At 40.0% G+C, this 47,173-nt stretch carries 42 protein-coding genes and 1 pseudogene; 35 read left to right on the forward strand and 8 right to left on the reverse strand.

From position 1 onward, the window contains the following. Nucleotides 1-24 precede the first annotated feature (24 nt). Complete coding sequence (locus tag E6139_RS19890) at nt 25-1,062, forward strand: glycosyltransferase family 1 protein (RefSeq protein ID WP_316405284.1); 1,038 nt, start codon at nt 25-27, stop codon at nt 1,060-1,062. 261 nt (nt 1,063-1,323) lie between these two features. On the opposite strand, the gene E6139_RS19895 is transcribed toward E6139_RS19890, so the two are convergent. Continuing rightward, a complete protein-coding gene (locus E6139_RS19895) occupies nt 1,324-1,797 on the reverse strand; it encodes a hypothetical protein (RefSeq protein ID WP_316405285.1) in 474 nt (157 codons plus the stop codon). Between the two features lie 317 nt (nt 1,798-2,114). Here E6139_RS19895 and E6139_RS19900 point away from each other — a divergent pair, with 317 nt between their 5' ends. The 10 genes from E6139_RS19900 (at nt 2,115) to E6139_RS19945 (ending at nt 14,922) form a co-directional block, all read left to right on the forward strand. Continuing rightward, nucleotides 2,115-4,544, forward strand: a complete 2,430-nt coding sequence (locus tag E6139_RS19900) for a GH39 family glycosyl hydrolase (RefSeq protein ID WP_316405286.1) — start codon at nt 2,115-2,117, stop codon at nt 4,542-4,544. A 162-nt stretch (nt 4,545-4,706) separates the two neighbouring features. Then, nucleotides 4,707-6,101: an MFS transporter gene (locus tag E6139_RS19905; protein ID WP_316405287.1), complete on the forward strand. Its 1,395-nt coding sequence runs from the start codon at nt 4,707-4,709 to the stop codon at nt 6,099-6,101. A 194-nt stretch (nt 6,102-6,295) separates the two neighbouring features. Further along, nucleotides 6,296-7,390, forward strand: coding sequence for a Gfo/Idh/MocA family oxidoreductase (locus E6139_RS19910; RefSeq protein ID WP_316405288.1), 1,095 nt, complete (start codon nt 6,296-6,298; stop codon nt 7,388-7,390). A gap of 77 nt (nt 7,391-7,467) precedes the next feature. Then, nucleotides 7,468-8,478 carry a sugar phosphate isomerase/epimerase family protein gene (locus E6139_RS19915; RefSeq protein WP_316405289.1) on the forward strand — a complete coding sequence of 337 codons (1,011 nt, stop codon included), beginning with the start codon at nt 7,468-7,470 and terminating at the stop codon, nt 8,476-8,478. A gap of 13 nt (nt 8,479-8,491) precedes the next feature. Then, the gene (locus E6139_RS19920) at nt 8,492-8,881 is read left to right on the forward strand and encodes a DUF6379 domain-containing protein (protein ID WP_316405290.1); all 390 of its coding nucleotides are present in this window, start codon (nt 8,492-8,494) and stop codon (nt 8,879-8,881) included. Between the two features lie 20 nt (nt 8,882-8,901). Continuing rightward, nucleotides 8,902-9,957, forward strand: a complete 1,056-nt coding sequence (locus E6139_RS19925) for a Gfo/Idh/MocA family oxidoreductase (RefSeq protein ID WP_316405291.1) — start codon at nt 8,902-8,904, stop codon at nt 9,955-9,957. A gap of 15 nt (nt 9,958-9,972) precedes the next feature. Beyond that, nucleotides 9,973-10,884, forward strand: a complete 912-nt coding sequence (locus E6139_RS19930) for a sugar phosphate isomerase/epimerase family protein (protein WP_316405292.1) — start codon at nt 9,973-9,975, stop codon at nt 10,882-10,884. Between the two features lie 74 nt (nt 10,885-10,958). Further along, nucleotides 10,959-11,834, forward strand: a complete 876-nt coding sequence (locus tag E6139_RS19935) for an ROK family protein (RefSeq protein WP_410470555.1) — start codon at nt 10,959-10,961, stop codon at nt 11,832-11,834. Between the two features lie 378 nt (nt 11,835-12,212). Beyond that, entirely contained in the window at nt 12,213-13,433 is a 1,221-nt protein-coding gene (locus E6139_RS19940) for an MFS transporter (RefSeq protein WP_316405294.1), read from the forward strand. A gap of 754 nt (nt 13,434-14,187) precedes the next feature. Beyond that, nucleotides 14,188-14,922 carry a helix-turn-helix domain-containing protein gene (locus E6139_RS19945; RefSeq protein WP_316405295.1) on the forward strand — a complete coding sequence of 245 codons (735 nt, stop codon included), beginning with the start codon at nt 14,188-14,190 and terminating at the stop codon, nt 14,920-14,922. A 52-nt stretch (nt 14,923-14,974) separates the two neighbouring features. Here E6139_RS19945 and E6139_RS19950 read toward each other — a convergent pair whose 3' ends face one another. After that, nucleotides 14,975-15,595, reverse strand: a complete 621-nt coding sequence (locus tag E6139_RS19950) for a TetR/AcrR family transcriptional regulator (protein ID WP_316405324.1) — start codon at nt 15,593-15,595, stop codon at nt 14,975-14,977. 336 nt (nt 15,596-15,931) lie between these two features. Between E6139_RS19950 and E6139_RS19955 the strand changes: the two genes are divergently transcribed. The 16 genes and pseudogenes from E6139_RS19955 (at nt 15,932) to E6139_RS20030 (ending at nt 30,694) form a co-directional block, all read left to right on the forward strand. Next, nucleotides 15,932-17,362, forward strand: coding sequence for a deoxyribodipyrimidine photo-lyase (locus tag E6139_RS19955; RefSeq protein ID WP_316405296.1), 1,431 nt, complete (start codon nt 15,932-15,934; stop codon nt 17,360-17,362). Between the two features lie 287 nt (nt 17,363-17,649). Next, nucleotides 17,650-17,910 carry a type II toxin-antitoxin system RelB/DinJ family antitoxin gene (locus tag E6139_RS19960; RefSeq protein ID WP_316405297.1) on the forward strand — a complete coding sequence of 87 codons (261 nt, stop codon included), beginning with the start codon at nt 17,650-17,652 and terminating at the stop codon, nt 17,908-17,910. Continuing rightward, nucleotides 17,907-18,203 carry an addiction module toxin RelE gene (locus E6139_RS19965; protein ID WP_316405298.1) on the forward strand — a complete coding sequence of 99 codons (297 nt, stop codon included), beginning with the start codon at nt 17,907-17,909 and terminating at the stop codon, nt 18,201-18,203. The genes E6139_RS19960 and E6139_RS19965 overlap by 4 nt, the downstream gene beginning before the upstream one ends. 512 nt (nt 18,204-18,715) lie before the next feature. Continuing rightward, nucleotides 18,716-19,492, forward strand: a complete 777-nt coding sequence (gene proB, locus E6139_RS19970; protein ID WP_316405299.1) for a glutamate 5-kinase — start codon at nt 18,716-18,718, stop codon at nt 19,490-19,492. Between the two features lie 94 nt (nt 19,493-19,586). Next, nucleotides 19,587-20,267: a 5-oxoproline transporter, DUF969 family subunit gene (locus tag E6139_RS19975; protein WP_316405300.1), complete on the forward strand. Its 681-nt coding sequence runs from the start codon at nt 19,587-19,589 to the stop codon at nt 20,265-20,267. Between the two features lie 12 nt (nt 20,268-20,279). Beyond that, nucleotides 20,280-21,224, forward strand: a complete 945-nt coding sequence (locus E6139_RS19980; RefSeq protein ID WP_316405301.1) for a DUF979 domain-containing protein — start codon at nt 20,280-20,282, stop codon at nt 21,222-21,224. A gap of 17 nt (nt 21,225-21,241) precedes the next feature. Then, nucleotides 21,242-21,886 (forward strand): pyroglutamyl-peptidase I, encoded by a 645-nt coding sequence (gene pcp, locus E6139_RS19985; RefSeq protein WP_316405302.1) that lies wholly within the window; start codon nt 21,242-21,244, stop codon nt 21,884-21,886. Between the two features lie 121 nt (nt 21,887-22,007). Beyond that, on the forward strand, nt 22,008-23,462 hold the full coding sequence (locus E6139_RS19990; RefSeq protein ID WP_316405303.1) for a DUF2142 domain-containing protein: 1,455 nt from the start codon (nt 22,008-22,010) through the stop codon (nt 23,460-23,462). A gap of 253 nt (nt 23,463-23,715) precedes the next feature. Continuing rightward, nucleotides 23,716-24,336 (forward strand): annotated as a pseudogene (locus E6139_RS19995) (MetQ/NlpA family ABC transporter substrate-binding protein); the annotation flags it as partial. Between the two features lie 290 nt (nt 24,337-24,626). Next, nucleotides 24,627-24,812, forward strand: a complete 186-nt coding sequence (locus E6139_RS20000; RefSeq protein WP_316405304.1) for a leucocin A/sakacin P family class II bacteriocin — start codon at nt 24,627-24,629, stop codon at nt 24,810-24,812. 40 nt (nt 24,813-24,852) lie between these two features. Beyond that, on the forward strand, nt 24,853-25,146 hold the full coding sequence (locus E6139_RS20005) for a bacteriocin immunity protein (protein WP_316405305.1): 294 nt from the start codon (nt 24,853-24,855) through the stop codon (nt 25,144-25,146). 910 nt (nt 25,147-26,056) lie between these two features. Beyond that, nucleotides 26,057-28,234 (forward strand): peptide cleavage/export ABC transporter, encoded by a 2,178-nt coding sequence (locus tag E6139_RS20010; protein WP_316405306.1) that lies wholly within the window; start codon nt 26,057-26,059, stop codon nt 28,232-28,234. A gap of 85 nt (nt 28,235-28,319) precedes the next feature. Beyond that, complete coding sequence (locus E6139_RS20015; RefSeq protein WP_316405307.1) at nt 28,320-29,630, forward strand: GHKL domain-containing protein; 1,311 nt, start codon at nt 28,320-28,322, stop codon at nt 29,628-29,630. Nucleotides 29,631-29,638: 8 nt separating this feature from the next. Further along, nucleotides 29,639-30,175 (forward strand): response regulator, encoded by a 537-nt coding sequence (locus E6139_RS20020; protein WP_316405308.1) that lies wholly within the window; start codon nt 29,639-29,641, stop codon nt 30,173-30,175. A 20-nt stretch (nt 30,176-30,195) separates the two neighbouring features. Continuing rightward, the gene (locus E6139_RS20025) at nt 30,196-30,372 is read left to right on the forward strand and encodes a LytTR family transcriptional regulator DNA-binding domain-containing protein (RefSeq protein ID WP_316405325.1); all 177 of its coding nucleotides are present in this window, start codon (nt 30,196-30,198) and stop codon (nt 30,370-30,372) included. Between the two features lie 184 nt (nt 30,373-30,556). Further along, nucleotides 30,557-30,694 carry a hypothetical protein gene (locus E6139_RS20030; RefSeq protein ID WP_316405309.1) on the forward strand — a complete coding sequence of 46 codons (138 nt, stop codon included), beginning with the start codon at nt 30,557-30,559 and terminating at the stop codon, nt 30,692-30,694. On the opposite strand, the gene E6139_RS20035 is transcribed toward E6139_RS20030, so the two are convergent. The 4 genes from E6139_RS20035 to E6139_RS20050 form a co-directional block, all read right to left on the reverse strand. Beyond that, the gene (locus E6139_RS20035; protein WP_316405310.1) at nt 30,687-31,109 is read right to left on the reverse strand and encodes a hypothetical protein; all 423 of its coding nucleotides are present in this window, start codon (nt 31,107-31,109) and stop codon (nt 30,687-30,689) included. The two genes, E6139_RS20030 and E6139_RS20035, sit on opposite strands and share 8 nt — an antisense overlap. 215 nt (nt 31,110-31,324) lie before the next feature. Beyond that, nucleotides 31,325-31,657 (reverse strand): hypothetical protein, encoded by a 333-nt coding sequence (locus E6139_RS20040; protein WP_316405311.1) that lies wholly within the window; start codon nt 31,655-31,657, stop codon nt 31,325-31,327. 493 nt (nt 31,658-32,150) lie between these two features. Beyond that, on the reverse strand, nt 32,151-32,387 hold the full coding sequence (locus tag E6139_RS20045; protein WP_316405312.1) for a transposase: 237 nt from the start codon (nt 32,385-32,387) through the stop codon (nt 32,151-32,153). Nucleotides 32,388-32,907: 520 nt separating this feature from the next. Continuing rightward, nucleotides 32,908-33,555 (reverse strand): FusB/FusC family EF-G-binding protein, encoded by a 648-nt coding sequence (locus E6139_RS20050; protein ID WP_316405313.1) that lies wholly within the window; start codon nt 33,553-33,555, stop codon nt 32,908-32,910. 310 nt (nt 33,556-33,865) lie between these two features. Between E6139_RS20050 and E6139_RS20055 the strand changes: the two genes are divergently transcribed. The 3 genes from E6139_RS20055 (at nt 33,866) to E6139_RS20065 (ending at nt 36,151) form a co-directional block, all read left to right on the forward strand. Then, a complete protein-coding gene (locus tag E6139_RS20055; RefSeq protein WP_316405314.1) occupies nt 33,866-34,303 on the forward strand; it encodes a MarR family winged helix-turn-helix transcriptional regulator in 438 nt (145 codons plus the stop codon). A gap of 85 nt (nt 34,304-34,388) precedes the next feature. Next, a complete protein-coding gene (locus E6139_RS20060) occupies nt 34,389-34,883 on the forward strand; it encodes a GNAT family N-acetyltransferase (RefSeq protein ID WP_316405315.1) in 495 nt (164 codons plus the stop codon). A gap of 260 nt (nt 34,884-35,143) precedes the next feature. Then, a complete protein-coding gene (locus E6139_RS20065; protein WP_316405316.1) occupies nt 35,144-36,151 on the forward strand; it encodes an NADH:flavin oxidoreductase in 1,008 nt (335 codons plus the stop codon). A gap of 106 nt (nt 36,152-36,257) precedes the next feature. Here E6139_RS20065 and E6139_RS20070 read toward each other — a convergent pair whose 3' ends face one another. Then, nucleotides 36,258-36,845, reverse strand: coding sequence for a TetR/AcrR family transcriptional regulator (locus tag E6139_RS20070; protein WP_316405317.1), 588 nt, complete (start codon nt 36,843-36,845; stop codon nt 36,258-36,260). Between the two features lie 118 nt (nt 36,846-36,963). Here E6139_RS20070 and E6139_RS20075 point away from each other — a divergent pair, with 118 nt between their 5' ends. From E6139_RS20075 to E6139_RS20085, 3 genes are all read left to right on the forward strand, one after another. Continuing rightward, nucleotides 36,964-37,665 carry an ABC transporter ATP-binding protein gene (locus tag E6139_RS20075; protein ID WP_316405318.1) on the forward strand — a complete coding sequence of 234 codons (702 nt, stop codon included), beginning with the start codon at nt 36,964-36,966 and terminating at the stop codon, nt 37,663-37,665. Nucleotides 37,666-37,674: 9 nt separating this feature from the next. Beyond that, complete coding sequence (locus tag E6139_RS20080) at nt 37,675-40,470, forward strand: FtsX-like permease family protein (protein ID WP_316405319.1); 2,796 nt, start codon at nt 37,675-37,677, stop codon at nt 40,468-40,470. Nucleotides 40,471-40,652: 182 nt separating this feature from the next. Further along, nucleotides 40,653-42,581 (forward strand): heavy metal translocating P-type ATPase, encoded by a 1,929-nt coding sequence (locus E6139_RS20085; RefSeq protein WP_316405320.1) that lies wholly within the window; start codon nt 40,653-40,655, stop codon nt 42,579-42,581. Nucleotides 42,582-42,872: 291 nt separating this feature from the next. Here the strand turns inward: E6139_RS20085 and E6139_RS20090 are convergent, their stop codons facing one another. Continuing rightward, a complete protein-coding gene (locus E6139_RS20090) occupies nt 42,873-43,367 on the reverse strand; it encodes a hypothetical protein (RefSeq protein WP_316405321.1) in 495 nt (164 codons plus the stop codon). Nucleotides 43,368-43,727: 360 nt separating this feature from the next. Between E6139_RS20090 and E6139_RS20095 the strand changes: the two genes are divergently transcribed. Beyond that, nucleotides 43,728-45,620, forward strand: a complete 1,893-nt coding sequence (locus E6139_RS20095) for a C40 family peptidase (protein ID WP_316405322.1) — start codon at nt 43,728-43,730, stop codon at nt 45,618-45,620. A 787-nt stretch (nt 45,621-46,407) separates the two neighbouring features. Continuing rightward, on the forward strand, nt 46,408-46,689 hold the full coding sequence (locus E6139_RS20100) for a SemiSWEET transporter (RefSeq protein ID WP_316405323.1): 282 nt from the start codon (nt 46,408-46,410) through the stop codon (nt 46,687-46,689). Nucleotides 46,690-47,173: the final 484 nt, after the last annotated feature.

Below are 47,173 nucleotides of genomic sequence, written 5' to 3' on the forward strand. Positions count from 1 at the left end.
CGTATTCTTAGGAGGAGAAACTTTATGAAATCACAATCATTGTCGCAAGTTCAGCTTTTTGTCACTAAACGACCTCGGTTAGAAAAGAACATCGAAAAAGTCTATGCAGATTCACAAGATGCGGACACTGTTATTCAGTACATCGTTGCTGTGCTGGTGCGGCATGCGTTGTGTATTTCTGATTTTTATCTATTTTGTCAGGATCTTGTTAGAGAGATCCTTTTATTTGCCGAACCGACAGAGGTGCTGCGGAAGCTGGCGCCGTTGTTTCGCGATTGCTTTGATAGTGGTAGGGAATGGGAAGAGGTCACTCATCGGCTCTATAAGAAAACCAAGGTTTACCATCGTTACAATAATCGAGTAAGTGAATGTAAAAAGTACTTGTTCGCAAAGACAACGCCGGTTGAGGAATTGGATGGACAGCAGTATAAGCTTGTCTCGACCTTTGAGGATGCGGTAGGCAAGATTCATAATTGGAGTTTACGTGATGCAGATAAAAATGCCTCCGCAATGAAGATCAATGCTGTTTTAGAATTAATGTCTTCATTAACTATTTTTGAAAAGGATGGAATCAGGCGCTTTGTCCAGCTGGAGAACTCTGAGATCGACAACTGTACTCGTTACGTCAAGATTCGAAAAGGGGAGATCGTGGAAGAGCCTGTCCAAATTTCGACTAATCCGGAAAAGGTTGAAACAGCAGAGGATTCTTCCGTGCAGCTTAGTTCAGAGATCGCTTCATTAAGCGAAGAGGAGAGACTAGAATTAGTGAAGATGCTGTTACCGGAAGGCTTCGTTTTAGCTGATACTCGTTTGGAGGAACCTGCGATTATCATGGCGGAAAAAGAAGCTAGCAATGAAGGGGCGATTGCGCTTAAGACTAACACGGGCGCGACGCAAGAAGTTGGTAAAACGGATGGAAAAGTCACTTCCACTTTAAAAGAATCGCCAACTATCTCCGTGGGAAATTCTAAACCAACAACTGGGAAAAAGAAGAAAAAGGGAACAGAAAGTTCAAACTACTCAAGCAAAAGGAAGAAAAAGCGTGGTAAAAATAAACGGTAATAATAGCTAACACTGATTCGAGCTGTGATGGAAAAATATTATTTACCCTAGGCTTCTTTGTCATGGATAAATGAAGGAACAAATAGCTCAAATAATGACGAATAGTTCTCTTGCCTCATTTCAGGAAATATAAAAGGATAAAGATCATATTAGAAAAAGCCGCCCAAAAATTTTTATGAGTAAATTTGGACGGTTATTTGCCTTGTTTTACCGCTGTTGTTAGGCATTTTTTTGACATGTAAAGCAGATAAAGATCAATGGTTACTTCACACGAAAAAAAGTCTCTGGTTTTGATGTGCCTTCAGTATTTACTTGGGTAGTGGAGGACTGAAAGCTGAATTCATCGTCGGAAAGCTGTGTTACATGGTACTGAGACTCTTCGCCATTCGCGGGTAAGAGCCTCCAACGCCTATAAGAAGCATGGTAATCTGAGAGATAGACTTTGAATTTGTCGTCTGTCTCAGGGTATTCAAGTTCAACGGACTGTCCGGCTTCACGAATGATCAGTGTCTCTGAATCCTCCATCGATTTCCATTCACCAGCGAACTGATTCAAAAAATCTGTTGGATCCATTGTTTGCTGGGCAGACGTTTCAGTTGTACTTGAATTTGAGAACGTGTCAGATGACTGAACTTTAGTAGGCTCATCTGTATGTTGATTCGCTACAAAATAAATACCAAAGACTATTACAAAAACCAATACTAGGATGATTGATCTGCTGCGATAGGTTTTCATGCTTCATTCCTCCAGAATCATTGTTTCAGTTTTGACTCTTTTTTTTAGGTAATCAGAAATCCACTTCCTTTACCGATTGTACTCGAAAGCAACAGATTTTCATAATCTTGCTCAGGAATTCGTTTTGCGATGGAAAAGGATTAGATATCCAATATAGTCGCTAATGCTCATCATCGTGATATTCTCTTTCCTAGAGAGTATCATTTTTTGTCTATTCAAGAAAGCTGGAACACGGTCAGGGATTTCATGTATTATAAAGACAATAGAAATGAAAGCGGATGTATTCTATTTAGTAAATGTTTTCAAGGAGGGTAGCTATGCGTTTAATTGAACCATGGGAGAACATCGAGATGAATGTGCTGACGAAGGATCGTGTCATGCAGCATTTTGATACGAATATCCATTTAATCTATGTATTGGCAGGCGAGGTGACCATTGAACGCGAGGATCAGGTCATTTCCCTACAGAAAAATGATTTTTACATTTTGTCAAAGTCGTTGGTACACACTGTCTATGCGGAAAATGCTCGGGCTTTTGAAATTATTTTGAATTATTATTTTGAGGATCAAGCAGGCCTAGCCTTTGAAGGAAATTCTGTTACAGAAAGTAAAAGTGCGGATCAGCAGCTGATTCAGTCGATTGAAAAGCTGTTGAAGCTGTACATTTTGCAGGAGCAACATTCTGTATCTGAAGTGTTTGAGGAATATTTCCATATCATTCATCTGTTGGAAAAGGAGTACGCCGAAGCTGCCAGCACAGATGAAGATCGAAGCATCAAGCAAAAGGTTTATGAGGTGAAGTTTTTCATCGATAATAACTTCGATAAGGACATCCGTTTGGCGGATATTGCCAATAAGCTGTACGTTTCGGATCAGTATCTATCACGGATTTTTTCAAATGAGATTGGGATGCCCATGAACGAATATTTGATTCGGAAACGGTTGGAGAAGGTACGGAAGGATCTTCTGGAGACGGAGAAATCAATTACCAATATCGCTTTTTCCGCAGGCTTTTCCAATATCAACTCCTTCAATCGCCTGTTCAAAAAGTATCAGGGACTGACACCTAGTGAGTTTCGCAGGGAGATAAAGGCGGAGGCCAAGGTGGAGACAGAGCAGAATAATCAGGCGCAGGAAGAGATTCAAAATCTGGAGAGCTATTTCAAAGAAAAAGATGCCAAGATCGATGATGAGACGATCCAAGTGTCTATGGAGGAAATCTCCCGACAGAATTTTCAAAAAAGTATGATCAATCTGGGGTACGCAGGGGACTTGACTCATGCCTCATTTGTGGAGCAGCTTCATTATTTGCAGCAGAATAATCCTTTTGCCTACGGTCGAATTTGGGGGTTATTTAGTGAAGAAATCTTAGAGCAGGTGGGTGAGGAGTATGATTTTTCGACAGTCGATGAGATTTTGCAGAGCATGCTGAAGGCTGGGATCAAACCGTTTCTGGAATTAGGATTTAAAGGGAAGCTGATCCACGAATCCCATACCCAGATCATCAAAAGCCATTTGTTTACTCGAAAATCCTATGAGCTCTCTGATCTGCTCCACCGGTTTCAAGTATTCTTTTATCATTGTATCGATAAGTTTGGTTTAGAAGAGGTTTCTTCATGGATCATTGAAATCTGGAAACCCAATCCTTTGGTCCTGCAAACGATTGGTTGTGAGGATCTGACGCGAATCGATGATAATGGCGTTCAGCTAAATTTAGCGCAGGAAAAGACCTATATCAACGTTTTCTCCCAAATTAAAGAAGCCGTTCAGCACATTGTTCCCTCGATTCAGATTGGCGGCTGCGGGTTAAGCCTGGATATCGAGACGAGGGATCTGAGTTTCTTTCTGACTCAGTGGATCAAGAGCAAGGGAGCGCCGGACTTCATTAGCTTGTCTATTTATCCAATGGATGCGATGAAGCAGCAGCTGCATCAGCGAAAAAAACATCATGAACCGATCTCAGCAGATTCGAATTATATGCTTCATCGAATGAAGGAGTTCAAGGAGTTGTTGGCGGAAATTGATTATCAAGGGAAAACCTATATTACAGAGTTCAATGTAACGATCCTGAATCGCGATATCATCAATGATACCGCCTTTAAGGGCAGCTACATCTTAAAGAATGCTCTGGCAGTCATGCCGTATTGTGATTTGATTGGGTATTGGCAACTCACCGATTTGTCAGTGACTACCTTCGACACCGCCAACAAAGAAATTTTTGGCGGTTCAGGGCTGATCTCAAAAAGCGGGATCCCCAAGATCGGTTATTATGCCTATCAATTTTTAAATAAACTGAGTGCCAGCGTCGTTTATCAGTCGGAGGATTTGCTGATAACGAAGGATGATCCGAACCGGATTCAATTATTGTGTTTTTCCTATAGTCATTTGAACTCGACTTATTATTACGATTTCAACAGTGTGTTTACTAGAAGGAACGCCTCAGCCTTGTTTGCATCTACAAGTGTCCAGAAGAAAAAGATTTTACTGAAGGATTTAAATGAGGCAGAAAGCAGTTATCGAGTGAAGCATTATCGAATTGGGCCAACAGCAGGGAATCTATTAGAAGAAATTAACGCTGTCAGTCATTCCGATCGGCTTGATGATGAGCTTGTCACGTATTTGAAGCATCGCTGCCAACCACAAATCGAAGTAAAAGAAGCGACATCCAGAAATCATCAATTACGACTTGAATTAGAAATATTGCCACAAGAGATTCAACTGATCGAGATCCAAAAGGTCTCACGTTAAACAAGATTGTGTAACACAATCTTGTTTTTTTGTGCAAAAAACATGGATCATCCTTTAAAAGTATCAATAGAATCAATGGAAAACGCAGAGTATTCTATCGGTGAAGAAACTACAATAATAACTGTAAACGTTTACAAAAATTACTTATTCTGGGAGGCACACATGGAAAAAGAAGTTTTTGACAATGGAATGAATGTAGAGAAGAAGAAACTGACCAAATTTTCAATGATCGCTTATGGCTTAGGGGACCTTGCCAGCCAATTCGTATGGACTTTTGTCGGCACTTATTTGACCGTTTTTTATACCGATATCGTGGGGTTAGCACCAGTGGCAGTTTCAATGATCATGTTAGTTGCGCGTTTGTGGGATGGAATCAACGACCCGATGATGGGAATGATCGCAGAACGTACCAGAAGCAAATTCGGTCGTTTTCGTCCATATATCGCTTTCGGTTCCCCATTTCTAGCTTTGTTCTCTGTATTGACCTTCACAGGTCCTTTTGGTAACGGGACCGCAGGAATCATTTGGGCAGCCGTCATCTATATCATCGCGGGAATGATTTACACCTTAGTGAATATTCCTTATGGCGCATTAGCCGCTGTAATGAGCGAAGATGCCAATGAGCGTAATCAATTAAATGCTTGGCGTTCAGTCGGAATGAATGTTGGGATGATTATCGTGAACTCATTGTCTTCATTTATTATGCTGGCCTTCTCAGATGGCTCAGACGTCGCGACTGGTCGTGGCTATTTTATGACAGCGTTGATCTATGCGGTTATTTCGATTCCATTATTCTTCGCAGTGTTCGCGACTTCCCGTGAAGTGGTTCAGCCAATGAAGAATGAAAAGAAAGTACCGTTCCGTACAACGATTAAAAATGTTATCGGCAATAAATACTTGATGATCGTTTTTCTAGTTATGATCTTACAAATGACGGCCTTCATGGGGAGAATCGCAGTAACCACCTTTTACGTCATTTATTGTTTGGGTGCGTTTACTTTGATTGCTTTATTAATGACCATCCCTTCAATTGGAGGCGCGGTTTGTTCATTGGCGGTTATTCCTTTAGTGAAACGTTTTGGAAAACGCAATGTGTTGATGGTCACCTTGATTCTTCAAGGTATTGGCCTGCTGGTCGTATACTTTGCGGACTTTGATAACTTGCCAATGATCATCGCGGGACATGTGATTTTCGGTCTGTTCAATATGGGCTTCCCGATCTCACTTTCGATGGTGTCTGATTCGGTCGATTATCAGGAATTGAAATCAGGAGTGCGGACAGACGGAACAGCTTACGCAACCTATGGCTTGGCGACAAAAATCGGGAATGCGGTCGGCGCGTCGATCGGGATCATGCTGCTGCATTCATTTGGGTATCAAGCGAATATGGAGCAATCAATGGCTACTAAAAATGGAATCAATTTAGTGGTTAACTTGATTCCGGCAATCCTGTTTTTCGTGGCAGCAATTGCTTGCTTGTTGTGGGATATGAGCGATAAGGACGCTGATGACATTCGCGCAAAGCTGGATCGAAAACGTGAGAATACCAACGTCTAAGCATATAAGTATGATATAAATTTGTTCTCGAAAGAAAGAATAAACACATAGAGTAAAAATGTTTGATCTTTTATTGGAGATTTAAAGAGTAGAAAAAGGACTCATTCAGTAAACTAGGTTTTGTAAGCGATACCTATCGAGCCAGTCAAACTAACGAACATGGCTGGCTTACATATTTTAAGGAGGAAAACAACATGACAAAATTGAAATTCGGTATTATCGGGTGCGGCGGAATCGCCAATCAAAAACATTTACCAGCCTTAGCGAAATTGGCTGACCAAGTAGAACTGGTGGCATTTTGCGATACGATTATTGAACGGGCTGAAACAGCTGCGGCGGAATACGGTGTTTCTGACGCGTTAGTGACAGCAGATTATAAAGAAGTGGTGAGACAAGCAGATATTGATGTGATTCATGTGTTGACACCAAATATCTCTCATTCATTTATTACGGTTGATGCGTTAGAAAGCGGCAAACACGTAATGTGTGAAAAGCCTATGGCGATCAATTATGAAGAAGCGAAGAAGATGCTGGATGCAGCAGAACGCACTGGTAAAAAACTGACGATTGGTTATCAAAATCGTTTCCGGGCAGATTCATTGGCGACCTACGATGCCTGCAGCAAAGGGGAGTTAGGTGAGATTTACTTTGCGAAAGCACATGCGGTTCGGAGAAAAGGCGTGCCAACTTGGGGTGTGTTCCCAGACAAAGAAAAACAAGGCGGCGGACCATTGATCGACATCGGTACCCATGCATTGGATTTGACGCTTTGGTACATGAATAACTACAAACCAAAAATGGTCTTAGGCTCAACGTATCAAAAATTAAAAGACAATCCGATGGCAAATATGTTCGGACCTTGGGAACCGGAATCCTTTGAAACGGAGGATTCAGCATTCGGCTTAATCAAAATGGAAAATGGCGCGACGATTTTCTTGGAAGCAGCTTGGGCCTTGAATATGATCAATCCGAAAGAAGCACAGGTAACTCTTTGCGGAACAGAGGGCGGCGCGGAAATGTTCGGAAAAGCCTTTTTGGATCAAGGCTATGTTGTCTTTAACAAGGCAGCCCACAACCAATTAGAACAGACGGAACCTTCTGATGCAGGCGGCGTGTTCGGCTTTGAAGGCAGCAGTCTGGAACAAAAGGATGCAGAAGCGAAGCAATGGGTTGAAGCGATCTTGAATGATACCGAACCGGTCGTTAAACCTGAGCAAGCGATCGTTGTGACACAGATTTTAGAAGCGATCTACAAATCGGCGGAAACAGGAAAAGTCGTGGAGCTTTAATTGAATCGAAAGGACGAGCGCCAGTCACTGGTTCCTCGTCCCGGGTGCTATTATTTCATTATATAGGAGGAAAATAAATGTCTAGAATCAAAACGGCTGTGAGTCTATACAGCTTGCAGGATGAATATTTGAATCATCGTATGAACTTGAAGGACCTAATGTATTTTTTGAAGGAAAACAATGTTGAAGGAGTCGAGATTTTACCGGATCAAATGATTAAAAACGCTCCTCATCCAGCAGAAGAGGATGTCGCGCAGTGGCATCAGCTTTTACAGGAAACCGGCATCAAGCCAGTCATTGCAGATGTCTTTTTGAATACGAATCTGTATAAGAATCGCAGTCTGACAAAACGTGAGTGTATCGATTTATTGATTGAAGAAATCAAACAAGCCAATCGCTTAGGGATCAAATTGATTCGCCTAGTCTCCATGGTTCCCTATTGGGTTTGCGAACCATTGCTTCCTTATTGTGAGAAATACGATGTGACAATTGCCTTGGAGATTCATGCGGGTATGGCTTTTGACGAACCAGAGACGCTGCATTTCATTGAAGAAATGAAACGTTTGGATTCTCCGTATGTTGGTCTAGTGATTGATACAGGGATTTTCTGTAAGAAATTCCCGCGGGTAGTCGTGAATTATGAAGTCAATAATGGCGCGAGTCCTGAAATGTTTGCCTATTTAGATGAGATTTTTGCCCAAGGAACCGATCTTCACCGTGTCGTCAAAGAGAACAACGGCGAGTATCCTGAAGACTTCAAGAAAGTGATCAAAACCAAAGAGGATCAGATGTTTGCGCCGCTTTGCGATGGCTATGAAAATTATCCATTTACAGTGATGGATGACTATCTGCCTTATATCAAGCATTTCCACATCAAAATGTTTGAAATGACCCCTGAAGGTCCAGAATACTCGATGGATTATAAAGGGCTTTTGGAATATCTACATGAAAAAGATTATGACGGATACGTGGCAACGGAATATGAAGGCAATCGCTTCACCCTGCCAGGCAAACCGATGCAGGAAAAAGAACAGGTAGCCGCAAATCAACAATACTTGCAGGCTTGCTTAAAAGAAATTCAAGGATAGGGGGATGTAGAGAATGTTTGACAATAATGTATTTAAAAATGCGACATGTAAAAATATTGAAGAAAAGGGCGAAGTGATCGGCTTTGAACTGCAGACATTGATTACCTACTATCGTGGAGTGCCGCTTTCGATGGTGGAGTTTATCAAGGTTGCGGTGGATGACGAGGAAGTCTCGTCTGAAGCGATCCAAATTTCGATCGATAAGCAAGATTGGTTCTATTTAAAAGAAGCGGAGACAGTTACCAGCTATAAGTGGGAGTATGGCGAGCCTTTGTATATCCGGGTCTTGCAGCCAAGAGGATTAGCTAAAGGAGAGCACCAAATCAAATTAACGGTCGCAACCAGAACCGCCTATATTCCAGTCCCATTAGTGGGAGTGAAGGAACGAACGGTGACGATCTAGGTGAAAAAGGAGGAAGAAGGATGTTGAATTTTGGCATCATTGGTTATGGCTTCATGGGACAAACCCATGGGGAAACCATCAAAAAATTAGATTATGCAACATTAGTCGCGGTATGCGACATCAATAAGGATCAGCTCAAGGATATTTCAGCTGACGTAAAAGCATTTTTAAAAGCAGATGACTTGTTGGCGGAATCAGCTATTGACACAGTAATCCTTGCCGTACCGAATCATCTTCATTTAGAAATGGTGAAAAAAGCCGCCGCAGCGAAAAAGGATATTATTTTGGAAAAACCGGCTGCCATGAATGGAACAGAATTTGAAGAAATGATGGCAGTCACTGAAGCAGCGGGCGTTCGTTTCACGATCCACCATCAACGCCGGTGGGATAAGGACTACCGTTTGATGAAGGAAGTTGTAGACAGTCAAACGCTTGGTGATATTTATACCATTAAGAATTGTTTATATGGCTTTAATGGAAATATGCACGATTGGCATGTTTATCCAGAATTTGGAGGAGGCATGCTGTATGATTGGGGCGTTCATTTGTTGGATCAGATGCTTTGGATGATCCCTGGGAAATTAAAAACAGTTTATGCTGATGTGCGTAATGTGATTAACGAGAATGTTGACGATTATTTCAATATTCAATTGTATTTTGACAGCGGTATTACTGGTCAAGTAGAACTGGGAACCTACTTCTTAAAGGATGAAGCTTCTTGGTTTGAACGCCATTGGTTTGTGGGCGGAAATAAAGGCAGTGCGTATGTGGACGGCTTTAATCCGCAAGGGAAGATTGTGCGAACTAGTGAATTGTTAACCAATGTCCCAGGCAAGATCACCATGACTGCTGCGGGTCCAACGCGCTCTTTTGGTCCGCCGCCAGAAGGACGTTTAGTCACTGAAGAGCTTCCTGAGGTTTCAGTCAATCATGATATGTTTTTTGATCATTACAATAAATTTGTTGCAGGCGAAGAGGAGTTAACAGTGAAACCAACGGAAATCTTGCGTTTGATGAAGCTGGTGGACGCGATCAGAGTTTCTGCAAAGGAACACCGTTCAGTCGATTTTGAATAGAAAAGAGGGAAAAACATGCAATTAGGATTGGTTTCAGCGATTTTAGATCAAAGCGATTTTTACGAAATGATTGACATCGTTGCTGAAAATGGACTGGATTGTGTGGAGATCGCCTGCTGGCCGGCTGGAAAGGCCGAGCGGCGTTATGCGGGCGTTTCACACATTGATACAGAAAACCTGACAAAGGAACAGGGCGAAAAATACAAGACCTACGCGGCTGAGAAAAACGTGGCGATTTCTGCTTTGGCTTACTATCCGAACCCGTTAGACGAGGATTTAGCAAAGCGTCAGCTTGTGATCGACCATCTTTATTCCGTCATTGATGCGGCAAAAATCATGGACATTAACTTAGTAACAACATTTATTGGACGGATGCCGTCAAAAACGATTTCAGAAAATCTAAAGGAAGTGGAAAAGGTTTGGAAGCCGATCGTGGCTTACGCTGAAAAGCAAAAGGTAAAGATCGCGATTGAAAACTGCCCAATGCTCTTTACTGAAGATGAATGGCCAGATGGTCAAAACCTAATGACCACTCCGGATCTGTTTAGAAAAATCTTTGCACTATTAGACAGCGACTACATCGGACTGAACTTTGATCCGTCCCACTTTGTTTGGCAGCAGATGGATTACTTAGCGCCGTTGTATGAGTTCAAGGACAAGCTGTTCCATATTCACTACAAGGACATCAAGCTTTATTGGAACAAGCTGCAGGAGGTCGGTGTGATGGCGACTCCGTTAGAATATATGTCACCAAAACTACCAGGCTTAGGCGATGTGGATTGGGGCAAATATGTCTCGGCGTTGACGGATGTGGGCTATAGCGGCTATACCTGTATCGAAGTAGAGGACCGGGGTTATGAAGCGGATTATGAGGATGTGAAGCGTTCGATCAAACAGAGTGCGCATTATTTGCGGAATTTTGTCTAGAGGTGACGCCGTTGAAAAAACAAGGAAACATTGTAGGAATTGATATTGGCGGGACTTCGATCAAGTTTGCGTTAATGGATCAACAAGGAATCATTGAAAAGAAATGGTCGATTCCAACCAACATTTCGGAAAAAGGGAAATACATCCCAGGTGAAATCGCTTCTTCTGTTCGCACCACGATAGAACCACAAAAGCTGCAGTCAGTAGCCGGCATCGGGATCGGTGTACCAGGACCGATCTCACCAGATGGAAAGACCGTCGTACAAGCCGTGAATCTAGATTGGACTCAGATGCCCTTAAAAGAAATCCTAGAAAACGAGCTAGGGATCGAGGTCACTTTACTGAATGACGCTAACGCCGCTGCTTTAGGTGAAATGTGGAAAGGCGCGGCCCAAGGAAAAGCCGATCTTTTGTTCGTTACTTTAGGAACTGGTGTGGGTGGTGGCATTGTCTTAAATGGAGAAGTGCTAAATGGCTGCCACTCCTCCGGTGGTGAAATTGGTCATATTCCCGTTCGTTCCGAAGAAAATCGTTTGTGTGGCTGTGGTGGAAGAAATTGTCTAGAAACCTTTGCTTCTGCTAATGGTCTGATGCTGAGCATGAAAAAAGCGCTGCTTCTGAAGGAAGAAAGCTGGCCGGAGCTAACGCCGCCGATCATTTTTGAAAAAGCGGCGGAAAACCATCAACTGGCGAAGGAAGTGTTAGCAGAATTTACCGATATCTTAGGACAAGCCTTAGCCGGAATCATGAATACGATCGATGTCGAAGAAGTCGTCATTGGCGGCGGCTTGTCCGAAGCTGGAGACCAATTGCTAAAACCTTTGCAGGAAAAGATGGAACAGTACGTGTTTCCGCAAATCAAAGAGCATTTTACAGTGGAAAAAGCATTGCTGGGAAATGAAGCCGGGATTTATGGAGCGGTGTATGCCAGTTTAAATGAACCGAAATGAAACAAGCCATCACTGCAAGATTATCGATTTTTGCAGTGATGACAATCAACTGTCTGTTTAAACATCTTGAGAACTTTGGAAGTGCTTGTTTGAGAGCCATGCCAAAGTGAGTCAAGGTGTTTTTTCAGTTTTTTAGAAAAAATGACCAAAAGTACGATTTCTTCCTTTACCATGGAAGTTGATGAAAGTAGAAATGAGGAAACGGGATTAATAAGCGATTGCTACACTTTTATGAATGTGATTGCAAACCCATTTTAATCTGGTTATCAGTGTTCATTTAAAAATCTTCTCATTCAAAACGAGAACCAACCCTCCACTATGCCACCACCTTCACTTTTCCTAGTAGACTAATCAGGTGACAAGAAAGTGGGGGATTTTATGGAAACAGGAGAGTTGAACTTGGCACCGCAACTATGGCGCCGCAATGCGATCTTATTTATCACCAGTCAGTGTATCACCTTATTTGGTTCGTCAATCGTTCAGATGGCAATCATTTGGCAGGTGGCTTTGGAAACATCGTCGGGGTTTTGGATGACGATTCTTACATTGAGCTCGACGATTCCGCAAATGATCACTTCCTTTTTCGGCGGTGTCTGGGCCGATCGTTATCCGCGAAAGCGTCTAATCATTTTAGCGGATCTAGGAATCGCCATAATCACACTGTTCTTAGCAATCGTCTTCATTTTAGGAGAAACATCGAGTATTCTACCTTTGCTAGTAGTAGTTTCCGCGTTGCGTTCCATCGGGTCGGGTATTCAGACGCCAGCGGTCAGTGCGGTGATTCCGCAGATCGTTCCGGCAAAACAGCTGATTCGCTATAACGGAATCAACAGCAGCATGATGTCCATCGTGCAGTTTGCCGCACCTGCAGCAGCCGGGGCGGTGTTAGCGTTAGGAGCTTTTCACTGGATTTTACTGCTAGATGTAGCAACAGCGATTGTCGGTATTACCATCCTGAGCTTTGTTTCTATTTCTAAAAAAAGAAGTGAAAATGAGTCTTCAAAAAGTTTTTTTATAGATATGAAGGCTGGCATCCGTTATGTGATTGGGGATAAACTAGTAAAACGTCTGCTTCTAAACTATGGTGCATTTATCTTCTTATCGGTCCCTTCGAGTTTTTTAACCGTACTGATGATCGAGCGAACCTTTGGCGATAATTACTTGTATTTAACGATTAATGAAATGGCAGGTTTCGCTGGAATGGTCTTGGGGGGAATCGTATTAGGAGCGCTGGGCGGCTTTAAGGAACGGACTAAGACACTCTTTTTCGGACTGATTTGCTTTGGTGTGTTTTCATTCGCATTGGGCTTCAGTTACACGTTTTTACTGTTCGCTGTGTTCATGTTCCTATTGTGTTTCTTCATTCCTGTAGTCCAATCTTCAACGACAACGCTGCTGCAGGAACACGTGCCTGAAGAAAAACAAGGGCGGGTGTTTGGACTGTTGGGAGTGATGTATAGCGGATTTATGCCGCTGGGAACGGCACTATTTGGACCGCTGGCGGATGTCGTGAAAATACAATGGTTGGTGATTATTTGCGGAGTTATGATCATCTGTTTGGGACTGATACGATTCATCCGTGCTGATTTGAGTCAATGATGGGAAAGGTGAGTATCGAGTGTTCGATTTTCTATATTCATTATCCATAATTAAATTATGTTAATTAATCTGTGCTTTTTACTATAAGTAATAGAACCAGCAGTCAAAGCATCTAACTTCCTTAAAAAAGGGAGCTAGGTGTTTTTTCGTTTTCAGTATGAGTTCTCTTTATTATAGAAAGGCTTGGTCCAGAAATGCTTTTCTGAGATTAGAGAACACATGCTTGAATGAGAAAAGTTGTGATTATAACTATAACAAAAGTTATAATACGGCCAATAAGTTTAATTTAGTTAAATGTATTATACTTTTGAATAATAAATAAAAAGATTCTTGACAAAACTAGTGATTACTAGTATATATTAAGAAACTAGTAAGTGCTAGTTTAGTGATTGATAATAACTTTTTAAAGTAAATATAATAGAAGGAGGAAAAGGAGCGAGCTATCCATCAGGCTATTTCCGGAAATATGCGAAATCGATCGTATCGGAAAAAGCTGAGCATAAGAAGATCGGCAACGGAGTGAGAGAAGAGCTTCTTTGCTATAGGAGTGATTCGTCGTTTCCTATTTCTATGCAATCGCGGATAAAGAAATCTCAGAAACGAACAGCTTACTAAAACGGTTATTGGTATTGTTTGTTTTTTAAGTTGTTATATAAGAAAAATATGTTTGCTTTGGTCGGCAGTTATCTAATGAAGCGATAAACAATTTTTTTTAAGAGAAGAAGTAGTGCAAAGTTAAAGAGGTGAATGCAAATTGACAAAAGTATTGTTATTAAGCAAAAATCCAATTATTGAATCACGTCTGCAGAATATTCTGCAACGAGTCAACGCCGAAGTGTATTGCTCCTCCAGCTTATTTTATGAGGCGAGCGAACACCTGCAGGTCATTCAGTATTTTTCTCTGATTATGATTTGTGACACCATCTCAAATGTTGAGCTGGCACAGCATATCAAGAGCTTGAAGGACAGCGGTCTGCCGATTCTTCGCAGAGGAAACCAGAACCAGATCGAAGAAACCGAGTTTGCATGGTTGGGTGAGTTTATTGATTCTTGGCTGGAATTCGATGATAGTGATTCAGTGATCATCGATAAGATTGCTCGTGCTCAGGCCTATGCGGAATCTACCCAATCGGTTAGAATTGAGCCATTTTCCCGCAGCAATTTTTCTAATTTCTTAAATCGATTATCAAAAAAAGAGAGACAGCTGCTTTGTTTTTTGTATGAAGCAAATGGTAAAAGCGTTTCAAGAGAAGATTTGTGTCAGAAAATGTGGCATTCGGAGAGTAATCATGCGGGATTGTCGAACTTATCTGCGATCGCAAAGCGTCTGAAGGTCAAGATGATTGACTCCGGACTCAGTGAGGACTGTGTGGGCTCAAGCTGGGGGCAGGGGTATTATCTTCAGGTTCCGTTTCTGCTCTTTTTAAGAGATAATGACTTTGATAGGTACTGTTCAGGCGATATTGTCTACCTTGAACCACAGCAATAAGCAGTAAAAAGCTTCGACTAAACCGTCGAAGCTTTTTTCAATTTGACCAAATTTATTTGGTACGTTCAACCCGATAAATTTGGTCAAATTGTTCAATATGCTGTTCCAATAAGGAAATGTTTTCCTCGACTAAATCTGGACGGATGTCGCAGCGTCGGATTAGGAAGTTGATGGAAGAATAGAAATGCATCGCGATAATGTATGGGTCCATTTTGATAAAAGTTCCTTGATTGACAAGATCAGTGAATAAAATCGTCAGATACTTCATGGGAAGATCAAAAAATAGTTCATTATATAAGTTTCCGACAGATTGATTCATGTGCTGCTCCGCAATCAACAGCTTCCTGAATTTCGAAGCAGTCTCGTCTGCTAAGTAAAACTTAAAGGCATCAACATACATCTTCGTCAATTCTTGAATCGGAATGTTTTTATACTTGTCTCCGGCATTTACTGTCAAAGGGATCGCGTAGGTGTTATTGGCTTCTTTTAAAATTTGAGAAACTTCCCTAAGAATAGTATTGAAGATTTCCAGTTTGCTTTTGTAGTGATTATAAAGCGAACTATCCTTGATTCCGACCGCTTTTGCGATTTCTTTCACTGATACCCCATCAAATCCCCGCTGGGAAAATAAGGTTAAGGCTTCACGCCAGATTCGTTCCTTTGTATTTTTTATGACCGCTTCCTTCTTTCAAAATGAATGAAAAACATTCTATTATTTTAAGATTTTTTCTTATAAAGAATGAATAGAACGTTTGTATTTTATTTGATTTTTGCAGAGACAAACATTTGATAACACAAATATATCCATAAGATGATGTTTACTAACATATTTATACTAGTAAACACTAGCCCTGTCAATGAGAACTGGCGATTACCCAAAATGATTTTAAAAGGCTTGAAATTTGAATTTTTTTAGCTGAAAAACTAGTTTTTATAAACATCAAAAGTGCCTTTTTCAGTATTCTATGGTAGTTTCGAAGAAAGAAGGTTAACGAGAAAGGTTGATTCGATGCAGACGGTTATGTGGTTTCGCCGCGATCTAAGAATTCAAGACAACAAAGCGCTTTATCATGCGTTTAACGATTTGGGGGCAGAAGACGAACTAGTGTTATTATTCCAAGCCAATCCAGCACAATTTCTGGAAGACAGTCCCAATCATCAAGCATTTTTCGGGAGCGTCCAGCATTTTAAAGGAAGAATCGATGAGCAGGCTCATCTGCAAATTCAATATGGGGAGCCGCTAGACTTATTTGCACAATTAAAAGAGACATTGCCGGACTGGAATAAAATCTATTTCAATGAAGACACGACCGGTTTTGGCGCGAAGCGTGATAAGGAAGCAAAGAAGTTCTTTCGCCAAAATGGGATCGAGTATTTTCGATTTCAGGATCACTACCTTCACGGAGCAAGGGAGATTAAAAATCAACAAGGCGATCCGTATAAAGTTTTCACCCCCTATTACAATCAATGGAAAGAACGAGTGAAAGAAACACCGCTGAAAGTTCGCTTTCAAGCAGATTCGGTCCATTCCAAGGTGCTGTTTCCAGAAGATGAAAAGAAGTTCGACAAATTGGTCGCGAGACTTCCCAAGCAAACGAAGATTGGTGAAGAGGCAGCAACGCGTCAATTGAAGAAGTTTGTCAAAAACTCCGTAGAAAAGTACGAAAAGGCGCGCGATATTCCGATTTTGGATGAAACTAGTCATTTGTCGCGCTATTTAAGGACCGGCGAGGTTTCGATTCGGACTGTTTGGCAGGCGTTGCAGGAAGAAAAACCTTCACAAGGGCGCAATACTTTCGAAAAAGAACTGTGCTGGCGTGATTTCTACAATATGATCTTTACCAATCATCCCCGTCAGCAGAAGCAACCGATCCAAGCCCAATTTCGTTTCATCAAGTGGGAAAATAATCAAGAGAAATTCGAAAAATGGCAAGAGGGGAAAACTGGCTTTCCGATCGTGGATGCGGCGATGCGACAATTAAAGGAAACTGGCTGGATGCACAATCGCCTACGGATGATCACCGCTTCCTTTTTAACAAAAGACCTGCTGATCGATTGGCGTTGGGGTGAGCGGTATTTCCAGCAGCAACTGATTGACTATGATCCTGCCAGCAATATCGGCGGCTGGCAATGGGCAGCTTCCACCGGAACCGATGCCGTCCCTTATTTTCGTGTCTTCAACCCTACGACGCAATCAGAGAAATTCGATCCAGAGGGCAAGTTCATCAAGAAGTACGTGAAGGAGTTAGGCAGCCTGCCAGAGAAGTTGATTCATCAACCGGATAAAATGACCAAAGAAGAGCAGGAGGAATATAGTATGATTTTGGATCAAGATTATCCAAGCCCGATCGTTAATCATAAGGAGCGTCGAAAGAGAGCAATTTCTATGTATGAGGCGAGCAAAGAATATGCTCGTGAAGTGCAGGCGCATGAGGAATAGTTGATGGCTCCTATAGTTTATGGAAATAAAATCAGTTCTTAGAGCAATCATCATTTTCGATGGTTGCTCTTTTTTTTAACGCTTGCCATGTATTAAGGAAATCATAGATATAAAGCAAGGCTATAAGAAATCTTTGTTTTAAGTGGAGGTTTTTAGGTGTATAATGGGTGTGTAACTGGTGCGTCATTAGTGCGCAATTGGTGCGTTTTATTGGATGGAAATTGATCGTTTAAGTATAGTTCTAGAGTGTCATATACATAATGCGAAAGAAGTAGGTGGCTAATAAAATGGAAATGAAAGAAAAAAACAAAAACGAAAAAACACGTTTGAATATTAATGTGGACAAGAGATTGAAGCAAGAAGCGAAGGATACGTTAGAAGATCTAGGACTAGACTTAACTACAGCTGTAACCTTGTATTTGACACAGGTCGTCAAGAAAAAGAGGATTCCGTTTGAAATCAGTACAACGACCTATTATTCTGTTGATGAGGTGGCTGGAAAGGATTGGCGAACTGAAATTCAGGATGTAGAGGACGAATGGGAATGAAGCAGGAAGTTGTATTTACCGATTTATCAAAGCGTGATTTTGAACGTCTCGATAATAGTCAACGGAAACAGGTTCTTAAATCGCTCAAAAGAATTGAGGACCAAGGGATGAAGGCAGGTCAGGCATTACGCGGTAAATTAAATGATTGTCGAAAGATGAAGCACAAAAGATTAGGATTGCGTGTCATTTTCAAGGAGTCTGAGTTTGGTGTGGAAATCATCGAGATTGTAGTCATCGGAAAACGTGAAGATAGTGAAGTTTATCGAATTGCTGAAAAACGTTTAAACCGGTAAAGTCCGATTTTAAAAGTTTGTGAGTAAGATGTAATTATTTGAATAGTGTTGATTTGAGCTTCCATCATGGATCAGTATGGCTCGCCAATGTTAGGTTTCATCTAGCATCGGCGAGCTTTTTTTGAAGATTTATTCAATCTTTTAATTGAATTTAATAACAAAAAAATTCACCAGAAATGTTAGCGCTATTATCTATCCACAATCTATTTGGTTATTTATATAAATAAAGAGCGTTTTTTTAAAAGCTATTTTTAAATTCCTTTATTCTTCCTGATTCTCCAAAATGATCATTGGAAATAACGAACTCAAAAATCTTCAAAGTTCTTCTAATAAATCATAAAATGTTCACAACATAATGTTCGTTTGATTTAAAGGGGATTTTGATTAAAAAAATAAAATATTCCCATGTGGGTGTTTTTGTGATATTATTAGCAAAAAATAATTGAGGCATTGCATGCGTATATAGTTTTATTAATTGCTAGTGCCTGTTTTTTATAGTTAAGGTGTAATAGATGAGAGAAGAAATAAAAGACGCGAACATTATTGTAATTAAGGTCGGAACGAGCTTATTAGTATCACCTGTGACAGGCATTGAGGAAGCCGTGATCTCACAGCTGGCGAGTGTGTTGTCTGAACTGATCGCTATCGGAAAGAAACCGATTCTTGTTTCTTCGGGAGCTGTTGGTGCGGGTATTACTCAGCTTGGTGAAGTTTCAAAACAAACGGCTGCGGCAGTTGGTCAAGGCTTGGTCACCAGCAGGTATGAGGCTGCATTTAACCAGCAGGATCAAACAATTGCACAGCTTTTATTGAGTCGGGAAGTATTGGAATATCCGAAAAGTCGACATGCCTTTGTTCAAACGCTTCAAGAGCTGCTGGAGCATGGAATCTTGCCGATCATTAATGAAAATGATGCGGTGACGGTGGATGAAGAAGGTCATTTGGCGAAGTTTGAAGACAATGATGAGCTTTCGTTATTAGTAGCTGAAGCGATCGAGGCTGATTTATTGATTATGCTTTCTGATGTGAATGGCTTATATTCTGCCAACCCTATGGTTAATGAACAGGCGACGTTGTTTCGACATTTGAGCGAGATCGATCAGCGATTATTGGAAGAAGCGGATTCAAACATTGGAAATCTGAGTCGCGGCGGCATTCGCAGCAAGCTGAAAACAGCGACGGGTGCGTTGACAGCCAATATTTCAATGGTACTGGCGAATGGGAAAAGTCCCAAAGTGCTGTTGGATATTTTAGCGGGTCGTGAAGTAGGAACACTGTTCAAAAAGTAGGTCTAGGCTTTTTATTCAGAAAAATCAGAATATTCAAACGGGATAACTCAGCTTCGGCTGATTATTAGATATATTGAGGGAGGATTTATTTTAGATGGAATTAGCGAAATTAATAGGAATTTTGATTGTGATTATCGGCTTTGCCTTGAAGTTGGATTCGATCCTGATTATCCTAGTAGCCGCAGTCGTTACAGCGATCACTGGTGGTTTAGGCGTAGAAGGGCTGTTGACGACATTGGGAACGAGCTTTGTTTCTAACCGTTCGATGGCGATCTTCATCTTGATCATGCTGGTTACGGGGACTTTGGAACGAAATGGCTTAAAAGAATCCGCGGCAAAATTGATTGGAAAAATAAAAAATGCGTCGGCTGGTGCGGTGATTGGCGCCTATGGAATCATGCGTTCGATCTTCGCAGCCTTTAACATCAGCTTCGGCGGAGTGGCCGGATTTGTTCGTCCAATCATCATGCCGATGGTCATCGGTTCGATTGAAGCAAAGGGAAAGGAACCTGAAGAAGAATATGTTGAAGAGTTGAAGGGGATGTCTTCTGGCATGGAAAACATCGCATGGTTCTTTTTCCAAGTATTGTTTGTTGGCGGACCGGGCGCGTTGCTGGTGCAGGCGACCTTGAAATCTTTAGGCTATGAAGCCAGCTTGCTTGATCTAGCGAAGGTAGAAATTCCCGTGGCGTTATTTGCCGTTATCGTGGCGATCGTGTATTACTTCTTGAAGGATCGCAAGCTATTCAAAAAATACTACGGCAACGGGAAATAGGGAGGAAAACAGATGTCATTTTTTCTAAGTCCTGACGTATTGATGTCAGAGAAGTTACTTGAAATTATTTATATCATTATGGGTGCGGTCGCGGTGTACACTGGGATCAAAAATGCCCGCGACAAAAGTAATGCGACACCGATCGGCACAGCGATCTTCTGGTGTGCGCTAGGTATCGTGATGATGTTTGGTCGTTGGATTCCGCCGATGATCGATGGTGTGTTAGTCATCATCATGACCCTGCCGCCGATCTTCAAAAAAGTCAGCAAAGGCCAGGAAAACGCGCCAGCCGAAGCGGCTACCAAGAAAATGGCTGATAAGATAGGTATGAAGATCTTTATCCCAGCTTTGGCGATGGGGATCTTCGCGATCATCTTTGCGGTCTTCACACAATTGGGCGCGTTAGTCGGCGTTGGTGTCGGTGTATTAGTGGCGATCGTCATTTTGATGATCTACTCAAATTCAAACAAGCCAAAAGTATTTTTGGATGATGCGGAACGGATGCTGTCTACGGTCGGACCATTGAGCATGCTGCCGATGCTATTGGCTAGTCTGGGTGCAATCTTTACTGCGGCTGGTGTTGGGGAAGTCATCTCTGATTTAGTCGCGAAGGTTATACCTAAAGGTAACGTGAATCTAGGAATTATTGTTTTTGCCATCGGGATGATGCTGTTCACCATGATCATGGGGAACGCGTTTGCGGCGATCACGGTAATGACTGTCGGCATCGGTGCGCCGTTTGTCTTAGCCTATGGCGCTGATCCCGTCTTGATCGGAATGGTTGCCTTGACCTGCGGCTATTGCGGAACCTTATGTACGCCAATGGCGGCGAACTTCAATATTGTGCCGGTGGCGATGCTGGAAATGAAGGATCGTTTCGGCGTGATCAAGAATCAGGCATTGTTAGCCGTGATCTTCTTGGTTTTCCAAATTGGTTATATGATTCTATTTAAATAGTAAAGGAATGGTGGAAAATGAACGTATTAATTACTGGGTTTGACCCTTTTGGCGGAGCAGCCATTAACCCTGCCTATGAAGCAGTGAAATTATTACCAGATACGATCGCAGGTGCAGCGATCCACAAATTAGAAATTCCAACGGTTTTCAAAAAAGACGGTGAAGTGCTGGCAAAAGCGATCGAAGAACAACATCCGGATATCGTGATCTGTGTCGGTCAAGCCGGCGGACGTTCTGATATCTCGATCGAAAAAGTAGCGATCAATTTAATGGAAGCGCGGATTCCTGATAACGAAGAACAACAGCCCTTGAACCAAGTCATTCACGAAGATGGCGAAACAGCTTATTTTGCGACGATCCCGGTCAAAGCGATGGTCAGCAACGTCAAAGCAGCCGGTATTCCATCAAGTGTTTCTTATACAGCAGGGACTTTTGTCTGCAACGACATTATGTATCGTTTGTTGTATTTAGCGGACAAACAAAACAAAAATATCAAAGGCGGCTTTATCCATGTTCCTTACTTGCCGGAACAGGTAGTTGATCTGCCAGCTGGCACACCTAGTATGCCAGTCGAAACGATTGCCAAAGGGTTAGAAGCTGCAGTGGCGGCCGCGATCACGACAGAAGAAGATCAAAATGTTGCGATGGGAACGATTATGTAATGTACAAAAAGATCAAATGTCGGAAACGACGTTTGGTCTTTTTTTGAATTTCATCGGGACTGTTTGAATCCGTCCACGAAAAAAATCTTTTGTTGCAATTTATGGAAGAGTATAATGAAACATGATTCTACTGAAGGGAATGATGAGTATCGACAAAGTAATGGCTGGTGGAGCAGGCGTGCTGAGCGCAATCAAAAAAATCACCTTTCCCAACCGCTTATTTTTATTCTTAGCGCTCATTTTCGGCCTATTGATGATCAATATTGTGCCGCCAGTTCAGGCACCAGATGAGATTGGTCATTTTATCAAAGCCTATGCGTTTTCAGAATTCAAGGTCAAACCACAGGCCTTTAACAAAAAGCCGGGAAAAAACGACAGTACCTGGGGAAACTATGGGTTTGAGGTTCCTTATGAGATGAAAAGTATGAATTCCTACGCCATTGATAAAAATGGTAAGAATGCTGAGTATCCCTATCAATACAAAGCCGATGAGAAGAAAATCAAGGCTGGGGAAAAGGCCTTTATCGGTACTGGCGGCATCACAAATTATTTCCTTGTGAACTACATTCCTCAGATTATTGGGATCAAGATCGGAAAAATATTAGGAAAGCCGATCATTTGGCAGTATTACGCCGCCAGATACCTGAATCTGATTTTTTATGTCTTGATTATTTTTCTTGCCATCAAACGCTTCCCATTTTCAAAAATGGGAGCGACAATATTAGCCTTGAATCCGATGGCGCTCTTTTTAGCAACTTCGGTCTCTGGCGATGCCATGATTATCGCGGTGAGCTTTTTCTTTATCGCTTGGATTTCCAGTCTGATCGGTAAGGAGTCGATCTCCAATGCGAAATTGGCCTTCAGCGCTGTCTTGATGGTCACGTTAGTTCTGCTGAAGCCAACCTTGATTGTCTTAGGCATGCTGTTTTTCTTGATCCCTAATAAATCCTTTAGTATTCAGCGGAAGGCGATTTGGGGAGTCGGGATTTTTGCGGCGTGCATCTTGTGCTATGTATTATGGAATAAAATGATGATCGACCAACAGATTCTGTATCGCGACTTTGCCAATCCAAGCAAGCAGGTAGCCCAGTTTCTCAAGGACCCGTCGATCTTTTTTGAAAATCTTCGCGAAAATTATCTTTTTGGAACGAAGGGCGACAATATCGTCTATTCCTTCGCCGGCAAGTTCGGGCTGATTGACACACCGTTAGGATTGCACTGGCTCGTCCTATATTACATGGCGTTGGTGGGGGCTTGTCTGGTCCAAGAAAAGGATCATCAGGCGCTAACCGCTCTGCAAAAAGTCATTGTAGCAGTAATGATGATCCTGTATACGATCCTGACATTTTTCGCTTTGTATCAAATTTGGAACAAGGTCGGGCGCACCGCGTCGATCGAGGGATTGCAGGGACGCTATTTTATTCCCGCGAGCCTGTTGTTGGTTCCAATGTTCTCCGCTAAAGAAAAGATCCTCAATATCAAAAACAGCAAGGTGAATATAGTCGTTTCCCTTTGTATCGTGGTGGTGCTGATTGCGACATTGGTTACTCTGTCGAATCGGTATCCGGTGGGATAAGCCAATTGGGGAAAGGGTGATATCTGTTTAATCAAAATTAAACCACAAACGCAATAAATTTCTAGGACTGATAGAATCTATTTCTATCGGTCCTTTTTGAGCACGGGAAATTTATTGAAAAAGCTCCACCAAAATGGATTGGTATCTGTTGTTTTTCTCGTGAATAAGATTTTGAGTGAGTTGATTACTAGAACCAGGTGCAACTGTTTTGATGAGGAGCAAGAAGCTTTTTCACTTACCTAATCCGTTTTACTCAGACAACGTTGCCTACAACGATGCGGTTCAGCACGGCGAAGCAGATGCCAATTTTGCGCAACATGAACCCTTTATGAAGATGTTCAATAAGGAGAAGAAAGCGGACTTAGTAGCCGTACAACCAATTTATTATTTTGCTGGGGGCTTTTATTCAAAGCAATACAAAAATGCTAAAAATCTCCCTGAAAAAGCAAAAGTCGGAATTCCTAGTGATCCAACGAATGAAGGGCGTGCTCTGGCGATCTTAAACGAGAACGGCGTTATTAAGTTGAAGAAGGGTGTTGGATTTAACGGTACTATAGATGACATCGTAGAGAATCCAAAAAACTTAAATTTTGAACGAATCGATTTACTGAATTTAGCGAAGGCCTATGACGAGAGTGATATCGCGATGGTCTTTTGTTACCCTGCTTATTTAGAACCGATCAAGTTGACGACTAAAGACGCCATCTTATTGGAAACTGAAAAAGCCAGTGAGCATTATGCTTTGCAGCTTGTTACGAATAATGATGAAAAAGATAGTAAAAAGATTAAGGCATTGAAAAAAGCCATGACCACACCTGAAGTAGCAAAATATATCAAAAACAATTCCAAGGGCGCAAATGTGCCGGCCTTTTAGGTTTTTGCTAGTTTGAAAAAGTGGACGCCATTCAGTGGTAAGGGCTGAAACTAGGTGAAAAAGAGAAAAAAGCTGATTCAAAGTCTAGAGACTTTTGGATCAGCTCTTTTTCTCTTATAAACTATCATAAATTAGGCTCAATACATGATTCCATTAAAAAATATAAGTTTAAGATTGATATGTAACTATTTCAGGATGCTCATTTTTGATTTCATGACTTTTTAGCCACAATAAAAGCAGTTATTGCTATTCTTTTTTCGTACCAAAAATAAAAAAATGGAGTGTTCAATATGACGAATTCAAAAAAAATTGATTTACACGAAACGAAGAATATCGTTGGGGGTACTTACTATGGTAATGGTGTATCTTGCAACAAGAAAGGTTGTTCAGTTGACTGGGGCAAAGCTATCAGTATTATAGGAAATAATTCTGCAGCAAACTTAGCAACTGGGGGTGCTGCTGGTTGGAAGTCATAAGACTTTGTTTTAAGGTATAAAAAAATTAGGCGGTGAGTTCATGTCTACAATAAAATGGTTTTCTGGTGGTAATGAAAGAGGAGATCAAGCAGTAAGTATTATCAATGTGTTACTCGATAGCAAAGAGCTTAGTCAAAATGATCAACTACGAAAAACTTTGCTTGAATATAGAGTTGAGCTACAAAAAAAAGGATCATCTGTACCTTTTATTCTAAGCCGAATGAATCTAGATATTTCCAAGGCTTTGCGAAATGATGGAGTTTATCTTAACGAGGAGCAAAAAAAATACTTAAAACAGTTAACTTCTTTGTCAAATATTCGATATGGTTATTAGATCAACTATCTTTACCATTTTATATTTGATAATAGAAAAATTATTTTTATTGCTTGGTATAATAGGATTTGTTTTGCCTAAAAACTGTGACTTTAAATGAAAATTGGTATAAAATGCACCACCATTAGGTATGGAATGAACTATCCATAATTCTGGAGGTGTATTTTATTGGATTCTTATCATTCCTTATTCTCTCTATTAATTAGAAAACGTAAACATTATCGAATTAGGATTCAAACAAATTGAAATTTTTCATTTTGCGACAATATCTAGCTATTAGAAGATAAATTCAACATTTAATATGAAAAGCTATTTAAAATAAGTTTGTACCATAAAAAAGGAGCCATAAAAGAAAGGAAGATTAAAAATAGTTAAAAAGGATGTATTAAAGAAAGTAGATTTAAAAAAGGTAATAGGTGGTGGAGGTGCATCAGGAACTTGGATGGATAGTAAAACCAAAGCTTGTATCAATGGCCAAGCAGGAGGAATGTTGGCTGGGTCTCCTGGCGGTATAGGTGGGGCAATTGTCGGTGGGTGTTTTGGTTAGGATTTTAATCCAAGTACTTTTGTTTATGATTGTGGTTGGGTTCATGACCAAATCAAATTTTTCCGTATCAGATTTTTTTATAGGTACAGGAGTTTTTGCACTTGGAACTGTATTAGAAAGAACCGTAATTTCTAAGTTTTACAAAAAAAAGAGCTAAAAAGCTCTTTTTTTTGATATTGCGATCATTCATTCCCAATTTCTTTTTTCACAAATGTTAATTGAATTAATCAAAATAATTGGAAAACTCATTCACTTTTATTGCTACTTTAGGATCAATATTTTGGATTTTAGGATTTTTTGTAATAGATACGAGTCATTATACTTATTCTTATGTAAAGAACATATTTAGAAATGAGGATAAACATGAAGAAATTGAAACTGATTAAACAGCATGACGAAAAGGATTGTGGTGTCGTTTGTCTTGCTATGATTCTAAAAACATATGATACAACATTACCTATTAGTAAGTTGAGAGTAATGTCTGGAACGAATAATCAAGGGACATCTGCATACGGGCTTGTAATGGCGTTAGAATCTCTTGGCTTCAAAAATGAAGTCTTTCAAACGGATGGCTCGATTTGGAACGAAAAGACTTTGCTTTTTCCATTCATTGCTCACGTTATTCTAGATGAGTCTTTTATGCATTACGTCGTTGTATACGGAAGAAAAAGAGGAAAACTGTTAATAGCCGATCCCGCACGTGGGAAGTTGAAAAAAACTCCCGGGGAGTTTAATCAAGAATGGACGGGCATTGTATTAACGGCAGAGCCAGGCGATGACTATAGACCGATCTGTGATACATCTAATGGGTTATTCTCTTTTATTCCATTACTAAAAAGGCATAAAAGTACCATTTTCGGTATCGTTTTTCTTTCATTCCTTTTAACAGGATTCGGGATTATTGGTTCCTATTATTTTCAGATAATTATTGATCAAATTGTCCCGACCAAATCGATCCAGTTATTGAAAGTACTATCTATTGGACTGTTGTCTATGTACATACTTCAAGGCTTTTTTCAATATTATAAGCAGCATCTTTTAATTAAACTCGGACAGCGACTCAGTTCTTCAATTATGCTAAAGTATTTTGATCATGTTTTACGATTGCCAATGGACTTCTTTTCAACAAGAAAATCTGGGGAGATTATTTCTAGATTTTTAGATGCTAGTAAGGTCATAGATGCTTTGGCGAATGCGACACTATCTTTGTTTCTTGATGCGTCAATGGTTCTCATCGTAGGAGGAGTATTGTTTTTACAAAATCGTCTGTTATTTTTAATTAGTTTAATGACGATACCAATATATGCTTTAATTGTATTTATCTTCATGAAGCCTTTTGAGAGAGCGAACGAGGAACAAATGGAAGCAGGAGCAGTTGTCAATGCTCAAATTATTGAAAGTTTAAAAGGAGTTGAAACAATTAAATCATTAAATGCTGCAAATAAAATATCTAATAAAGTACAAAATCAGTTTAAAAAAATGATGGAAAAATCTTTTAAAACAGAGAATTTGGATAATCTACAAATGAATTTAAAAACAGTACTTCAAGTGCTAGGATCTACAACTTTGTTGTGGGTAGGAACATCTCTTGTTTTAAAAGGACAGTTATCCATAGGACAACTAATTACATACAATGCCTTGATGTCATTTTTCACAACACCCTTACAAAACATCATTAATTTACAGGTGAAAATTCAAACGGCGAAAGTGGCCAATGATCGATTAAATGAAATTTTCTATTTAGATCAAGAAAGCTTAGAGATAGGTCAAGAGGGAGTTCGATTTTCTTCTTCAATAATTAGGGATCGTTCTTTTCCTGTGATTGAGGTCGAAAATCTTTCATTTGCTTATGGTTTTGAAGAAAATGTCTTGAATAATCTATCCTTAAAAATACAGAAAAATGAGAAAATTGCAGTTGTAGGTATGAGTGGTTCTGGAAAATCTACACTAGCAAAATTATTAGTTAACTTCTATCAAGCACAAGAAGGGGCAATAAAAATTCAAGGACAGAATCTTAAATCAATTTCTCGAATTGATTTAAGAAATGCAATCAGCTATGTTTCACAGGAAGTTTTCTTTTTCAGCGGGAGTATTTATGAAAATTTGCTTTTTGGGCTAGATCGAGAGCCATCTGACGAAGAAATAGTCCAGGTATGTGAACTAGCACAAATCAGGAGGTATATTGAGGAGTTACCTCTAGGGTACCATTCTCCAATAGAAGAGGGCGCTGGAAATCTGTCAGGCGGACAAAAACAACGTCTTGCAATCGCAAGAGCTCTTCTCAAAAATTCCGACATAATAATACTGGACGAAGCAACAAGTGGACTAGACACACGACTAGAACACGAGATCATTCAGAATTTGATGAGCATGAAAGACAAAACAATTATCTTTATTGCCCATCATCTGTCAATTGCAAAAGAATGTGATCACATATTTGTTATGGAAAATGGAAAGATCGTAGAAGCTGGTACGCATCAGCAATTGCGATCACTAAATGGAATGTATGAGAATTTATGGGAAATGATTGCTACTGCCTAACAATGGAAGCTGGATTTTTTCAAGATCTCCTATTTTGATTGATTATTGTTATAATAAGGTAACTATCATGATAGGAAGTGAGTCTGTGATACATTTAGACGTATTCACCTATTTTTTCAAGGAACTTTTCGATTTATTATTATTATTCGTCCTAATTGGAATTCTCACAAAAATAAAGAGCACAAGATTTTATGGATTGTTGATAGTACTTCTATTTCCAATTACCCTATTATCTGTTACGGATACGTTTTTAACAGGAATAGCATTAACTATTATTTTTATTCTTTTACGAGTTCCGGTATGGAAAAGAATACCAGATTGTAGAGTAAACGATTTATTTGGATTTCTTCTTTCTTTATCGTTATACGCCATTGTTCCTCTTTTTTCATCTATCATTGCAACAAGCGGTTTAAATCTTAAATTTTACGTTTCATTAAAAAATGGACCACTAGTCGCGTTGATGATGGTTGTGCTTGATTGGGTTATTTCATTAATACTAGTGATTCCATTGAAAAAGAAAGTACTGAATCACTCATTTAGTAAGGATGAAAAAAAAATCTTCACAATGCAGTTTGCTGTATTTTTAACCTTTGTCTATTTATTCGGAGATATTTTACGGAAAATGGAGGTTTTAGGTGTTTTTAGACTGATCATGGTTGGCTTTTTAGTTGCTCAGTTTTCATTCACTATTTTTCTCACCTATCTATCAATAAAAAAAAATCGAGAGAAAGTGGAATTAGAGAACCTAAAAGAGCAAATGGAAATGATGAACGCATATACTACAGATGTTGAGAAAAATTATCAAGAGTTACGTAAGTTCCGCCATGACTACAAAAACATGTTGCTTGGGTTAAAAGCTAGTGAAAATGAGTCAGGACTTAATCAAGAATATTTAGACCAAATGATGGCCTATTCATATCAAATGATCGATACTAGTGTAATGCGATTTTCGGGAATCAGTCATTTAAAAATTGCCTCGATCAAATCGTTGATTATCACCAAACTTTTACAGGCAGAGCAAGCGGGATTGACTGTAAATTTTGAATGTTTAGTTCCTATCGATATGATCAATATGGATGAGGTAAAGTTAATTCGAATACTAGGAATTTTGGTAGATAATGCGACAGAGGCAGCGAGTGATTCACAAAATAAATTCTTAACGATCCTTTTCATTGATTCTTCCGATACTATTGAAATTTCGATAGAAAATAGCTATAAAGGAAAACTACCATCCATAGCAAAAATGAGCAAAGAAGGATTCAGTAGTAAAGGGAAAGATAGAGGGTTAGGACTAGCTAATGTTCAAGAGATCCTATCAACAGCTAGACAGGCAGATGTAACCTATTTTGCGGATAATGGTTTGTTTGTTTCTACAATAACTATAAAGAAAGCGTGAATAATACTATGACACTACCGATCATTTTATGTGATGATGATACACTTTTACTATCCCACTATAAGTCCGTTATAGAAAATTGGATAATGATCAATGACTATGAGATGAAATTAGTTCTGGCGACAACGGATCCGGAAGATATTTTCCTTTTTTTAAAAAACAATAAATTCACGAATAGTCTATTCTTCTTAGATATTGATTTAGGTAAACAACTTGATGGGATTGACGTTGCACAACGGATCAGGAATGACAATGAGTTTGCAGAAATTGTTTTTATTACGTCTCATCAGGAATTGGCTTTAGAGACCCTAAAACGTCAAATAGCCCCGCTGGATTACATAATTAAAGATGAAAAAACTGAAAAGGGACAGATAGAGAAAATCTTAGACGGACGGCATACAAAAACATTTATTGATCGAGGTCCTAATGAGCGTCACTTATCATTTATGATTGGTTCAAGAAATATTAGGATTGATCTTTCGTCTATCTACTTTTTAGAAACATCAGTGACACCGCTAAGGTCATTTTATATGGTGAAAACATGATGTATGAGTTTTATGGAAAGATGAATGATTTGGAAAAGGATTATCCTGAATTAATGCGTGTTCACAAATCTTACTTAATTAATTTAAGTAAGGTAAAATCAATCGATTATAAATCACGTACCATACTTTTTCCTGAAGAGTATACATGCAGCTTTCCTTTGGCCAAAGCGAAGTTGTTAAGAAATAGCTTTAGATAATGCCAAGAGAATCAACCAGGGAAATTTTTTCAAAAAATTTGTAAGAAATGGATCACTTAAACTTTAAAAAGTCAGTGATCCATTTTCCCATTTCATGATCAAATTATTTGGTTTTGCGACAAAGCGAACAAAATATCTACTAATTTTCATACACTGAATTTATCAAATAAAAGGAGTGATTCACATGTTAAAAAAGAAACTAGTTACAAAAGAAGAGCAAAAGAAAATCAAAGGAGGGACTCCTGGAGGATTTGATTATCTTACCGCGGGTCCAAATGCTGCAAAAGGTATTCTAAATGCCATCAAAAATTATTCTAAATAGGAAAGGTCTTATTGACACCATAGACTTTGGCATTTTCTTCTGTTGAAGGCAGGATAATATCGGATCCATCAATAGCTGTGACAATATAACCATTCAATTTTGACAAACTATCATCGTATTTTTCATAGACCATAGACAAATAATCTCCCATCATTAAATGGAGTGTTTTAGGATTGAATTTCATTCGTCCGTTGTAAAAAGCGACTGTCGAAATATCTAAGGGTTTGTTTTGAGCAGTATAAAAGTTAAGAAGTTCCGAAAATTGTGAAGTACCTTTTTGCGAGAACATTTGAAGCATCAAGTTGAGTGGTATTGTTTTTCTTTTTCGCGTTAAAGCATGCGGATGTCCCTCACGGATATCTTCTAAAAAAATTGTAGGAACTTCCTCAATGAACTCATAAAAAGCGCAAAACATCATTTTCAGCACATCCTTTGTGGTTAAGTATAGCCTGAAAAGAAAAGCAGTACAAAATCGTAATACTAACGATTTTGTACTGCTTTATGAAAGTCAAGATGCTTAAGTTAATGACATTGAGATGCATTCCTTGGTTTTTTGTTTACAGATAGGTGACAAAAAATACAAATGATTCTATAAAAAAGAACACTTTACTCAAGTGCTCTTTCGTATAATCAACTTCTAGAGCCAAACATCCTTGCTAATGAAGTTACTTTTGCCCATGGTCCCAATCCTTTGAAAAATACACTTTCTAATTCATCCCAATTTTTTTGAGAAACATCATCCAACTTTAAACCATTCAAACCGATTTCTAGATTCATTTTTTGTACCATTCTGTCTAATACAGATTTAAACTGTAGTGAATGCACCTTGGAAGATGATAGCTCAGATAATGATTCTTGCAAAATCTTAAATCCATTTGAAGACTTCTCGATTGAATCTAAACTCATATTTTTCTCAATTTCTCGAAGTAAAACAAGAATATCCTCTTCAGTGTATCTTTTCATTTTTATCCTCTTCCTCCAGTAATTAATGCATTTGTAACGTTATTTACAGTTTGATTGGCAACGACATCCCATTTCACTCGACAATTACCGACTTTGACAACGCCATTAATACATTCCATGTTGTCTGTAAAAGAAACAGTTTTCTAATTTGCTCCACCTATTATTTCTTTAAGATCCATACCTTGTAAAGATTTCCGATTAATCATTTTTAAAACTTCCTTTCTTTTCTATATTTTCATTCTACGGTTATTGTTCCATGTTTTTGGCGAACTATCTTAAAATAGTTGAATTTGATCTCGAAACGATAACACTCTTTCAGACATACTGACTATTTCACTATAGTTTGTGGTTTGGCAGAAGGAGAGTGGAGCCTAAATTCGAATATAAAGGCATAGAGTTTCTTTACTTCTATATCTAAATGAACTAATTTCATAATTCGCTTTTACAGAAAAATCAACACTCATCCAATTTCAAAAATAGACTTTTTTTGAAATTATGTGGCTTTTTCTTTTCCCATTTTTTGGCGGTTCAGTCGTTGAACTGCGTATCGTTTGGCATTATAAGCTAGCTGAATAAGCAGAAGTTCTACCTCAACCACTTCAGTTTTATAATGAGTTATCTGATTTAATTTCATGTTTTCTTTCAGGTCTCCGTTTACTCGTTCAACGACACTTCGTTCGGTGTATAGTTTCTTCCATAAAATGCCCTTTGCATCCATGACAAAAAACATTTTTTCCTTGATGTTTGATAATAAAAATCAAGGGTTACTACCTTAGCTTGAGAGTGAACTTTGATTGTTTAAAGATCTGAAAACAATGCTCTTATTATTAGATTCTAGAGCCGAACTTTCTTGTTATAGTCACAATTTTTACACATGGTCTTAATGCATTAAAAACTTTTTGAAGTTCGTTCCATCGTTCTTGTGGACCTCTAAGTCAAATTTAAATTCCTTCAATCCAATTTCAATATTGATCTTCTGAATCATATTATCCAGGTAATTCTTGAATAGTAAGCCAGGTACTTTTGACATCTTAATAATCGAATCCTAAATAAATGTATAAAAGTTTTCCATGTCATTAGTAGTCAATTTTTGTATGACAAAAGGCCTATCATCATTATTGAAAGGCCTGTTTGTCATGCTTCCTCCTAGCTCTAAAAGTGAAGGAAAGGTATTCTTATTTGCACGATGTTTTTATTTATTTTTTTGACATGGGTCTACTATATTTAATAGAAACGTAACGAACCCTTTTTTAATGTGTGACGGTCTCCCAAAAGCGGTCAAGGGTGTCTAATTGCGTCAATTGACGATTGCATTGTGCACTATCGGTGCAAATGTAATTGCCTTTTTTGGTATAGGTGCCATCGCCGGAAGATTTGGTCGTTGCCAAAAAGAAGGCGACGGTACTGATTTGATTGCAGATGGCGCAATGTCCTTTTTGTACATCCGTACTAAAGCTGCCATAGACTCCGGTGAAGCGGCCATCGATCTTGCGAATCAAGTACTTGCGATTCGTTCCGCTGTCATTCCAACCTAAATAGCTCAATTCCCGAAAATCGGTCGATTCTAATTCTGGATACTGCATCTTTTTGACTTTTCGGAAGCTTTTATCGATCTGCTTAGTAGAAGGCGCGTCCATCGGAAGGACAAAGCGCTTCATTTCTTCAAATAGTTTTTCGAACTTATCTCGTGTCAGACTGGTGTCGAGAAATTGCTCCCAATAAGCCGCTAATAGAGGGTCGCGACCAAAGAATTCTTCGGTCTTTCCTTGGATCAATGTCTGCAGGGTTCCGACTGTCTGTTTGTCGTTGACTGAATGGTAGGCACTAACAAGCTCGCTGACTTGCTGTTTGCAATACCAATATTCGTTTGGTTTTAATAGATTGTTTTCTGTATTCATGATTTTCCTCGTTTCTTCTCTCTGAGGAAAATTTCTTTTCCGTCAAAGAACTAATCGTTTATTTGTTCGCTAGATAGTCCTTTGAGCGTACGATACAAGATGAATGGGTCATCATGATCTCCTCCTAATGGTGCATAATTCTTACCTTCGATAGAATAAAACATTCTTCGCGTTTCTACAAGCTTTTTCTCTTTTTTTACCATTTAATTTCAAAATAGTTGCCAAAGTAAACTAAATGTTTTATACTCGTTTTAGTTGACATAGTAAACTATTAAACGAGAGGTCGTGATACGGAGTGGACACCCATGATGTGAGAAGATTTAATCGGTACTATACGAGAATTTTAGGCGTCTTTGACCAAAAGGTTTTTGATCTGGATTATTCGATGATTGAAATGCGGATCTTAGGTGAGATCGGTCGTCACCGTAGCATCACTGCTAACGAGCTGACGAAATGTCTGAATATTAAAAAAAGCTATCTAAGCCGCAAGCTCAGTAAGCTGGAAAAAAATGAGTATATTTATAAAGAAAAAAATCCCGAAGACAGCAGAAGCCAGCACCTTTATCTTACGGAAAAAGGGCTAGAACTGAACAAATACGTGGAAGAACAGTCTGATCGCAAAGTTCTGGAGCTATTAGAACCCTTGGATGAAGCAAATTATCAGGAGCTGGTCACAGCCATGAAGACGATCGAAAATATTTTATATCAGGTCGTACCCAATGAGCTGGAAAGGAATGATGTAAAGTAAAATCTCTAAAGACTTAACGAACATAAAGTAATGATGAAAAGCACTTTCCAAATATAAAGTCAAATAGCTAAAGGAGCTGTTTAAAATGGTAGAAGTAACCATCGTCCCATTTGAAGAAAAATATACCCAAGAGGTCGTTGATCTGATCCTTCCGATCCAAAGAGACGAGTTCAACATCGATATCAGTATCGAAGATCAGCCGGATCTATTAAGAATCAAAGAAGAATATATCAATACCGGTGGAAATTTCTGGGTGGCGTTATCCGAGGGAAAAGTCGTTGGCTCGATCGCGCTCGTCAAGCTGGAAAACCATTGCGGCGCCATCAAAAAAATGTTCGCTGCCAAAGAATTTCGCGGGGAAAAGCAGGTTGGCAAGAAGCTGCTAGATACGCTGGTTGATTATTGTAAAAATCAAGGCTATGAACGCTTGTATTTAGGAACCGTTGATGTACTGAAGGCCGCACAGAAGTTTTACAAGAAAAATGATTTTCAACTGATTGATAAATCAGAAATGCCCAAAGATTACCATTTGATGGATGTCGATACGGTATTCTTTATGCGGGATTTGACGAAGGAATAAGAAGAATCACTTGATCACAGGCTTAGTTCTGTGGTCATTTTTTCATGAGAATGTATAAGATAAAAATATCGCAAAAGAAATAAGTGGTAAATCTTTGTTTTTAAATCAATGCAAATAGGAAGTTCTAATTACCAAACTGAAGCAGCTTTTTTGGAAAACGCGCAGATTCTCTGAAAAAAACCACCAACATTTTTAAACCTGCTATTCTGTTCGCTATGAAACTGATAAAATCAAGGAGAGAAAGAAAAGGAGGATGAGTAATGAGTTTGTTAGGTTCATCGATCAAAGTTGGAAATTTAGAGCTGCCCAATCGTCTTGTCATGCCGCCAATCGCAACATCGAAATCGCAGGAAGACGGCGAAGTAACTGAAGCACTGTGTGAGTATTATGCCGAAAAATCGGCAGGCGGTCATCTTGGTCTGCTGATAACGGAGCATAGCTATATTTGCCAAGAAGGAAAAGCCAACAAAGGACAACTGTCGATTTCTAAGGACAGTGACGTTGCTGGATTAACGAAGCTGGTAAAAGCCATCCATCAAAATAAGACATTGACCTTTGCACAAATCAACCATGCTGGTGCCCGAGCGAAACAAGAAATCATCGGTTGCTTGCCGAAAAGTGCCAGTGCGGCGGAGCATCCTAAATTTGCTAAAAACGGTGCGTTGCCGATTGAAATGACGCAGGAGGATATTCAAAAGGTCATAGCTGATTTTGCGGCAGCGGCATTACGAGCGAAAAAAGCGGGCTTTGATGGGGTAGAGATTCATTCGGCACATGCGTATTTGCTGACGCAGTTTTATTCGCCATTAACCAATAAACGCATTGATCAATACAATGGGCAGACGATTGAAGGCAGGATTCGACTTCATTTGGAGATCATCGAAGCGGTTCGGGAAGTGGTTGGAGCAGACTATCCGGTGGCGATCCGGCTTGGAGCAAGTGATCATACGGAAGGCGGCACAACGATCGAGGACAGCATCATCGCTGCGCAAGTCTTTGAAAAAGCCGGGATCGATTTGCTGGATATTTCTGGTGGCTTTAGTTCCTATATCAATCCTTATTCCAAGGAGCAGGGCTATTTTAGCGATCTGACCGAGGCAATCAAACAAAATGTTGAGATTCCTGTGATCCTGACGGGTGGGATCGTGGATGCATCTGTCGCGGAAAAATTATTACGAGAAGAAAAAGCCGATATGATCGGTGTCGGACGGGCAATCTTTAAGGATTCCAATTGGGCAAAGCAGGCATTTTTGGAGTTGGAGAAATAGATTGATTAAAACATATTCGTAAAGTCTTTTTGAAAAGAACTTTACAAAATTAAAGTGAACGAGCATTAAACTATTCATATGGATAGTTTAATGCTCGTTTGACTTTTTAAATCAGTAATTCATAAGGCGAGATCGCTCTTGCTTTGAAAATCATTTTCGCAATATCCTCTGGCGATTCCTCTGCGCCTTTTTTGATCCACAGCAAGATGATGGCGACGATGCTGGAAAGCAGAATTTCCTGCGCGTAATCTTCTGGAAGATTTTCTTTTTTGAATTCCAATTTCGTGGATTGGTTGATTTTTGATTCGATTAATTCGGATAATATCCCTTTAATCATCGAAACGAATTGACGATCTCCACCGGGGCTGGCAAGGGCACTAACAAAATCAAAATCCTGTTTGACATAGATCAACGCCTCTAAGATCAGCGGATAAGGGATCAGCTCCAGCGGATCATTGATATCACCTTCATCTGGTCGCAGCAAGATACTCTTCAAATCATCCATGGTTTCCTTTTCCAGCTTTTCCATCAAATCGTACTTGTCTATGTAATGGGTATAAAATGTGCCGCGATTGATCCCGGCTTCGCGAGCGATCTCCATTACCGTCAAGCCTTCGAAACCTTTTTCATGGATCAAATGCGTGAAGGCTTGCTTGATCGCTTGTTTACTGGCGGTTTTTCTCTTTTTTACCATCGTGATCCTCCTTAAATTAACAGAACAGGGCAAAGTGTATATTGTTTTGACTTCACTTTAATTCTATACTAATTTCATTATTCAATCAACACGTTGTTGAATTAAGGAGGAAGTATTGATGAGTTACATTGAAATGGTCCACAATTACAAAAGCTATCAGACAGGAGAAACGGAGATTTTAGCGAACAAGGATGTTAATTTCCAAGTAGAAAAAGGGGAATTGGCGATCGTTCTGGGACCTTCTGGTGCGGGAAAATCCACCGTTTTAAATATTCTGGGAGGAATGGACAAAAACACGAAGGGACAGGTGATCATCGATGGGAACAACATCGCTGAGTATTCAGCGAACCAGCTTACCGATTATCGTCGGGAAAGCGTGGGATTTGTGTTCCAATTTTATAATCTGGTTCCAAATTTAACGGCAAAGGAAAATGTAGAGTTAGCTTCTGAGATCGTTGAGGATGCCACTGATCCTCAGCAAGTCTTGGAAGAAGTCGGCTTGAAGGATCGGATCGATAATTTTCCTGCCCAATTATCCGGCGGTGAGCAGCAGCGGGTCGCGATTGCACGGGCCGTCGCGAAAAATCCGAAAATATTGCTATGTGATGAACCGACTGGCGCTTTAGATTATCAAACAGGCAAGCAGGTTCTGCAAATTCTTCAGGATATGAGTCGTGAAAAAGGTTCGACTGTTGTGATTGTGACCCATAACGCAGCGCTGGCTCCGATCGCTGACCGGGTCATTCGCATGCATGACGCGCAGGTCAAAGAAATCACAGTCAATCAAAATCCGAAGCAAATTTCAGAAATCGAATGGTAGGTGGAGAAGATGATCAAGAAGAAAGCATTATGGAAGGACATTTTCCGTTCTTTTAAGCATTCTAAGGGCCGCTTCATCTCAATCCTGCTGTTGATGATGATCAGCTCCTTCGCTTTGGTGGGCTTGAAGGTGACCGGTCCGGATATGCGAGAAACGGGTAGAGAATATTTTACGAAATTGAATATGTCCGATGTCTCGGTGATCGGCAGCTATGGACTTGATGACTCGGATCGCGAAGCTCTGGAAAAGACAGACGGGATACGCCAAATCGAATATGGCTACTTGAAGGATGTTACCAAGCAGGACTCGACCGATAGCTTTCGGATATTCTCGAACACGGAGGACATTTCGACATATAAGGTAGAAAAAGGCCGGATGCCGAAAAAAACGAAAGAGATCGCGCTGGATGCCAAGTTTGATGATAAATACAAGCTTGGCGATACAATCACTTTCTCTGAAAAAGCGGATATCACAGGTTCGAAGATTCTGAAAAATGAGAGCTACAAGATTGTCGGTTTTGTCCATTCCTCAGAAGTCGTCTCCTCGCTTAATCGTGGCCAATCAACGGCAGGAACAGGAGAACTGACCGGCTTCGGGGTAGTAAACAAAGAAAATTTTGATTCTCCTTACTATATGGTTGCTCGAATGACCTTCAAAGATACGAAAAATTTAGATCCTTATTCGAAAGAATATACCAACAAGGTTCAAGCTCATAAGGATGCTATCGATGCGCAGTTGAAGGGTCAGCCTGAGAAACGGTTAAGCACGATCAAAACAGAGTTTCAAACAAAGATCAATGACACCAAACGTCAAATGAATGACGCTAGAAGACAAATATCAGAAGGCCAGCAGCAACTGGATGCAGGCAAAGCGCAGTTGGACTCGGCACGCCAAGAGCTGACGATCCAAAAACAACAGCTGGAGCAGGCACCTTCCGTTCCTGAAGCAGCGAAGACACAGCTTGCTGCGGCAGAACAGGAGCTGGAGCAAAAAGAAGCTGACTATCAAAACCAGCTGAATCAGTTTGAAGCTAAGAAAAGTGACGCGCAAAAAAAACTGAATAACAGCGACAGCAAAATTCAAGAAGCACAAACTACATTGAATCAGCTGAAACAGCCGGTTTACTCGGTGAATAATCGACGGGAGGCGCCAGGCTCGGAAGGCTATAAAATCTACAACAGTATTTCTAGTATTGTGGATGCTTTGGCTAATGTTTTCCCGGTTTTCCTATTTCTGGTGGCGGCACTAGTAACCTTTACGACGATGGGGCGGTTTGTTGAGGAGGAACGAAAAAACGCTGGGGCCCTCAAAGCATTGGGCTATACAGATAGGGATATTCATAAAAAGTTTGTCGTCTATGGTTTGAGTTCAAGTATGATCGGTTCTATCCTTGGGATCATTTTAGGGCACACCCTGCTGCCAATGATCGTCTATAATACTTATCAAGACGGCTTTGATGTTCCGAAGATCACATTGGGATTTCACTGGGAAATTTCTCTGATCGCAATTGCCTTAGCCTTCATCAGTGCTGTGATCCCAGCCTTGATCTCAGCGAATAAAGAATTGAGAGAACAGCCTGCGGATCTGCTACTGCCAAAGGTTCCGGCTAGCGGATCACGGATTTTATTGGAAAGAATCCCATTCATCTGGAATCACTTGAGCTTTACTCACAAGGTAACCGCTCGGAATCTTTTCCGCTATAAGAAACGCATGCTGATGACGATCTTTGGAGTCGCTGGTTCGGTTACTTTGCTGTTCGCCGGATTTAGTGTCCAACATTCGATTGAAGGGATCAATGATCGTCAATTCGGCGAGCTGATCCGCTATGATATGATCGTGGCAGAATCAGATGCTCTCACCGCAAATCAGAAGGACAAGATCAAGGAACAGCTATCTGACTCGGCGGTGGAGGAGTACACATCGGTCCACTATGAAACCTTGACCAAAGTCGCTGGAGCAGATAAGGATACGCAGGAGATTAAATTGATTGTGCCAGAGAAAACCCAAGGCTTTGATGACTACATCCATTTGAATGAACGAAAGACCAATAAAACCATCCATCTGACAGATGATGGTGTGGTCATTACTGAACGACTCGCCAAGCTATTAGATGTGAAGGCCGGTGACACGATCAAAGTGAAGGATGCCGAAAACAAGAATCGAACCATGAAGGTAGAAGGAATCACTGAGATGTATATGGGACACTTCATGTTCATGAACAAGCAGGAATACCAATCTGTCTTTAAGGACGATTTCCATACCAATGCCTCATTGGTTAATCTAAAGAATCCTTCAGAAAAAAATACGAAGAAAGAAGCCGCGAAATTTATTGATCTGGCAGGCGTCGCGGGGGTGGTGCAAAACACGACGATGACCAGCCAAATCGATGTTATCGTCACCTCGCTAAATAAGATCATGGAAGTGCTCGTACTAGTCGCCGTACTTTTAGCTGTTGTGATCCTCTATAATCTGACGAATATCAATGTGTCGGAACGGATTCGTGAGTTGTCTACTATAAAAGTGTTGGGCTTTTACGATAAGGAGGTCACTTTGTATATTTATCGCGAGACGATGCTACTGACGGCTATTGGGATCGTGGTCGGCTTCGGACTAGGGGAGTGGCTGCATCAATTCATCCTGACCTCCGTTCCGCCAAACGACGCGATGTTCAATCCCGCGCTTTCAAGTATCAGCTTCCTCGTGCCGACGGTGATCATCGTAATCGTGACGATCCTGTTAGGCTTTATCATTAATCGCCGCTTGAAAAATGTCGATATGCTGGAGGCGTTGAAATCGGTGGATTAGTTGAAGTGAACGACGATTCTATTAAATTCACTCTTTATCAGAAGCTATTTCTGGTAAAGAGTTTTTTTGGTGGAAAGGACTATTTCTTGCTTGACATATGAACGAACGTTCATATATAATCTAATCAAACACATGAATGGTTATTCATATGTAGAATGGATCGAGGAAAAGAGGAGAGTTTTATGGATAAAGTCAGTTTGAAGCTGCACAAAAACGAAACAGATCATGAACATGCTCATAATCATGGAGAAAAAGTTGCGATCATTCTATTCTTTGTTGGGCTGGCGGCTTTTCTACTGGGATTTCTTTTGGAAGGAAACCGCCTTTATTCAAATGCTGCTTTTATCGTCGCTGTGATTACCGCGGGGTACCATATTATTCTTGAAGGTGTTGGCGATACGATCAACAATTCCCGCAGGGCCAAAAAATTTCAACCAAATGTTCATTTTTTGATGGCTTTGGCAGCTGCCGGAGCGATTGTGATTGGCAAGTACGAAGAAGCTGCGATGCTGATCGTGATTTTTGCAGCGGCGCATTTCTTGGAAGATTACGTTGATGGAAAAAGTAAAAAGGAAATCACCAATTTATTGAATCTGAATCCGACTGAAGCCCGAATCATTTATCCTGATGGCAGTACTAAAGTCGTTCCCGTTGATGAGGTAAAAGTCGGCGATACATTGCAGGTTCTAAACGGCGCTCAGGTGCCAACGGATGGAGTGATTTTAACCGGGACGACTGCGATTGACGAATCATCTATCAATGGCGAGAGTATTCCTAAAGAAAAAACAGTCGGCGATGAAGTCTATGGCAGCACGATCAACGGTTCCGGCACCTTTACGATGAAGGTTACGAAGGATAGTTCGGAAACCGTCTTTTCAAAAATCTTGCAGCTGGTGAATCAGTCCCAAGAGAGTCTGACCAAGACAGCCACGCTGATCCAACGCTTGGAACCGAAATATGTGACGATCGTCTTAGCCTTGTTTCCATTCGTGTTACTTGCTGGACCGTACATTTTTGGTTGGAGCTGGGATTTGAGTTTATACAGAAGTATGGTTTATCTGATTTCCGTTTCACCCTGTGCCCTTGCCGCAAGTGCTGTACCCACAACCTTAGCGACAATCTCCAATTTGTCTAAAAAAGGTGTACTGGTAAAAGGAGGCGCTTATCTGTCAAAACTGCAAGGTCTAAAAGCCATTTCCTTCGATAAAACCGGCACGTTGACTAATGGCAAACCCGTAGTTACTGACTACGTTTTCGAACAAGGCTTGAATCGAGACGAGCTTATTGACTTGGTCGTTGCGATGGAAAAACAATCGAACCACCCATTAGCAACTGCGATCATCAATAAGTTCCCCGATACGCAGGAGTTTACGCTTGAAGTAGAAAATCAAGTAGGACGCGGGCCGTCGACTAATTATGCGAATAACAGCTATCGCATCGGCAAACCAGCCTCCTTTGAAAAAGTTTCCTTCATCTATAAAGAAAAGGAAAAGCAATTCTCGGCAGAAGGCAAGACCGTTGTATTTATTGGAAAAAATGAAGCAGTGATCGGCTTGATCGCCTTGATGGACGTACCTAATCAGTACGCCAAAGATGCCATCGCCTACTTCAAAGAAGCTGGACTGCACACGACCATGATCACTGGGGATGCGAAGTTGACTGGTGAAGCAGTCGGAAAACAAATTGGCGTGGATGAAGTCGTAGCCAACGTGATGCCGGAAGACAAAGCTGCGATTGTCAAAGAGCAGCAAGCAAAATACGGCTCAACCGCCATGCTGGGGGATGGAATCAATGACGCGCCTGCACTCGTTACCGCGGATGTCGGTATCGCGATGGGTGATGGAACAGATGTGGCGATGGATGTCGCTGATCTAGTCCTAATGAAAAATGACCTATCCAAGCTTGTTTACGCTCATAAGCTAAGTAAGAAAATGGATAAAATCACATGGCAGAACATCGCTTTTTCAATGGTTGTCGTACTAACCTTAGTTACATTGAATTTTCTCGGCAAGATGGATATTACGATCGGTGTGATCATGCATGAAGGCAGTACGATTTTGGTTATTCTGAATGCGTTGAGAATGCTGAAGATACCGAAGAAGTTTCTATAATTTATAGAAAACATTTAAAAGAGGACTTTGAATGTAACTCTGGGGTTCTTCAAAGCTTCAAATTGTACGAAGCAGGAGTTTTAGGAGAAATAACTTCTCGAAACAATCGTACAGTCTTTTTGAAAAGAACTTTACGAATGAAAAGCTAGACGCTCATATTACTTTCTATTTGGAAAGTTTATGGGCGTTTCGCTTTTGTTAGGTTCCTGCATTTGAAAAAGCCGCGACCGATCTAGAATCCCAATATTCGAAGATAGTCTTTCTTTTCCGGGAGCACTCGAGTAGCCTCCATCACATCGTCGACGATCTCATAAAAATGATGTGCTGCTCAACGAGGTAGAAGCGGATGTTCGTTGGGGCTGCTATTTTGCTTTCTAATGATTGATCAAGTAAAGGAGTTGCCTGCAAGAACTCAAAAGCAGAGTAGACTTTGTCTAAAAAGCTTAGCACGGTAGACTCGTACGCTCCAAATTGCTGCATGTAGAAAATGATATCTGATAAATCTCTTTCGATTTGAGGAGATAGATGCAGTTTATTTTTTTTTTCATTCATTCGAGCCTTTAGCTGGTCTAAGGATAAAGGGCCGTCATCCTTCAACGCTTGTTTTCCTTTGTGCAATTCTTCAAACAAGGTCAGAGTAGCCTTCATCTTTTGATACTCCTCATAATCGCTTACGACATACTTAGCCCGACCATTTTTTGTTAGAATCATCTCTTGACCAGCTTTCACATTGGCTAAAGTCTGATTATACGATCTCATATCTGAAACAGGTACAATATTTTCCATCATAATCATCTCCTTATCACTAAATTTAACATGCTTTACTTAAAATTTTAAGTAAACTAATCAGTTTACTGGGAGAACTATTTACTTTGACCAACATTTAGTGGAGTTGATGTGATCATGCACGAAGGTAGTACGATTTTGGTTATTCTGAATGCGTTGAGAATGTTGAAGACACCGAAGAAGTTTCTATAATTTATAGCGAGGCTCCTTGAACCTACACTCAAAAAGATTCTGAGTGTAGGTTTTTTGTATGTTCACACTATTATCAATGGTTTTGAAGCTTGTCACTATTCTGACAACTATTACAAAGAAAGCGATGATAAACTAATTTTGTAGCCGGTTGCAGAAAGGGTGAATGATATGAAAAAGATTAGACTTATGAGTACGATGTGTTTATTTTGGGTTGCGGGTAATTTAATGTTCACAACAGAAGTGTACGGTGAAGACAATCAAGGGGAGAATACTGTCCAGCAAGAGACGAAGGTAGATGATAAGGAGCAATTAAATGAGCAGTATGAATCGGATAATCGGAAAAAAACCATGAGCTTTGAGGAGTATGAAAATTTCCGCAAAACAATTTCTAGTCAAAATAATTCTGAATATAATCGACAGGGTTCTCCAGAACTGAAAGCTAATCTTGCAGCGACCAGTGTACGGGATCAGATTGTTGCTGAGGCTAAGAAACACTTAGGAAAACCATATACTCAAACCAATCCGACGAGATTAGGACCCAATGCATTTGACTGCTCAGGCTTGGCCTACTATGTCTATAAAACTGTGACAGGGAAAGATATTAAGAATGTCACGTGGGAACAGGAGTATTCAGGTGACATGATAAGCGTTGCAGAAGCAAAACCCGGAGATTTATATTTTTGGGGAGCTCGCGGAAACACTTATCACGTAGCAATCTGTATTGGTAATAACCAATACGTGCATGCCCCAGATTTTGGTAAAACAGTTGAGATTTCTCCTATTTGGGACGAATTTAGACCAAGCTTCGCTGTCAGAATTTTACCAGACACTCCAGTTCAAAAATTCAAAGTAAACGACCGTGTGAAAATCAAGAAAACCGCCACTCATTGGGTGGGAAGCGGAAAACTTTCTGACTATGATTATACTAGAGTGCTGATTGTTGAGGAGTATCAAAGTAACGGAGTCAAATTACGCATACCTGGAGAATGGGCAGGCATAATTAAAGAAGCAGATTTGGAAAAAGCAACTCCAGCCTTCAAAAAAGGTGACTACGTTAAGATTAAAAGAACAGCGACTAAATGGGTGGGCAGTTCAAATCTTGCTGAAGAGGACTACCAAAGGACCCATATTGTTGAGGGCATCAATTCAAACGGCGCCATTACGATTCGGATACCGGGATCTTGGGCGGGCAATATTCGCGAAGAGGATCTTGAAAGGGATATTTCCAAAGCTGATTTTAAGGTGGGGACCAATGTTTCCTTTGGCATGAGTGCCCTTAAGTGGATCGGCAGTTCAACTATTAGTTACGACGATATGATGAGACCTTATAAAATTTCCAAAGTAAATGATGACGGGACATTCTATGTTCGAACATTAGATGATGCGTGGGGTGGCAATATATCAATTAATGACATGATGCTAAAAAGATCCAATAGTATTGGTACAAATGATGTAGTGAAATTACGTGCAGCAGCGACTAATTGGGCAGATGGAAAGCCAATCAATATTGAGAACAAGACTACTCGTTCCTTTATCGTAAAAGAACGCAAGGATAATAAACTTCATATCTATTCAGATGCGGCATCAGGCTGGTCAGCATGGCTCTATGATTGGGATGCTGTGCTAGAAAGAAAACACAAAACGACACCTGAGACTGATTACAATAAAAAATATGTAGTGATGAATCAAAATTCTTCTGTTTGGAACGCGTACAAAGGGGTTTCTTCAAATGTAAAAATCTCTTTGAATGAATATGATTCGGTCTATAAAGTTGTCGATAAAAACAGTGAAGCCACAAAAATTCAATCGGTAGCTGATTCATCAATTTTTGGATGGGTCTACAACAATCAAGTAAGTGCCGCGCCTAATAACACGTTCGCACGTGGAGACAAGGTAAAACTGAAAAGCTCTGCATCCAGATGGGCAAGTGGTGAAACGATCAATATCGATAACAAAACAACCAGAACCTTCCTAATCAAAGAAAGAAAAGACAATCAATTACTGCTTTACTCTGATGCAGGTTGGCAAGCATGGGCTTATGATTGGGATGTTGCGAAATAGTTTTATCACAAGGGGCTCGAGTTTTTCGAGCCTCTTTTCTTGCATATAAAACTCCCAACTGTTCTTTAGATTACTCTAAAGGTTCCCTTTCAATGGGTAGTTCTTTTCTATATTGCTTTTCTAACTGTATTCAAAGTTATTCGCCCTTGTTCTAGATTACACAAAAAAGAATCTCCCCCTTAATCACAATCAGTTAGTCTTAAAAGAAACGTTCTGAAAATGAGTGTACTAAAACCACTTGTTCGATCTGAAGATTTAGCACAGCTGGCTATTAAAAAAATGGACACAAGGGTCATTATACTGTAATGACAATAATTCAGTATTTTTTATCTAGTGTTTAAACATAGCCGAGATAGAACTACCGCTTATTCTGTTGGTTTATAGTGCCAAGCGCTATGTAATTCAACGACTGAATCATAAAATGCGGATAATCGTATACTATCAAAAAGTATCCTTTTGAAATTAGATGAGTGTAGATTTTTGGACTGTTGAAAAAACTTGAAAATAGTAAGAGGATCATAAAAGGAGAATCCTTTTGCAGGGATGTTTTTTACTTGTCTGGAGTTTTTGCTTGGGTCAGTGTGATCAAAAGTCTTTGTGGGATTCAAACTTTATTCTTTCGTTTGAGCTGTTTCTGGAAACGAGATTTACAAGTATCTTGTTTATTTTAGCAAAAAACATGAATCGGTTATTAATCCTATTTCAAAAACGGATTCCGACTTGCTTTAAATGATAGAATTCATGTAGTTTAGGGATTTTGAAGCTCGGCTCATTAAGGAGGAAAACGATGATAGGTAGTATCGCAGGTCTATTAACAACGATTGCATTTGTACCTCAAGTAATAAAAATATTAAAAACCAAGGATACTCGGTCAATTGCTTTTGAAACCTGTCTTTTACAAGTAGTAGGTATTTTTCTATGGATTATTCATGGCATCGTGCAGTCAGATACGGCAATCATCATAGCCAATGGAGTGACGCTGTGTTTGACCAGTACTATTTTAGTTTGTAAGCTCTCTTCAATAAAACGTAAATCAGGAGTTATGGCTGATACTGTTGATGACGAATAATTTCTTTTAGAGAACAAGCTTACCAAAAACCGTAAGTTACTCGATGTTATCGAAAAGAAAAGGTGAGTTTTTCAGTATACAATTAGGAAATGATCGTTGTAAAACATGGAAATAGCAATGGAAGATCGCGAGCGGATAGTCTTGCGATCTTTTTTTCTTACATAATGGAACAGTTATTTAAAGAATGTCTGCCTGATCTTCATCGTTTAGAACATTTTGCTCCTATATTTCTTAAGAAATGACGCTGAAGTTGCCAGCAAAGTAAATTTTATTATTAAATTAGAATTAATCTACTTTTTAATTTCACGTTAAAATTCTGAACTTGAAAACGGTTTTCGAAAAGCGTATGTTATTTTTGTAAAGCTAAGAAACAGATCAGGGTTTCACGTGGTGACCGGCCATCATCCACGATTGAAAAAAATAAGAGTACAACTTAAATAAGCAACTTGAAAAGGAGAAAGAGTTTATGAAAGAACACGGATTA

It is taken from the genome of Enterococcus sp. (assembly GCF_032555305.1).
In the GTDB taxonomy this organism is placed as follows: Bacteria; Bacillota; Bacilli; order Lactobacillales; family Enterococcaceae; genus Enterococcus_A.

Coding starts and splice junctions, on each gene's coding strand:
- E6139_RS20035 (WP_316405310.1), bottom strand. CDS start 31,109: ATGTTTTGCGCTTTTTATGAGTTCATTGAGGAAGTTCCTACAATTTTT.
- E6139_RS20065 (WP_316405316.1), top strand. CDS start 35,144: ATGAGTTTGTTAGGTTCATCGATCAAAGTTGGAAATTTAGAGCTGCCC.
- E6139_RS20030 (WP_316405309.1), top strand. CDS start 30,557: ATGTTAAAAAAGAAACTAGTTACAAAAGAAGAGCAAAAGAAAATCAAA.
- E6139_RS20010 (WP_316405306.1), top strand. CDS start 26,057: ATGAAGAAATTGAAACTGATTAAACAGCATGACGAAAAGGATTGTGGT.
- E6139_RS20070 (WP_316405317.1), bottom strand. CDS start 36,845: ATGGTAAAAAAGAGAAAAACCGCCAGTAAACAAGCGATCAAGCAAGCC.
- E6139_RS20040 (WP_316405311.1), bottom strand. CDS start 31,657: ATGAAAAGATACACTGAAGAGGATATTCTTGTTTTACTTCGAGAAATT.
- E6139_RS20100 (WP_316405323.1), top strand. CDS start 46,408: ATGATAGGTAGTATCGCAGGTCTATTAACAACGATTGCATTTGTACCT.
- proB (WP_316405299.1), top strand. CDS start 18,716: ATGAGAGAAGAAATAAAAGACGCGAACATTATTGTAATTAAGGTCGGA.
- E6139_RS19925 (WP_316405291.1), top strand. CDS start 8,902: ATGTTGAATTTTGGCATCATTGGTTATGGCTTCATGGGACAAACCCAT.
- E6139_RS19960 (WP_316405297.1), top strand. CDS start 17,650: ATGGAAATGAAAGAAAAAAACAAAAACGAAAAAACACGTTTGAATATT.
- E6139_RS20095 (WP_316405322.1), top strand. CDS start 43,728: ATGAAAAAGATTAGACTTATGAGTACGATGTGTTTATTTTGGGTTGCG.
- E6139_RS20025 (WP_316405325.1), top strand. CDS start 30,196: ATGAATGATTTGGAAAAGGATTATCCTGAATTAATGCGTGTTCACAAA.
- E6139_RS19890 (WP_316405284.1), top strand. CDS start 25: ATGAAATCACAATCATTGTCGCAAGTTCAGCTTTTTGTCACTAAACGA.
- pcp (WP_316405302.1), top strand. CDS start 21,242: ATGAACGTATTAATTACTGGGTTTGACCCTTTTGGCGGAGCAGCCATT.
- E6139_RS19980 (WP_316405301.1), top strand. CDS start 20,280: ATGTCATTTTTTCTAAGTCCTGACGTATTGATGTCAGAGAAGTTACTT.
- E6139_RS19920 (WP_316405290.1), top strand. CDS start 8,492: ATGTTTGACAATAATGTATTTAAAAATGCGACATGTAAAAATATTGAA.
- E6139_RS19940 (WP_316405294.1), top strand. CDS start 12,213: ATGGAAACAGGAGAGTTGAACTTGGCACCGCAACTATGGCGCCGCAAT.
- E6139_RS19965 (WP_316405298.1), top strand. CDS start 17,907: ATGAAGCAGGAAGTTGTATTTACCGATTTATCAAAGCGTGATTTTGAA.
- E6139_RS20080 (WP_316405319.1), top strand. CDS start 37,675: ATGATCAAGAAGAAAGCATTATGGAAGGACATTTTCCGTTCTTTTAAG.
- E6139_RS20090 (WP_316405321.1), bottom strand. CDS start 43,367: ATGGAAAATATTGTACCTGTTTCAGATATGAGATCGTATAATCAGACT.
- E6139_RS19910 (WP_316405288.1), top strand. CDS start 6,296: ATGACAAAATTGAAATTCGGTATTATCGGGTGCGGCGGAATCGCCAAT.
- E6139_RS19955 (WP_316405296.1), top strand. CDS start 15,932: ATGCAGACGGTTATGTGGTTTCGCCGCGATCTAAGAATTCAAGACAAC.
- E6139_RS19895 (WP_316405285.1), bottom strand. CDS start 1,797: ATGAAAACCTATCGCAGCAGATCAATCATCCTAGTATTGGTTTTTGTA.
- E6139_RS20005 (WP_316405305.1), top strand. CDS start 24,853: ATGTCTACAATAAAATGGTTTTCTGGTGGTAATGAAAGAGGAGATCAA.
- E6139_RS20060 (WP_316405315.1), top strand. CDS start 34,389: ATGGTAGAAGTAACCATCGTCCCATTTGAAGAAAAATATACCCAAGAG.
- E6139_RS19975 (WP_316405300.1), top strand. CDS start 19,587: ATGGAATTAGCGAAATTAATAGGAATTTTGATTGTGATTATCGGCTTT.
- E6139_RS19900 (WP_316405286.1), top strand. CDS start 2,115: ATGCGTTTAATTGAACCATGGGAGAACATCGAGATGAATGTGCTGACG.
- E6139_RS20045 (WP_316405312.1), bottom strand. CDS start 32,387: ATGTTTTTTGTCATGGATGCAAAGGGCATTTTATGGAAGAAACTATAC.
- E6139_RS20000 (WP_316405304.1), top strand. CDS start 24,627: ATGACGAATTCAAAAAAAATTGATTTACACGAAACGAAGAATATCGTT.
- E6139_RS19915 (WP_316405289.1), top strand. CDS start 7,468: ATGTCTAGAATCAAAACGGCTGTGAGTCTATACAGCTTGCAGGATGAA.
- E6139_RS19905 (WP_316405287.1), top strand. CDS start 4,707: ATGGAAAAAGAAGTTTTTGACAATGGAATGAATGTAGAGAAGAAGAAA.
- E6139_RS20050 (WP_316405313.1), bottom strand. CDS start 33,555: ATGAATACAGAAAACAATCTATTAAAACCAAACGAATATTGGTATTGC.
- E6139_RS19930 (WP_316405292.1), top strand. CDS start 9,973: ATGCAATTAGGATTGGTTTCAGCGATTTTAGATCAAAGCGATTTTTAC.
- E6139_RS20075 (WP_316405318.1), top strand. CDS start 36,964: ATGAGTTACATTGAAATGGTCCACAATTACAAAAGCTATCAGACAGGA.
- E6139_RS20020 (WP_316405308.1), top strand. CDS start 29,639: ATGACACTACCGATCATTTTATGTGATGATGATACACTTTTACTATCC.
- E6139_RS19935 (WP_410470555.1), top strand. CDS start 10,959: ATGGATCAACAAGGAATCATTGAAAAGAAATGGTCGATTCCAACCAAC.
- E6139_RS19990 (WP_316405303.1), top strand. CDS start 22,008: ATGATTCTACTGAAGGGAATGATGAGTATCGACAAAGTAATGGCTGGT.
- E6139_RS20085 (WP_316405320.1), top strand. CDS start 40,653: ATGGATAAAGTCAGTTTGAAGCTGCACAAAAACGAAACAGATCATGAA.